We start from the raw sequence: 57,313 nt of genomic DNA, 5'->3' as shown, positions 1-57,313 counted from the left end.
TCGACAAGATGCTGGCTGCCTGCGCTGCCGGCGGCGATGGGCTGCCTGACGTCATGTCGATCGAAAACCACAAAGCTTCGATCTTCTGGAACCGCTTTCCAGACTGCCTGACCGATCTCACGAAGCTCGGCTACAAGGATGAGCTGAAGAAGCAGTTCCCGGAATTCAAGCGCGCCGAGCTTGAGGTCGGCGATGCCGCCTATGCGATGCCGTGGGATTCCGGTCCGGTCACCATGTTCTATCGCCGCGACATGTATGAAAAAGCAGGCGTCGATCCGGCAACCATCAAGACCTGGGACGATTTCATTGCCGCCGGCAAGAAGATCTCCGCCGCCAATCCGGGCGTGATCATGACGCAGGCCGATCTCAACGGCGACACCGAATGGTTCCGCATGCTCGCCAACGAACAGGGCTGTGGGTATTTTTCAGGTGACAGCCAGAGCATCACCGTCAACCAGCCCGGCTGCGTCAAGGCATTGGAGAAGGTAAAGGAAATCAACGACGCGGGCCTGATGAGCGCCGCGAACTGGAACGAGAAAATCCAGGCGAACACGGCAAGCAAGGTGGCGTCGCAGCTCTATGGCGGCTGGTATGAAGGCACTATCCGCTCCACCTCGCCGGACCTTGCCGGCAAATGGGGCGTCTACCCGATGCCGAGCATGACGGCCGACGGCCCGCACGCAGCCAATCTCGGCGGCTCGTCGCTCGCAATCGCCAGCGGATCCAAGCACAAGGAAGCCGCCTGGAAGTTTCTCGAATACACACTTGGCACCAATGAGGGCCAGGTGACCATGCTGAAATCCTTCGGCCTCGTGCCGTCGCTGCTGACAGCGGTCCAAGATCCTTTCGTCAATCAGCCGCAGCCCTATTGGGGCGGGCAAAAGGTCTGGGCCGATATTCTCGCCACCTTGCCGAAAATCAACCCGAGCCCAGGCACCCAGTATTTCAGTGATGCCGATGAGGTCATAAAGGCTGTCCAGACGAAATATCTCGCTGGCGGCTATCCGAATGGCAAGGCCGCGCTCGACGATGCAGCCCAGCAGATCGCTTCGGCGACAGGTCTGCCGCTCGCGAAATGAGTGACACTACCGGGCGTGCCTCCCAAGCCGCGCCCGGCATCCCCGCCGCCCTAGAATCAAAGAAGTAGCGCGTGACGTCGTCCGAAAACCGCCTACACTTTTCGGCGTCACGCTCTAGGAGCGGCGGGGATGTGATGTCACGCATCATTTTCCTGCGCTAAAGGAGAAGGCTTTCATGCGGTTGCGAAACCGGAGCGCCTATGCGTTCCTTGCACCCTATCTTCTGGTATTCGCCGCTTTCTGGGTCTGGCCGATCATCGATTCGTTCCTGATATCGTTCCAGAATACACGGGTTAATCCCTGGACCTTCAATCTGTCGCTCAATTGGGGGCGGCTGTTTGGCGACCCGGCATTCTACAATGCGCTTGAAAACACGCTGATCATCCTGATCGTTCAGGTGCCGGTCATGATAACGCTCGCCACCGTCATGGCGGTGCTGCTGAATTCGCCGTTGTTGAAGGCGCGTGGCATTTTTCGCTTTGCTTTCTTCGCGCCCGTGGTTGTCGGAGAAGTGGCCTATGCTGCCGTCTTCCGCCTGATGTTCAATGTCGACTTCGGCATCATCAACAAGCTGCTCGGCGGCGTGGGCATAGCGCCGGTGTCGTGGTTTGCCGACTCGCATGCCGCAATGGTACTCATCGTTATCGCCGTCACCTGGCGGTGGGCGGGTTACAACGCCATCATCATCCTTTCCGGGCTGCAATCGATCCCAGAGGATGTTTACGAGGCCGCGACCCTCGACCGCGTCAGCCGCTTCAAGCAGTTCATCCACATCACCCTGCCACTCCTGAAGCCGATCATCCTCTTCTGCGTCGTCCTGTCCGTCATCGGCACCATGCAGCTCTTCACCGAACCATATCTGATCACCAATAGAGGAGGCCCCGGCGGCGGGACGGAAACGCTCGGCCTGCTGCTCTATCGCCAGGCTTTCCAGTCCACCAACTTCGGCTACGCCTCAGCGATCGCCTATACGATGGCGGCGCTTGCGGTGGCCATCTCTCTTCTCAATCTCTGGGTGGGGCGCGAACCGAAATGAAATCAAAGTCCAAATCCACTCTGATCCGCTCCATCGCCTTGCACGGCCTGCTGGCGCCGCTCGCCATCATCTGGCTGTTTCCGATCTGGATGATGTTCGTCTTCTCGACCATGCCCGATTACGGCATTTTCAGCCCCGGCATCGTCCTGACACCGTCGACTGGTTTCATGGATAACTTCCGGAACCTGCAGGCCGACACCAACTTCGTCGGCGCGATGACGATCTCCATCGTCGTTGCCGTCGTCTATACCTGCCTGTCTGTGCTGCTGACATCGATGGCCGGATGGGCGCTGGCGCGCTACCAGTTCGCCGGTCGTTCGGGCGTCATCGGCATCATCCTCGGCACGATCACGCTGCCCTACTCCGTCGTCATCATCCCGCAATTCATCATGGTGGCGCGCGATTTCGGGCTGGCGAACACGTGGGTAGCGCTGATCGTGCCGCCGCTCTTCAACTCGCTCGGCGTCCTCTTCATGCGTCAGGCCTTCTCGATGATGCCGGGCGAACTCTTTGACGCCGCCCGCGTCGAGGGCGTCAAGGAATGGCAGATCTTCCTGCGCATCGCCCTGCCGCTGGCGCGGCCGACGATGGCAGCGCTCGCCATTATCCTGTTCCTGGCTTCCTGGAACAATTATCTCTGGCCGTTGCTCATCAACTCCCGGCCGGGAATGATGACCGCGCCCGTGGCGCTCGGAACGCTGATCGGCCTCACCAGGGTCTCCTGGGGCGGCATCATGGCCGGTGCCGTGATGCTGACGGCGCCGATCCTCATCATCTTCGTTCTCCTGCAACGCCACTTCATCGCCGGCATTGCCGCCGGCGCAATCAAATAATTCCGGGAGACCCGTATGGCTGAACTGTCTCTTACCAATATCGTCAAACGCTACGGTTCGCTGGAAATCATCCACGGCGCCAATCTCGAGGTGAAGGACGGCGAATTCGTCGTCTTCGTCGGCCCGTCCGGATGCGGCAAGTCCACACTGCTGCGCATGATCGCCGGGCTGGAGGATATCTCCGGCGGCGAACTCAAGATCGGCGGCCGTGTCGTCAATGACGTGGAACCGGCCGATCGCGGCATCGCCATGGTCTTCCAGTCCTATGCCCTCTACCCGCACCTGACGGTCGAGCAGAACCTCAATTTCGGCCTCAGGATGAACGGCAATCCGAAGGCCGACACCGACCGTCGCGTCAAGCAGGCGGCCGAGATACTGCAGATCACGGAGCTCATGCAGCGCCGGCCGAAACAGCTCTCCGGCGGCCAGCGCCAGCGCGTCGCGATCGGCCGCGCCATCGTGCGTGAACCGCAGATCTTCCTGTTCGATGAGCCGCTCTCGAACCTCGACGCCGAACTGCGCGTGCAGATGCGCGTGGAAATCTCACGCCTTCACAAGAAGCTCGGCACCACGATGATCTACGTCACGCACGACCAGACGGAAGCGATGACGCTCGCCGACAAGATCGTCGTGCTGCGCGGCGGCAACATCGAGCAGGTCGGCGCCCCGCTCGATCTCTATGACGATCCGGCAAACCAGTTCGTAGCCGGATTCGTCGGCTCGCCGAAAATGAACTTCCTGCAGGCCGAGGTCGCGGATAGTCAGCAGGGCCGCATCGCCGTCGTGCTCAAGGGCCAGCGCGATATCCGTCTGGCCTTGCCGATCACGTCCGCCAAGGTGGAGGTCGGCCAGCCGGTGACGCTCGGCGTCCGCCCGGAACACTTCCTCGAGGCTGGGCGCGGCGATGTGGACATGACCGTCGATGTCGACGTCGCGGAGCATCTCGGCAATACCAGCTACATCTACGCCAATGTCGAAGGCGGCGAGCAGATCGTCATCGAGCGCGAGGAGTCCCGCAACACGGGCAATCGCGACAAGCTCACCGTGGCGCTATCGGCCGCCAAGACATTCCTGTTCGACAGCGCCGGCAACCGATTGCGATAGGCGCTAGAGCCGGATGAATTTAGGTCGGGTCGATCTAAAATCTGAATCCGCTCTAGAATCAAAGAAGTAGAGCGTGATGTCGTCCGAAAACCGCATACACTTTTCGGCATCACGCTCTAGCCATCCTCCCAAGACAGCATGCAGATTTAGGAAAGGATCGTTCCATGACCACTGAGACACCAATCCGCTGGGGCATCATCGGCCCCGGCAGGATCGCACAGACTTTTGCCGATGGTATCGCCCATTCCCGCAGCGGCAAGCTGGTGGCCATCGCCAGCCGCAATCCGGACAAGCCGGGCCTGGGCGACGGTTTCCCGGGCGCGCGCATCGTCAATGGCTATGAAGCCCTGCTCGCTGACAAGGAGATCGACGCCGTCTACATCGCCACGCCGCATACCGGCCATGCCGAATGGGCGATCAAGGCTATCCGTGCCGGCAAGCATGTGCTTGTCGAAAAGCCGATCGCGCTTTCCGCCTTTGATGCGGAAGCTATCTATTACGAGGCCAAGAAAGCCGGTGTCTTCGCCGGCGAAGCCTTCATGTATCGCGTCCACCCGCAGACGGCGAAGCTGATCGAGCTCGTCAAGAGCGGTGTGATCGGCGATCTACGCATCATCCGCACCTCCTTCGGCTTCAATATGGGCAAGGTCAATCCGGAACACCGGCTGTTTGCCAATGACATGGCTGGCGGTGGCATTCTCGACGTCGGCGGCTATCCGGTGTCGATGGCCCGCCTGATCGCCGGCGCGGTCGACGGCAAGCCGTTCCTCGATCCCGAAAAGGTATCGGGCGTCGGCCATCTCGGCCAAACCGGCGTCGACGAATGGGCTTCCGCCGTCCTGAAGTTCCCCAATAACGTCATCGCCGAAGTGTCCTGCTCGATCATGGCGAACCAGGACAACACGCTGCGCATTATCGGCTCGGATGGCCGTATCGAAGTCAAGGACTTCTGGTTCGCCTCCGGCCATAAGGGCGGGGTCGGCAAGATCGAGGTCATCAAGGGCGGCGAAACTCAGACGATCGAGGTCAAGGAGGAGCGCTGGCTCTATTCCTTCGAAGTCGATGCGGCCGGCGATGCCATCCGCGCCGGACAAAAGGAACTCGCGTATCCCGGCATCAGCTGGGCCGATTCGATCGGCAACCTCAAGGTGCTCGACCAATGGCGCGCTTCGATCGGCCTCGAATATGGTGTCGAGAAGGCAGCAAAGCGGACGAAGAACATCGCGGGCGCGACCGTCACGAAGGGCAACAGCATCCCGAAGCGCAGCATTCCGGGCATCTCGAAACCGGCATCGCTCGTCACGCTCGGCTTCGAGTTTTTCCCGAATTTCGCAGCCGCTTCGCTGACGCTCGACGCCTTTTATGAAGCCGGCGGCAACGCCTTCGACACGGCCTATGTCTATGGCGGCGGCAAGACGGAGAGCATCTTCGGCGACTGGCACACCAGCCGCAACGTGCCGCGCGAGGAGATCGTGCTGATCGGCAAGGGTGCGCATTCACCGCTTTGCTATCCGGACGTGATCGCCAAGCAGCTCGACCAATCCCTTAACCGCCTGAAGACCGACTATGTCGACATCTACTTCATGCACCGCGACAACACCGACGTTCCGGTCGGCGAGTTCGTGGATGCCATGGATGCAGAGGTGAAGGCCGGCCGCATCCGCGGCATCTTCGGCGGCTCAAACTGGACGCGCGCCCGTTTCGACGAGGCGATTGCCTATGCTCAGAAGAACGGCAAGGCGGCACCGGCTGCCCTTTCCAACAACTTCTCGCTGGCGGAAATGCTCGATCCGATCTGGGCTGGATGCGTTGCCGCCTCCGACGACGAGTGGAAGGCCTGGCTGAATGCCAAGCAGATCCCGAACTTCGCCTGGTCGAGCCAGGGCCGCGGCTTCTTCACCGACCGCGCCGGCCGCGACAAACGAGACGACGAGGAATTGGTTCGAGTCTGGTATTCCGACCGCAATTTCGGCCGCCGCGATCGGGCGATCGAACTGGCGCAGAAGCTTGGCCGCAGCCCGATCCACATCGCGCTCGCCTATGTCGTCGCCCAACCCTTTCCGGTGATCCCGCTGATCGGCCCGCGCACGGTCGCCGAACTGGAGGACAGCCTTTCGGCGCTCGACATCAAGCTGACGCCGGAACAGGTGAAGTGGCTCGAAGGCTGAGATAGGCCTGTCGTTCAAAGGCATTATCGACGCAAAAGGCCCATCCGGAAACCGGATGGGCCTTTTGCATATGCGTCGTTGATAATTGCCAAACGATCAGGCGGCGAAATCGAATGTCTTCGTATCCGCTCCTTCGAGGCGCAGCAGATAGGCCTTGCGCTCGAGACCGCCGGCAAATCCCCTGAGATCGCCTGCCGATCCCACTACGCGATGGCAGGGCGCGATGATCGAGATCGGGTTGCGGCCATTGGCGGCGCCGACGGCACGGATCGCCTTTGCCGAGCCGATCTCAGTCGCAATCTGGCGGTAGCTGCGCGTTTCGCCGAAGGGGATGGCGAGCAGAGCCTGCCAGACCTTCTGCTGGAACTCCGTTCCGGCAAAGTCGAGCGGCAGATCGAAAACCTGTCGTTCGCCGGCGAAATATTCGCGGAGCTGCCGCTCGGTTTCCAGCAATACAGGATGGCTGTCGTCTTCTGCGACGACCAGCAGCGGCACGCGGCCCGGCCGATCATTGTCCCAGAGGATCGCGGCAAGTCCATCATCGCTGCCGACGAGTTTCAAGGCGCCGACAGGCGAGTCCATGATCCGATAGACATATTGCTTTTCCGCATTTTTCGAAGCTTTGGTCATGCCGATATCCTTTCTTTGAATTGCGCTTGCGGCATCGGGCGAGATTGCCTCCGATGGAGCGCTTATGTCCGCATTGGACCTCAAATGAGACGCTCCAGCCACCCGAAAACAGATAGGGGGCAGCGAAATCCCGGCATTTCCCGATCCCTGCTGGCAGTTCAGATGGCGCAGGCGGCGTGGTCACGTTTGGGAAACGGGTTGAATTTGTGTAAAACCAAGGGGAGACAGATCATCAGTATGCGGAGCTCGAATGACAGTTCGCCCGCCACGCAACTTCAATCCATCTCAAACCAAAGAAACCGGCCTCGGCATTCTTGAGTATGAGATGCTATCGGAACGCGCCAGCACGCTCGGCCATCATGGCATGAAGGTGGAAGCGGCGCTTGCAGCCTTGCGGGAGGGCGAAGCCAAGGGCAAGGCGGGCGTGGAGCACGAGCGGCTGGTGGATACCGCGGCGCAAGCCGTCTGGGGAATGTTCATCCATCGCGAGATCTGCGGTCTGCGCAACGGCCGCGATGTCATCCAGCGTTATGGCATTCCGAATAAAGTGCTTGCGCGCCTCGGGGCCAGCCCGAGACATCCCTGAATATCAGGATTTCAAGATCGCCGAAAAGCGCGGATCGAAGGCGTGGCCGATCGGCTCAGCCGCCGCACCGCGCGCCACCGCCCAGGGATCGGTCATGCCGAGCTGCAGGCGCGGCAATAATCGATCCGGGCGATCGGCATTGGAGGGCAGGAGCGGCTGCATGGCGGCAATCAAGCGGGTTGCGAGCGCAATGGGCGCACCGCCGCAGAGGATCACCGTCTGCGGATCGAAGATGGTTTCGATGAGCTGCACGCTCCAGCGCAGGTCGATCGCTGCCCTTTCGATCCAGGCGAGAATATCCGGATCGTCTGCCGCAGCGCGCTTGTCTATCAGCGAATAGAGGTCCGGCGCCATCGGATCGACGCCGAGGTGATCATACAGAGAAGCCAGCGAGGCGCGATGCTCCAGCTGGGTCTGTTTTCCGCCTGATGTCAGCAGCGCCATGCCGATTTCGCCGGCATTGCCATGGGCGCCGCTATAGAGCTCGCCGCCGAGGATCAGCCCGGCACCGATACCATAGCCGACATAGAGGCAGACGGCGTGATCGAGCCCATGCGCGGCCCCGACCATGCGCTCGGCGGTCGCGCAGGCAGCAGCGTCGTTCTGCAGGGTGACGTTGAGGCCCGTGCCGGCCGACAGGGTTTCGAGCAAGGGAAAGCGCTGCCACGGGCCCATCATCCAGGGATTGTCGGCATCATCCTGTTCGATGCCGAAAGGGCCGGGCATAGCCACGCCAAGGCCGACGAGGCGCTTTTCCGCCTGCGCCACACGCTGTTTGAGCTCGGTGCGCACGTCCTCCACCAATTGCAGAACGACAGGGGTGCCGGTCGTCGGCCCGCCGGCCGGCAGGTTCGCTTCCTTGCGAATGAGGACATTACCGACGAGATCGACGGCGATGGCACGGGTGATATGCCGGTCGATCTGCAGGCCGATGGCGAAAGCACCTTCCGGCACGAGGCCATAGGGAGTCGAGGGCTGGCCGCGGCCGCGTCGCACCGTTTCTCTTGATGTCACCAACCCGTCGTGCTCCAGCTCCTCGATGATGTTGGAGACTGTCTGCTTTGTCAGGCGCGTGGCGCGTGCAAGGTCGGCGCGGGAGAGCGCGCCGTTCAGCCTGAGGGCGTCGATGATCACCCGCCGGTTATGGGCGCTGGTGCCCTCGTGGTTCGTTCCGCTCGTAGCCCTGATCGGGCGAATATCGTTCATCTGCTTTTGCCTCTTGACAGCAATAGAATATTGAAGAACAAATTAGTCAAGACAATTGACTTAAAAGAAACCACAGAGTTTCATCAGGGAACAAAACGGAGCCTTATGGCTCCAGAGACGCGCCGATCGATGCTCGGCGGCCAGCCCGGCCAATTGCCTGCTCGACAACCGATGGCGACGCTTCAGCCGCCATTGGAAAAATCGCGTGACTGTCAAAAAGAACTGGAGGATGGAATGTTGAAATCATTGAACAAGACATTGCTCGGCGCAGCGCTGATCGGCGTATCCTTCGCCCCGCACGCCTTTGCCGAGACCACGATCAATGCCCTCTTCATGGCGCAGGCTGCCTATAGCGAAGCCGATGTGCGCGCCATGACGGATGCCTTTTCCAAGGCCAATCCTGATATCAAGGTCAATCTCGAATTCGTCCCTTATGAAGGCCTGCACGATAAGACCGTGCTGGCTCAAGGGTCCGGCGGCGGCTATGACGTCGTGCTCTTCGACGTGATCTGGCCGGCCGAATACGCGACGAACAAGGTTCTGGTCGACGTTTCCTCGCGCATCTCCGACGATACGAAGAAAAGCGTGCTGCCGGGCGCATGGACGACGGTCCAGTATGACGGCAAGTCCTATGGCATGCCCTGGATCCTCGATACCAAGTACCTGTTCTACAACAAGGACATCCTGGAAAAGGCCGGCATCAAGACGCCGCCGAAGACCTGGGACGAACTGAACGAACAGGCGAAGATCATCAAGGACAAGGGTCTTCTCGCCACCCCGATCGCCTGGAGCTGGTCGCAGGCCGAAGCCGCGATCTGCGACTACGCGACGCTCGTCAGTGCCTATAAGGGCGACTTCATCAAGGATGGCAAGCCCGACTTCCAGACCGGCGGCGGCCTCGATGCCCTGAAATACATGGTCACCAGCTACAAGTCCGGCCTCACCAACCCGAACTCGAAGGAATTCCTCGAAGAGGATGTCCGCAAGGTCTTCGAAAACGGCGACGCCGCCTTCGCGCTGAACTGGACCTACATGTACAACATGGCCAACGACCCGAAGGACAGCAAGGTTGCGGGCAAGGTCGGCGTCGTGCCGGCACCGGGTGTGGCCGGCAAGAGCGAGGCTTCGGCCGTCAATGGCTCGATGGGCCTCGGCATCACGTCCGCCAGCAAGCATCCGGACGAAGCCTGGAAGTACATCACCTTCATGACGTCGCAAGCAACGCAGAACCAGTATGCCAAGCTCAGCTTGCCGATCTGGGCATCGTCCTATAGCGACCCGGCCGTGACAAAGGGCCAGGAGGAACTGATCGCGGCCGCCAAGGTCGGCCTCGCTGCCATGTATCCGCGTCCGACGACACCGAAATATCAGGAATTGTCGACCGCACTTCAGCAGGCGATCCAGGAATCCCTGCTCGGCCAATCTTCCCCGGAAGATGCGCTGAAGTCGGCAGCCTCCAACAGCGGTCTCTGATAGTCTTATCGGGCGGCCAAGCGCCGCCCGCCTCTACCCTCCATGAAGAATGAAAGAAGAGGCCCGCCATGTCCGGCACCTCGATGACAACTCGCGCCTGGCTTTTGATGCTGCCCCTGCTAGTGGTGATGATCGCCGTCATCGGCTGGCCTCTCGTCGATACGGTCGGCCTTTCTTTCACCGATGCGAAGCTTGTCGGCACCGGCGGCAATTTTGTCGGTATCGACAACTATGCAAAGATGCTGGCGAATTCCAATTTCCAGCGCACCCTGATTACCACGGCGTGGTTCGCAATCGTCTCCGTCGCCGCCGAAATGGTACTCGGCGTGCTGGCCGCGCTGCTGCTGAACCAGGACTTCAAGGGCCGGGGCGTGCTGCGCGCGCTGATGATCCTGCCCTGGGCGCTGCCAACCGTCGTCAACGCGACGCTCTGGCGGCTGATCTACAATCCCGAATATGGCGCGCTGAACGCGGCACTCACCCAACTCGGCCTCATCGACGCCTATCGCTCCTGGCTCGGCGAGCCGGGCACGGCGCTGACGGCACTCATCGTTGCCGACTGCTGGAAGAATTTCCCGCTGGTGGCGCTGATTGCGCTCGCCGCCCTGCAGGCAGTGCCGCGCGATATCACCGCCGCATCGCTGGTCGACGGCGCCGGGCCTTTTAAGCGCTTCCGCTTCGTGATCCTTCCATATCTTGTCGGGCCATTGATGGTCGCGTTGGTGTTGCGCACCATCGAGGCTTTCAAGGTGTTCGACATCATCTGGGTGATGACCCGCGGCGGTCCGGCAAACAGCACGCGCACGCTGTCGATCCTCGTCTACCAGGAAGCCTTCTCCTTCCAGCGAGCGGGGTCAGGCGCATCGCTCGCCCTCATCGTCACGCTGCTGGTTACGGTGCTGGCCGCCGCCTATGCCGCCCTTGTTCGCAAAACCGCAGGGAGTGCCACCTGATGGAACGCAAGAGCCCGCTCTTTACCTGCTTCATCTATATCTGCGCCATCCTGCTCGCCATCGTCATCCTGGCGCCGATCGCCTGGCTCTTCATCATGAGCATTTCGCCGGCTGCCGATCTTGCCGCCAAGCCGCTGCGCTGGTGGCCGCAGACGGCGGATTTCTCGCGCTACAGAGTGCTGCTATCAACGCTGGAAAACAGCGAGGGCGCGGCTTTCACCTCGTCGCTGCGCAACAGCATCGAAGTCGCCGGTATGGCGACCATCGCCGCTATTGCGCTCGCCATCCCCGCCGGCTGGGCCGTGTCGCGCACGCCGTCCGTCGGATGGTCGCTCTCCATGGTCATCGCCACCTATATGCTGCCGCCGGTGGCGCTCGCCGTGCCACTCTATATGGGGCTTGCCTATCTCGGCCTGCTCAACAACGTCTTCGGCCTGGCACTCGTCTATCTGACGATTCTTGCGCCGTTCACGACCTGGCTGATGAAATCCGGCTTCGATTCCATTCCGAAGGAAATCGAGGCTGCGGCGATGATCGACGGCGCCGGGCTGTTCCAGACGCTGAAGATCATCACGCTGCCGCTTGCCATGCCCGTGACGGCGACCTCGGCGCTCTTCGCCTTCCTGCTTGCCTGGGATGAATTCTTCTACGCGCTGCTCTTCACGTCAGACCAGCGCGCCAAGACGCTCACCGTCGCCATAGCGGATCTGGCCGGCGGCCGTGTCTCGGATTACGGACTGATCGCGACTGCCGGTGTGCTGGCCGCCCTGCCCCCGGTGTTGATCGGCCTTGTCATGCAACGTGCCCTGATCTCGGGCCTTACCAATGGCGGCGTCAAAGGATGACCATGACCAAGGAGAACACACGCCCCGAAGGCCTTGCCGCCATCGACCGCGAAATGGCTCGCCAGCACGCCGACGCGCTTGCCTCCTTCGCAGCTGCCGCCAATATGGCGGCCAAGGCCGCCGCTTCGCTGAAGCGCACAGGCAAGCTCTTGCTGCTCGGCATGGGCGGCTCCCATGCCGTCAACCGCGCCGTCGAGCCACTCTATCGCGCCGCCGGCATCGATGCGATCGCACTGCCGCTCTCCGAGCAGCTCGGCCAGCCATTGTCGTCGGATGGACGCACGGTCTTCATGACCTCGCAATCCGGGGAAAGTGCCGAGGTCGTGCGCTGGTTCAAGGAAACGGGCGGTACTGCCGACACGTTCGGCCTGACGTTGGAGGGCAGCTCCTTCCTCGCGAAGACAGTTCCCTCCCTCGTCGGCGTTGGCGGCACCGAGCTTGCCTTTGCGGCAACCCGCAGCCTCACCGTCACCTTCGCGCTGCATCTGGCGATCTTCGCAGCCCTCGGTCAGGATCCGGCATCTGCGCTCGCCGTGCTTCGTGCCCCGGAGACGCTCGATATTAAGCCGGCTCTCGCGGCTCTCGCCAATGTCGCGACGGTGGTTACCTCAGGCCGCCGCCTGCAGGGCGTTGCGGAGGCGCTGGCGCTCGGTCTCACCGAGCTTTCCCGCCGTCCCTGCTTCTCGCTTGAAGGCGGTCAGCTGCGTCACGGGCCGATGGAAATGCTCGGGCCTTCGATCGGCGTCGTCCTTTTCCGCGGCAATGATGCGACGGCTGGTCTCGTGACGGCCATGGCCGTTTCCGCCGTCGAGACGGGTGCGCCCGTAATCGTCTTCGACGGTTCGCAAGAAGAGCCTGTGTCTAGCTGCGTCACCCTGCGCTTCAAACCGGAAACAGGCATTGCCGCCGTCTTCCAGATGCTGCCCGTTGCCCAGTTACTGATGATCGCCTTTGCCGACGAGCGGGTGGAGAATGCCGGCACGCCGGTGCGCTCCGCCAAGATCACCCGGAGCGAATGAATGAAGCCGCTTGCAGTCATCGGCAACGTCAATATCGACCTGATCCTCGGGCCGGCGGCACCTTGGCCGAGGGCCGGCACCGAGATCATCGTCGATCATGACGAGCTGCGAGTCGGCGGTCAGGCGGGCAATAGCGCGCTTGCCTGGGAAGGCCTTGGCGTCGATTACGAGATTGCCGCCAATGTCGGCAGCGACCAGTTCGGACGCTGGCTCAGCGAAGCCTTCGGGGCGCGCAGCAGCAAATGGCCGGTGCGTCCGGAGGGCACGACGCTCTCGGTCGGCATCACCCATCCCGATGGCGAGCGCACCTTCTTCACGACGCGTGGGCACCTGCCGCGGTTCAATATCGATGACGTGTTTGCGGTTCTCGACGGCAACAGGCTTGCCGGTGGTTATGCGCTTCTGTGCGGCGCCTTCCTCACAGAAGATCTCACGCGGGACTACGATGCCCTGTTCGACTGGGCCGACAAGCATGGGATCACCGTCGCGCTCGACACCGGCTGGCCACTCGACGGCTGGACGGATACGAATTGCAGCGCGACCCGTGACTGGCTTGCGCGCTGCGGCGTGGCGCTCATGAACGAAGTCGAGACGACGACCTTAGCCGGCATGGACGATCCGGCCGAAGCCGCGCGCGCGCTCCATGCGTTGATGCCTCAAGGTGCCATCTTCGTCGTCAAGCGCGGTCCGGATGGCGCGATCGCCATCGATGCTGACGGCAATCTCGTTTCGGCCGCAGCGCCCCGCGTCACTGTCGTCGATACGATCGGCGCCGGTGATGTCTTCAATGCCGGCTTTCTGGCCGCCCTTGCCCGCGGCGAACCGCCTGCGGCCTGCCTTTCGGCGGGGACCGCGGTCGCATCCCGCGCCATTTCCACACTGCCGCGCAGCTACGGCCCGGCCCAAGCATCCGAGGAGGCCGTTTAATGAGCGCGCTCGAAATCCACAACATCCGCAAGAGCTACGGCGAAGTGGAGACGCTGAAGGGCATCGATATTTCGCTCGAAAGCGGCGAATTCCTGGTGCTGCTCGGCTCTTCGGGCTGCGGCAAGTCCACGCTTCTGAACATCATCGCCGGGCTTGCCGAGGCGACGAGCGGAGATATCCGCATCGGCGATCGCTCCGTGCTCGGCGTGCATCCGAAGGACCGCGACATCGCCATGGTGTTCCAGTCCTACGCGCTCTATCCAAACCTCTCGGTCCGCCGCAACATCGGCTTCGGCCTGGAAATGCGCAAGGTGCCTGCCGCCGAGCGCGACAAGGCGGTACGCGAGGCGGCGAAGCTCTTGCAGATCGAAGCACTGCTGGAGCGCAAGCCGAGCCAGCTTTCCGGCGGCCAGCGCCAGCGCGTAGCGATCGGCCGGGCGCTGGTGCGCAAGCCGGAGGTCTTCCTCTTCGATGAGCCGCTCTCCAACCTCGACGCCAAGCTGCGCATGGAGATGCGCACCGAGTTGAAGCGCCTGCACCAGATGCTGAAGACCACGGTCGTCTATGTGACGCACGACCAGATCGAGGCAATGACGCTCGCAACGCGCATCGCCGTGATGCGCGACGGCCGGATCGAGCAGCTCGGCACGCCGGACGAAATCTACAATCATCCGGCAACACTTTACGTCGCGACCTTCGTCGGTGCGCCGCCGATGAACCTTTTGAACGCGACCGCCGACCAGGGTTCGCTGCGCATCGACGGCACCTCGATCATCCTGCCGATGCCGTCGACGAAAGCGGCGATCAACCAAGGCCAGGAGCTGGTCATCGGCATCCGGCCGGAAACACTGCATCTCGATGAGGGCGGCAAGCTCGAAGCCATATGCGAAGTCGCGGAATTGACCGGCCCCGAACTGATCGTGACAGCGCAGGCGGGCTCGCAGCGGCTGATGGCCTGCCTGCCGCCGCGCACAGTGATTGCCGAAGGGCAGAGCCTCAAGCTCGGCTTCGACGCAGGCGCGCTGCATCTCTTCGATCGCGCCACCGGCCAGCGCTGCGAATAGATCTTCGCACCCTGGAGACATGATCGCTGAGGGTGCGCAGGTGGCCGCTGCGGTCCCCGCTGCAATAATTTTATTTCCGTAATGTTGCCGCAAGGCGGAGCGCCGAACCTGACGATGAAAATGATCGTCAGGAAAGAGCCATGTTTCAACTTCAACGCCGCGTGCGATGGCCTTTCGTCGGGCTTCAATTGAGCAATATCGCTCTGAATTCCAGCCATGCCTTTGCAGCCGTCCTCTATCCCTGGATCATGTACGATCTCACCCGTAGCGTCGTGTGCATGGCGCTGATCGCTTTCGTGAACGGCATGGTTCTTCTGATCGGCATGGTCTTTGGCGGCTATGTGGCGGAGATGCTGGGCACGCGCCACACCGCGCTCATCTCCGCGAAGATCGGCATGCTGGCGTCGCTGATGATCGCGATCCTCTATATGGCGGACTTCCTGCATCCGGGCACCTTCCTCCTTCTCAGCTTCGCAGGGTCGATACTCGACGGTCCGGCGACTGTCGCCACCGAGGCGAAGACGCCGGAAATCGCGCGGCTTTCGAGGCTGTCATCAGCCGCGGCGGTTTCCATCGACGATACGATCGATGGCCTCTTGCTGTTGACGGCTTCTGCCGCCAGCGCTTTCATCATTGCCGTCATCGGCCCGAAGGATGCGGCATGGTGGATCGTAATCGGCAATTTCATCGCCATGATGCTGCTGTCTTTCAGCCTGCCGCGGTTCCGGCTGGGGCCGGCGCCGAAGCTTGGCGATATCCTCCACGCCGGCAGGCGGTTCCGCACTGCAGCCGTGTCTTTGCCATTCGCTCTTTGCGCAAGTGCGGCGCTCGGCTTCTTCATGGTGCTGCAGATTTTCATCGTGCCGGCTGCCTTGCGCCTGCAGGGTGAATCGGTGGCGTGGCTCGGGCTCTTCATTGCAGCATCGGCGACGGGCACGATCATGATGAACCTGCATCTCGCATCGCGCCATGCCTTACCGGCGCCTACGGCTATCGTTTCCAAGGCTCTGCTCGGCCTAGCGCTTTCGATGGGCATTCTATGGATCGAGATTTCGCCGATGACGATGATGGTGGCCGGTCTCGTTGCCGGATTGGCGAACGGCTGGCTTTCACCCGCCTTCGTCGCGATCCTGCAATTGAAGCCGCCACGCGACTGCCGACCCCATGTGATGGGTCTTTCCTATTCGATCGCTCTGCTATTCCTGCCGGTCGAATACATGCTGACGGGCGCTGCGATGGGTCTGACCTCGTTTCGCACGGCCTGCATCTTTCTGGCATTCTTGCTGTCGCTGGGCGCGGCCGTCGGCGCGGCGTGGGTGGAATCCGCTCGTGATGAGGAGCCGCAAGCAGTCGACTAAAACGAAGGATGGGCAGGTAGGCTGCGCGCAAGGACGCTGATCGGTCAAGAAATGAACTTCACGATCGAGATTGGTAGAGGCGCCATCATCAGGCAACGGACAAAGATCCTGCATACCCATCACGACGCTCCGACTGCTAGACCTTAAGAAATAGTTAAGGAAATCCGATCAACTATCTTAAAATACTAGATAATTTATGAATATTTTTCAATCCTGCAATGTACTCGCAATTCTCACCGGCAAAATGACCTCCATCTCCTGAAGGCGACCCGCTCCCCAAGGCGGTCGGTCCCGGAGAGCAGCAGGAACCGATGTTCGGTTCTCCAACGCAACTGAGACCTTGCGAGCGTCGAGAGTGGCGCATGGGTTTCGTATGGAGTTAGCAATGTCGCTCAGCGTAAAATCGATTCTGTTCGCGGCTCTGGCCATGGCGGCCGCAAACAATGCATCAGCCGCCGATCTTACCACCTACCAGGCCCCGGATGCCTCCGCCTATGACAGGCCGGCGGCCTTTCAGTGGAGCGGCGCCTATTTCGGTGCCCATGGCGGTATCGCCTCGCCTAAGTTCAATCCTTTCGCCAGCGGCAAGGGGCTGACCGGCGGCGTGCAAGCCGGCTACAATTTCCAGGTAGGACCAGGTATCGTCGGCGCCGAACTGGAAGGCTCCTATCTCGGAAACAACGAACTGCACGTACCGAACGGCAAGGTGGAAGAACGCTTCCGCGGCGCGGCCAAGGCCAAGGCCGGCCTGACCTTCGACCGCACGCTGGTCTATGGCACCGCGGGTCTGACGATGACGAAATTCGAAGGCGGCAAGGGCGTTTCCACCTCTGGCGGCTGGAAGCAGGGTTATCTTGTCGGCGGCGGCGTCGAACAGGGCTTCGGCGGCGGCCTGTCGGCCAAGATCGAATATAACTACGTCATGACCAACGACGTCTCCACGACGACATCGAGCGGCAAGTCGAAGACCGATCTGCGCGATCACGTCATCAAGGCCGGCCTGAACTATCGCTTCTGATCGCCGATTTGCAGAGGTCAGCATGTCCTAGTCAAGCCAGGGCATGCGCGAAGGAGAGCGGCGGAGGATGGCTGATCGAACCCCAAATCAGCGCTTTCGCCGCTTTCGATCATGAAAGTCAGCCGCGTCATGCGTACGCAATCGAACCATTCGCTGCCATCGCGTTTCGCACGATCGGCGGTCTTGCGGTTGCCCGAAAGTTGCCGGACAATCCCGGTGGAGAAGTGCAGCGAAGCGATGACTGATCCGCCAAGGGATCCGACTGCATGAGATGCCAAGCCCCGTGGTTCCATGTCAAAGCCTATGGTTACGGAGCCGGCCGGCCTTGCTGCTGGCAGGGCTGGATGGCGCTTGTTATCTATGCGCTGGTGCTGATGGCCTTTATCTTCGTCGGCGGGCCTAATGCGGATAGTCATCCAATCGGCTACGCCACAGCGATCATCGTCCCGACGGCATTGCTGATTTTCGTTGCCTGGTGGAAAAGCGATGCCCCATGGCGTTGGCGATGGGGCAAAATTGACGAACCAGGTCGGGATTGAGTTGTTCCCTTGCGAGCAGCGGAATCATCCGGCTTCCGCTGGGCCGCTAGAGGGATTTATTCGCATTCAAGCGAAGGTTGGCGAAAACTCGTTACATACCAATCGGGACCGGAGCCTCGGGTATAGAAGGTGTAGAAACATTCCGTATGCTCGACGTAACCTGGCGTTTCGGTGACTTCATAACGTTTGCCGCGACGTGTATCCCGGATTTCGCCGCTGGATTGGCCTGACACCACCTGCGTCTTCTGCTTGCGCCATTGATAGGCACGCGCGCCCGGGCCTAGATCATAGACATTATCCGGCGGACCATAGTCCAGCATCACGCTGCTGATCGGCGCGCCAATATAGCTCTTCATGATCTGCGAGGCACAGGCCGGCAGGATTAGCAGGACTATGAGCGCAGCAATTCCACGGGGGAGCTGCTTCATGCGAATGGCAGTCATCAGAACGTCCTTTGCAACTGGAGAGAGATTGCTGGCAGAGGTACGTCTCATGGATTACGGCAGCATTGCGCTTTGCGGCATCAGCCGCTTTTTGTCGGGCGCCCAAGGATCTGGCGGATGCCTTCCTTGCGGAAAGGCTGCGCCAGCTGGCCGAGAAAATTTTTCGCGACCTCGCCGCGGATGCCAATATCCGTCGAAGATGGTCGATCGGGATTGAAATAGGTGCCAAACAGCAGATCGAAGAACACGACATTCTCACCGTAGTTCGTGTTGCCCTCGCGCATGTCCTTGGAATGATGCCAGCGATGCAGTCGCGGCGTGCTGAAGATATAATCGAAAATACCGGTTCGCATATCGACGTTGCAGTGGGTGAGAATGCCCATGAACGCCGTGATCGCACCAAGCCACCAGAAAACCTGGAGCGGTGCGCCCAGCAGATAGATCGGCAGCTAGCTGAGGGCTACCTTGAACAGCGAATCGGCAATGTGGAAGCGGCCTGTGTTGACGACCCATAGCCTGATAACGCTGTGATGCAGCGCGTGAAAGCGCCAGAAGAACAATCTTTCATGGGCGATCCGATGCGCCCAGTAGAGGCCGAATTCCGCGACGACGACAGCGATCGCCACTTGAAACGGCATGGGTGGTGCCGTCGGCCACAGATCGAAGCGGGCACCGGCGAACGGCTGCAGCACAGTGGCCGTCAGCATCGGGAAAACGGCGCCGACTAGTGCAAACAGTTGCACCGCCCCCTTGGTCAGCAGCGTATGGGCGACGTTATTAGCCGTCTCGCCATCAGGAAGCAGCCAATGCCGCTCATAGGGAATATAGCGTTCGAGCAGCAAGAGCAGCAGCACCTCGCCGGTATAGACAAGCGCAAAGCCAAACATTGGCCGTTCGCTCTCGAAAGCGAAATGAGTGAGAAGCAGGCCAGAGAAGAACACCAAAGGCCAGGACGACAGCGAGAGGACCGTTTTCATTGCCAATCCAGCCAGTCCAGCAGCTCCCGGCAAGATCGGGGCTGGCCGTCGTTAAAACGCCCGTTGGTACATGGATTGATAAAGGATCGTCGTGTACGGCTATATTTTTCATCCGGCCAGTCGCGCCATCGGTCATGCCGCCAGGCGCGCCGCAACTCCTCGCAACTCTTCGGACGCCCGTCGCTCACGCGGCCATCGGTACATGGGTCATATCTATATTGAACGAGGAGAGGGTGCCGATTTCTGCGCTCCGAACCGAGTTCGGCGGCCGATAGAGAGGAGCTGCCGACCGCCAGGATGCAGGCCAAAAGAAGAAAAAACCGCATAACCACCCGCCTTTGATTGCTTTGATGCACGGATGGTCTGCGAAGCAGATTACGGGAGCATTGCGTTATTTCGGGAAAATGTGCGGCTAGCTTTTCGACAGACGATTGCCAGGGCAGCTGCGGGCTTGGCTAGTATTGCCATGGCTAGGAGCTGAGGGGGATAGATTATTGGTTGCGGGGGCCTAGCCCATGAAGACTTGTAGATTTTCAAGCCTCAGGCTGGGCTTGAGGCAATAATTTCGCTTTTTGCCGGCGGTCGGCATGACGGCGCACCGGGAACATATTTAATCGCCTAAAGCGAGGATGATCTGACGCCGGCGGCGAGCCGCCAAGCTTCAGGTGTGATGGTCATCGATCTTGTGAAGGCGCCAACAAAATTGACGACTTCCGGATATCCGCATGCTGCGGCTATGTCCGCAAGCGAGAGCTCACCATTCCGAAGCAACAGACAGGCGCGTTCCAGACGCGCTTCTCGAAGCCATTCGTGGGGTGTCATTCCCGTCGTCTCACGGAAAGCGCGGATGAACGCAAATCTTGGCAGATCGCAAAGGAGAGCGATCTCGCTGATTGAAACCTTAGCCGCAATCCTGCTTCTCAAAAGCTCTTTTGCGAGATGCTCCTGCTTCTTCGAAAGCGTCAGTCGGCGATCTGGCGTTCGAAGGCGTCCGTTCCCGTAGGTATGAGCCAGGTGAACGCCAATCGCAGTGGAGATCTGGTCCACAAAGAGGCGATTACTTTGCTGCCTTGCTCCACATCCAATCAGCGTGCGCAACAATCCGGCTAGCAGCGCATCCGGACGTGCGGTCGTGGTTGCCAGGGCAGAAACGTCTCCCAAGTCCGATTCTGCCGCGATCTCCTCAAGGTCAGAGCCCGAAATTTGCGCCAGAATAAAGTCAAACGAGCCGCTCAAATCGGCTTTGTAGGACTCGCGCAGATCACGAACATAGATGTGGCTCTCGTTAAAATCGTGAACGGTCGAGCGCTGCCCATCGAAAATCCGCCTGCGGTGACCACGCTGAACCGAAAGACCAATTAGATATCCATCTGCACCTGCCGGGGTGGTGACTCTTCCTGGTGCCGTTTTCGATGCCTTTCTGAAAAAGGTCATGTTACCGGCGAAAAGCTGCCAGTCCTCATCGAGCCTCTCCACCGTGCATCCGAAGGAATCCCTCTTATGTTGGACCCTGACGCCAAGTCCGTCCATCGCCATTGGTAGTGCCTCTCGGTTTCAACGAAACTCGGTAGAGCCCCGCCCCGCATTGTTCAGTTAGGTATAACTTGATGCCCGCGTCGAATCCATAGGTCGCCTCATATGCCGCTGCTCCGGGAGCTTCCGATGCCGAGCCGTGAAGTCGACATTATCGCACTTGACGCAAGCACCAGTAATCATCGAACGATTTTTTGCAAAGATTCGCTCAGTGAGTTTTCCTGTGCCGCCAAGCCGCGGGCGTGGAGCCCGTTTCGCGTGCAAAGACCTTGGTAAAATGGCTTTGATCGGTGAATCCGCATTCGGCCGCGATATCCTTGAGCGAGTGCGCGGACGTCGGCAGAAGGTCTTTGGCATGATCGATCCGGATTTTCATAAGCCATTGATAGGGCGTTATTCCAGTTGCTCTACGGAATTCCCGAGTGAAATGATTGGGCGATAGCCCGGTTGCAGACGAAATCTCGACTACACTCAGTTCGCGTCCTAAATTTTCGATCATGTATTCTTTAGCGGCCTTCTCCTGCTCCACCGATAGAGAGCTGGGCGAAACGCCGTTGCACATGAACTTATCGCAGTAATCGTGAAGCAAGTGAGCGCAGACTGCGAGCGCCATGGACTTCAGGAGCGCCGGCAGGACGAGGCCACTTGCGTCGAACAACGACACGAGAGCCGTTGCCAAATTTGACAGAACCTCATCCGGATGCCGCCTCTTGCAAATGAGCTTGCTATTTCTCGTAAAAGTCGAAATCCTTGCAATCTCCAGAAGAAGCGCCTTGGGCAGGACGAGCGCAAGAGCGTGGAGATCGCTATGCAATTCAAAGGCCGCGCCGTCGAAAAGATCGATGAGACATATTAATCCCCGTCGATAGGAATTGACGGCAGTGCGGGTACCGTATCGGTCGATGTCGGCGTGGAGCGCATCTTCAAGGTATATCATAAGGAGATAGGCATCCGAGGTCGGAATCCTTGCCTCCTGAAATTGGCCGCCCCCCAGAGTCTTTGTCAGCTTCGCCGCATAAAAGACAGCCGATTCCACTGGCACCACTTCCAGAACCGCCGCCTCCGGTATGCCGAAATAACTCCCGATACCCGCTCCGCTGAAATGTTCAGGGCTCAACCGTCTCTCCCGTCCAACCTTAAGCACATCAGCCCAGATACCCTCCTCCAGGCTAGAACATACTGGAACGGATATATTCGACAACTAGCAATCACAATCACAGCCGCCGCACCGCGCGCCGAGATTGCTCTTTCGGCGTGGCGTCTTTTTATGTGAGCATTTCGCGCAAATGTCGGCATCTAACGTTCTTTCCATCGCTTCTCAAGGTGCTTTCCATTAGGTCTCAGCTACGCCGACGTGACATGAAGCTCAAACGCTTAAAGCTTAGATTCAAGTGTTTGCACGCCGCGACTGCATGACCGAAGTCGCAGAACCGAAAGGAGGATTTCAAAAGGTCCGAAAGACTACCCCCGACAGACCGATCTTCGATCCGCGCGTCGAAAGGGTGATCAGTTTTGAACGAAAGGCTCGTTCTTTGACGCATAGCTCCGTCTTGTAAATTCCACCTATGGTGCGGCTAAAATCGCTGTGATAGCGTCCGGATAATTCAAAAAAACCTCAGTTCTTGCAACGGAGTTAGACGGATGCCAATCTTGACGGTCCGCGACGACACGCGTCTTTATTACAAGGACTGGGGCAGCGGTCCGGCGGTTTTTTTCAGTCACGGTTGGCCGCTCAGCAGCGATATGTGGGAAAATCAGATGATGTTTCTTGCATCCCATGGCTACCGAGTTATTGCCCATGACCGTCGTGGATTCGGCAGGTCGGATCAGCCCTGGCATGGCTATGACCACGACACGTTCGCAGACGATCTCGACGAGCTCATTCGCACGCTGGATCTAACTGAGGTCACGCTGGTGGGCTATGCCATGGGCGGCGGCGAAATCGCGCGCTACATCGGCCGCCATGGTACGGATCGGGTGGCTCGTGTCGTTCTCATTGGAGCAACCACTCCCAAGCTTGCACAGAGCGACGATTATCCATGCGGCGTTCCCGAGCCCGTCTTTGAGGGCGTGCGCGCCGGCTTAAGAGCGGATCGGGCCGAATTCATGCGCGGCTTTGCCCGGCTGTTTTTTGGCGCGGACCGTGACGGCACGACAGTTTCCGAAGGAAGTATGATCCAGTTGCACCAGATCGCCATGCAGGGTTCCTTGAAGGCGGCACATGATGCGATCACCGCATGCGCAGCCACAGACTACCGCGGCGATATCAAGCGGTTCAATGTTCCGGTGCTGATCATTCACGGCGAAGACGATGCATTCGTCCCGTTCAAGGCCACGGCCGAACAGGCTATTCAGCTCATTCCCGAGGCCGAGCTAAAGGTCTATGAACGTGCTCCGCATGGCCTATTGTTCACGCAAAAGGACAGGCTGAACCAAGACCTGCTTGGTTTCTTGCGGCGATGAGTATCGACGCGTCATATGAGGTGACTGCCGATGGCGGCCTCATTCATTTCATGCCGATGGGCATCCTCCGCCTCTCGGCGAAAGATGCATGGAATGTCATCGCCAACCTTCGGCCGATCGAAATAGGCAGTCACGCGTTCGAACTTAGTCAGGACGTCAGCTGCGCCCTTGGCAACGCGTGCCTTATCGAGCAAGCCAATCCTAGTGCCTGCGCACTGCTTCAGGTCAAAAATCCAGCGATGATCCTCATGCGGCCAATCGCATCGGTTCTCGCGGAAGATGCGCTAAAGCATTTTACGGAAGGCCTCTATCAACTCTTTCAAGGTCGAGCTGCGATCGCCTATGACGGCAATCTGACGGTTGCAGGCGGGGGCGAACATCAGGTCGCTTTCAATCTCTGGCAGGTTGAGCGGGACACTGCTTCACACGACATCTATCTGAGCTTCTCGAGCCTTCGTGAGAGAACATCGCTCGAGCAGACAAAGGATGGCCTGCAAAGCGACCTGGCGCGCTCGGCTCGCATCTCGCTGCTGGGAGAGATGACCGCCTCGATTGCCCATGAGGTCAATCAGCCGCTCGGGACCATCGTCGCGAGCGCCGAGGCTGGATTGCGGTGGCTGTCCAGGGATGAGCCTGACATCGCCGAGGCCAAACTCCTGCTCGAACGCATCGCCAAGAACGGCAAGCGCGCGGCCGACGTCATCACAACGATGCGGGCAATGGCCAGCAACAAGAAGTCGGAGCGCCTCCCGACCGACATCAATTCGGTCATCGAGGAAACGATCCTTCTCCTGCGAACCGATTTCGCCAAACGTCAGATCACCCTGCGCCTCGATCTTTCGCCCACGCTTCCACTTGTGAAAGCTGACAAGACACAGATCCTGCAGGTGATCGTCAATCTCGCCCTGAACGCCACCCAGGCAATGTCGGACGGACAGGCCTGGAACAGGACCCTGTGCATTCGCACCCGGCAGGGCGGCGCTGATGTCATCGTGGACGTCGAAGACAGTGGACCGGGGATTGATCCTCATGTTCGCGAGCGACTTTTCGATAGCTTTTTCTCCACCAAGGAAACTGGCATCGGCATAGGTCTTGCCATTTGCCGTTCGATCATAGAAGCGCACGGGAGCCGCATCGAGCTCCAGTCGACGCCCCACTTGGGAGCACGTTTCAGCTTTGGCCTTCCCGTGGAGCAGACGCACGCAGATGGATAGGCAGCAACAGCCTGCAGGACGGCATTGCCGAAGAACCAGCCTTCGTCTCAACCCGGTTTGGATATGAACACGACACCAATTGTGCATGTCATCGATGATGATCATGACTTGCGTCTTTCGCTCGACAGCTTGCTTCGCTCCGTCGGCTTGAAAACCGTGCTCCATGAGACGGTTCCAAATTTCTCCGTCTTCTCGGGCTCGGGCGGGCCTTGCTGCGCGCTGGTGGACGTGCGGCTGCCAGGCTTTAGCGGACTCGATTTCCAGGACCAGCTCCTGAAGAACGAGAAGTCCATCCCTTTGATCTTCATGACCGGTTTTGGAGATATCCCGATGACGGTCCGCGCGATGAAGGCTGGCGCCATCGACTTCCTTCCGAAACCTTTTAGAGATCAGGACATGTTGGACGCGGTGTCCCGAGCATTGGAGATCGACCGTCAGCGACGGTCAAAGGATTCCGAGGTGTCATCATTGCGAGCTCGCTACGAAGAGCTCAGCTCCCGCGAAAAGGAAGTGATGGCGCTGGTCGCGATAGGACTAATGAACAAACAAATCGCCGGCCGGTTATCCCTGAGCGAGGTCACGGTCAAGATCCATCGCGGCGCGGCGATGCGCAAGATGGACGCTCGCACGCTGGCCGACCTCGTCAAGATGGCTGAATCTCTCGGGCTGAACGAGGCCTAGCGCGCCCTATTCCGCAATCACGCCGATTTCCTTCAGGCTCGACGCGAGCTCCTCAAAACCGAAGGGCTTGGTGACGAAGCCTCGCGCACCGCAGCCGTAGGCCTTTTCCTCCAGGTTCGACGCGCCGCTTCCAGTCATCAGGATGATCGGCAGTTCCTCGACCTCATGACGGAGGACGTCGATAAGGTCCAGGCCATTCACCTTCGGCATGTTGATGTCGCTGATGACGCAGGCGAAATCCAGGAGATTGGCCCGGTTGACCAACAATTCGGCGGAATTGAAACATTCCACCTTGCACCCGAACGAGCGAACAAGGCTACTCAGCGCCGCCAAGAACTCAGCGTCATCATCGACAATCCCTATAAGGGCGGTTGGTGGCATCGCAGCTTCTTTCATACGCACCGATCCAAGATGCTTTCCGACTGAGCATAGTGAGATATCTGGATCCTTCAATCATTGCGCGCCGCTTTGCTAGCTTCTTTCGCTTCTGACGTAGTCCGCACACAAAGCGAAGCCTCCCTAAATTGTCCATTCTTCCGCGCGTGAGACCTGTGTCAGAGCAGTGCCTTGGCGGCGTCATTCCGTCAGGCGGCGACCGCCCGGCTTTCTGGACTTGTCATGTACCGTCGCCAGGCGCTCGGGGTCGTTCCGGTCACACGCCGGAAAATTCGCGAAAGATGGGCTTGGTCCGCCAGCCCGCAATCAAGCGCGATTTCGCAGAGAGGGGCGTCGCTGTTCAGCATGCGATATTTCGCAAACTCCACCCGGCGTTCGACGATATAATTGTGCGGAGAAATGCCGAACGTCACCTTGAAGGCGGCGGAAAAGTAGCTGGTACTGAGCTTTGCGACCTGTGCCAGTTCATCGAGAGCGATCGAATGCGATATGCGCTCCTCGATGTAGCTCTTCACGCGATTGATCTGCCAGGGAGCGAGGCCGCCGGAGGGGTTGCGCTGGCGCTCGGCGGCTTCGACCACGACTGAGAACGGCTTCAGCAAGTTGGAAGCCTGCTTCATGAGATCGATCGCGATCGTCTCGTCTTTGTCAACACAACGGATCGCGCACAAAAGAAGGGAAGATACTTCCTCCGCGGTTTCCGTCGCGACGTTCTTGAAAGTGATTGGGGAGGCATTGTGGGCGAAAACAGCGGCAGCGGACATCGTCTATCTCCAATGTGACCCTTTAAACTTCATGAGGTCATCTTGGAACGACCGGGCTGCCGACGAAATCGTACACAGATCCGGTTCCAGCACACATGCGTCTTAGCGGATCATACCAAGGTATTATCGGCGCGAAACTCTTGGAGGTAGATTCGATCGGCCACGCCTCTGAACCCGTTGAGTCCATTGACAAACTTCGCGAGCCAAACCTAGGTTCGGGCCGGAAGTATGCCAACCAAACCCTGCCCCGAACGCAAAGGGAGGCGCCGTGCGTCCACGAAACCTCGCCTCATTTCACGAGCTCAGTACGCCGATGGTCTTCGTCCGCGCTGAGGTTGCGTTCAGTTTGCATCTGTTAGAGCGGCGGCGTAATTGGCGGGGATCCAGAAGAAATGCCCGTCCTTCGCCTTCACATGGCCGAGGCCTGGGAAGGATATGTGGGCCGCTCCGATCCAATAGCCCTTCTTTGCCGCGTCGGCGAAAATCGCGAGACGCTCGCTTTCCGCCATTTCGGCATCGCTGTCATAGGCGACCGTCACGGCCGGATCAGGGAATTGCACGGCGCCGACATGAACGACATCGCCCCACAGCAGCAGCTTGGCACCGTTGCTCTCGACGTCGAAAAAGCTATGACCGGGCGTGTGTCCCGGGCTGGCGATCGGCTTGATGCCGGGAGCCAGTTCCTCACCATAGGCGAACGGCTTGAAGCGTCCCGCGTCGATGTAAGGCTTTAGCGATGATTTGGCGCCTTCGAACATCGATTTCAGGAGTTCCGGAGCCGCTGCTTCATTTGCATCCTTCAGCCAGTAGTCAGCGTCGGTCTGACTCACCCTGACCAGGGCATTCGGAAAGGCCATCTCACCGTTCGGCGCCACGCCGCCGACGTGATCGGCATGCAGATGGGTGAGATAGATCTCATCGACCTGCTCGGGGGCATAGCCAGCCGCCCGAAGATTCTCGATCAGGTGGCCGCAGCATTTGCCGTAGAGGCTGCCAGCGCCGCTATCGATCAGGATGAGCTTCGGTCCGGTATTGATCAGGAAAGCGTTGATCGATCCCGCGACTGGAACGGCGAGCTTGCTTTCGGCAAGCAGCGCATCAGCCTCACCTGGAGCGGACTGATCGAGCGGCACGCTCTGACCGTCGCTTAACGATGTCTTGGTGAGGACTTTATGGACCGGAAACGGATGCGTGCCGTCGGACAGGGCGGTGATTTCGAAGTTGCCGAGCGTCATACGGTAAAAAGCTGGCGCCTGGGTGCCGACCTTTGGGGCACCGGCTGACGCATATCCACTCAGCAGGATGACAGTGAGGATCGAGCAAAGAACGAACAGGCCGAGGTTTAACGCCAGGCCCGCAGCCCTCCGCGGCCGGCCGCAAGAGCCGGCAAGCAGAACTCTGTAGTTCATAAGTTTCTCCTGTTTTTAGGGGACATGTTGGTCCAACGCGCTGTGCGGCGTCGCGCAGCGCTGCAATTTGTTCGGGAGCTGGCACGTTGCGCCGTCAGATTAACGATAGCGGTCGACAATTCGCATTTTTGGGCGGTTCGCTTCGATGCGATATGGCGCGAGTGGAGCCTCCTCTCGGCCGTTACTCGTTGGCGACATCGACTTCGGGACGATCGTCTGCCTCGACATGCTCCTTGTGCCAGGAGCCGTCTTCAGACTGAAAGACGATCTCTGCATCGCGGCCCTCAAGCTGCTGCCTGCGCGCCGCACGCTGGGCTGCGGCGCGCGCCGCCGAGTGGCTTGGATAAGGCTCCGACCAGACATCCCCCAGCCGATAGGCCCAACCCCCATCGTGTCGGCCAATGTGATATGTGAGATGCAAAGGCGCGTTTTCTTCATTCATGATCAATCCATTTCTTGGCGTTTCGCAACGTCACAAACGCTGTGCAAATGCGGCGGCTTGCCGGTTAGTCAGCAAGCCTTCGTTCTCCGCCGCAGTTTAGGAAAAGCCGGCCAGTCCGTATTGTTTGTTTCTCCGCTCCATGGACGTTTCACCTGCCGATCTCGGCCGATGGACCGGCGGCATTCGAAAGTCTTAGCGAGACCATACGACCGTATGATTTGCGGCCATTGGCTGAGTTGCTACTGTCAATCGTCACCTCGAAAGAGGTGGGTAGCGCTCTCCTCCCCGCTACCAGCTTGCGCTTCGGTTCCCCTTCCCGAAGCCTGCGGATAAGCGTCCGCCAGACCGCCCAGTCGCCCCTGGGCGGTCTTTTTCGTCGAACTATATCTTTTAATTCGGGAATGGATCGAAGGGGCAATCGCTGATGAGGTCGGCGGCACCGCCACCGTCTCAGAGAGCCGATGCGCCCAGCCGACGGCCATAATCCGCGATACTCTTTCCGACCGGCAGTCGTTCTTTCTGGTAGCGTTCGAGCGCTTCGGAGAGATCTTCGGAAGCCAGCAACGCTTCTCTCAGCGCGAGCGTGTCGCCGGCAGCCTTCGAGACACCCATCGCCGTATGTGGCCGAACGACAAACGCTGCGTCACCAATGATGGCCGTATGCGCGGATACGATATTTGTCGCTTCAAAGTCGAAGATTCCTTGAATCGAAGGCAGGGATTCGGCTTCGATTGCCTTGACCAACGGAGGCGGCAACATCGAGGCGGCATCCGAGCGGAGCATTTGTAACCGCTCCTCCGACAAGGCGCCTCGCGGCAAAGAATAGTCGAATATTCGGCCATCGGCGGCAGTGAACAGCGTCTGCAGTTCGTCAGACGCAACCGGCCGGTACCAGACCCAATTATATCGGCGCTCGCCGGGACCGGTTTCACCGCCCGGGCCGGGAACGAGATAGCCGAGAACATGGATCCCGCTCGTCACGTAAAAGGCGAAACGGTCCAGCAGGACCGCGGCATCCTGCGGCAATGCTGTCTCCGGAATAAGACCGCGCCAGGCCACGTAGCCGGCGAACCGGTTCGACGCGTCCCTGTTGAGCAGAGGACGAACGACCGAGCCGAGGCCGTCCGCGCCGATGACGAGATCGGCATCTTCCCGACGGCCATCGGCGAACAGGAGCTGAGCCCCTTCCGCGCCTTCGACCACATCGACCACGGGTTTCCCGATCTGATAGCTTTCGGCCACCATATGGGATGCAACGGTCGAATAGAGGAAATCCCAGGAGATCTGCATCTGCGGTGTCCGCGATGTCTCCGCGATGCTTCCGTCCCGATTGAAATAGATCCGCTCCTTGGCGACGACACCGACGCGGGCAACATGCTCACAGCCGATGGCGCGCAGGATCCTGAAGAGATCATGCTGTCCGACAAGACCTGCTCCCCGTCCGGCCAAGCCGGACGGAGAGCGTTCGTAGATTTTCACGTCGTGGCCATCACGCTGGAGGAGGATGCCAGCAAAGAGACCTGCAAGCGATCCTCCGACAATCCGAATACGCAGCCGCTTCATGGCAATCTCCTATCGCGCGCTGGCAGCCGTGGTCGAACGGGCACGATGTTCGACCGCACGAATGGCCAAGGCGACCGCCGCAAGTAGGGCGCCGAGGACACTGACGCCGATCCAGCCGCCATACCCCCAAGCTGCAGTCGCCAGCGCCGCACCGATCGCGCCACCAAGGAACATTGAGGTCATGAAGATGGTATTCAGTCGGCTGCGAGCATCGGCATCGAGCGCGTAGACGATATGCTGGTTCGACACGAGCGCACTCTGGATGCCGAAATCGAGGATGACGACACCGATCACCAGCGCGGCGAGAGAGGCCCACAGGCCGAAGATCAACCAGGCGACCAGCGTCAGAAAAGCGCCCATCCAGACGACGAAATGCGGTCCACGGCGATCGGCGATCTTGCCGGCAAGCGGAGCGGCGAAGATGCCAGCTGCGCCAACGATCCCGAACAGGCCGGCGACATCGGCGCCGAGGTTGAAGCGCGGCGTCTGCAGGTAGAGCGCCAGGATCGTCCAGAAAGCCGTGAACGAGCCGAAGAGCGAGGCCTGCATCAGTGCGGCCGTTCGAAGCGCCCGTTCCCGCTTCCACAAATGGGCAAGTGACTTGATGGCGCTATGATAGGCCATGCGCGAGGTCGGACGATGATGAGGCAGAGCGAAATACATCAGGACTGCTGCGCCAAGCGCCAAAGGCACGCCGATCCAGAACATCTCGCGCCATCCGGCATGCTGACCGACAAATCCGGACAATGTTCTGCTGAACAGGATTCCGGATAGCACGCCAGCCATGACAGTGCCGATTGTCGAACCGCGCTTCTCGGGGGAGGCAAGCGAAGCCGCAAAGGGAACGATCTGCTGGGCGACCGTTGAACTGGCACCGACGACGAGCGAAGCCAGCACGAGCGACCAGGCGGTAGGCGCTACTGCCGCGAGCGCAAGCGCGACCGAGAGAATGATAAATTGGCCGATGATCAGCTTGCGCCTATGGACGAGGTCCCCGAGCGGAAGCAGGAAGAAAAGGCCGAGTGCATAGCCGAGCTGCGTGGCGGTCGGGATAAAGCCCGTGACCGGCTGGTGCTGGAATTCGTTCTCGATGATCCCCAGCATTGGCTGATTGTAATAGATATTCGCCACGGCGATGCCGCTGGCAGCCGCCATGGCAAATAATGCCGACCTCGAAAGCTCTTTCGACATTATCGGCCGATGTTGACTTAACGCGTCCATGATCCTTGCCTTTCTGGCTGAAAAGATATGCTGTTATCTAGCTTTTTATCGAAAACCGTTTTAGCTATCTTGGATGATCAGCCGGTATAACGGATATCGATATAATGAATACGGATGATGTATTGGTCTTCACCGCAGCGGTTTCGGCCGGCAGCCTCTCTGCTGCCGCGCGACGTCTTGGCATCACTCCCATGATCGCAACTCGCCGACTGGCCGCGCTCGAGGCCACAGTCGGAGTAAGGCTGCTTCACCGCACGACGAGGTCACTTTCGCTCACCCCGGAAGGCGAGAGCTTCCTGCCTTTCGCGCAGGCGCTCGTCGATAACGAGGCGGCCGCCATGGCGCTCTTGCATTCCGGCACCGAGAGCGCCGCCGGCCTGCTGCGCATATCCGTGCCGATCTCGTTCGCGCTGAAATTCATCATGCCGATGGTGCCAAAGCTGTTGGAAGACAATCCCGATCTAAGGATCTCGGTCGACATGACCGACAGCCTGCCTGACCTAGTGGCGACCGGGACGGATCTTGCAATCCGCATCGCCCGGCTCAGGGACAGCAGTCTTATCGCCCGCAAACTCGCGGACAATCCGCGGGTCGTCGTCGCCAGTCCGCGCTATCTTGCCCGTCGCGGCACGCCCTCCTCCCTCGACGAACTCGCCGATCACGACTGCCTATCACTCGCCGGCGCCACTCATTGGACGTTTCGCGAGCATGTTGCTGAACGCCACGCGAGACTGAACGGACGCTTTTCCTGCAGCAGCATCGCAGGCTGCTACACGGCATGCCTCGGTGGGGCCGGCATCGCCATGTTGTCGACCTGGTACGCGGCCGACGACATCAAGGCTGGCCGCCTGACGCCGATCGATTTTCATGGCGCAGAACCTGAGCCGATAAATATCTGGGCCGTCTATCCGACGACGCGTCTCGTCCTTCCCAAAGTCCGTGTCTTCATCACCGCTCTTCGCGCCACGCTAGCGGAGGCTGGCATCGAGGGAACTAAAGAGTGACGATGGCCGCCCTCACCCTTTCCGGCGTCATCGGCATGTCGCGGAAGCGAATGCCGGTCGCGTCGGCCAACGCATTAGCAAGGGCGGCCGAAGTCGGCCCCTGCCCGCATTCTGCGACACCAAGAAACGGTTGGCCGGGTTGCTCCTCGACAATCACGTCGATCTTCTTAGGGATATCGAGGAAACGCAGGATCGGATACGCGCTCCAATCGAAGCTGGTGCGGATCGTTTCGTTGTTGGTGACTTCCTCGCGCGTGCACCAACTGAGCGACTGAATGATCGCACCCTCGATCTGGTTCTGAACGCCGTTCGGACTAACCACCTCCCCGCAATCGGCGGCGGCCTGGACGCGGTGAACCATGATCCGTCCGGTATTCTGGTCGACGCTGATTTCCAGGCAGACGGCGCAGTAGGCGCCGAGGTTCTTGTATCGCGCAAAAGCCATACCGAAGCCGTGGAAGGGCCCTTTCTTCTGACGCTTGTGCCAGCCGAATGCATCGGTCGCCGTTTGCATGACCTGGCGAGCGCGGAGATCGGCCATGTGGTTCAGCCGAAGATCGAGCGGATCGACATTGCCGGCAAGCGCAAGCTCGTCGAACATGCTTTCGATCGAGAAGACGTTGAGATGGGCGCCGAGCGAACGCAATGCCGAGACCCTGATCGGCATGTCCTTGATGAAGTGATAAAGGACATTCATGTTCGGCAGATCGTAGAGCGGATTGGAATTGCGGCTTCCGTCTCCTTCCGGCATTGGAATTTCCTTGCCTTCGGGCTGCGGAAAGCCGGGCACGATCTGATTGCCGACGAGAACGCCGCCGGCGCCGACCGGGCGGTTGTTGTGCGGATTGCTCCAGACATCGTATTTCCAAGCCACGATGCGGTTGGAGGCGTCAAGACCGGCTTCGACCTCGGTCACCATGCCCGGACCGAGCGGCTCCCAGCCGAACTCCTGTTCGCGCATCCACTGCAGCCGCACCGACCGGCCGGGAACCGTCATGGCGATATAAGCAGCTTCTGCGGCGACGTCATCCGCACCGTTCTGACCGTAGCAGCCCGCGCCTTCGACATGGATGGCACGGATTTTCTCGATGGGCCGGTCAAGCAGCTCGGCGGCGACGCGGCGTACGTCGTAGGTTCCCTGGCTATGGGTCCAGATGGTCAGGAAATCGTCCTCAAGCAGTGCGATGGCACAGGAAGGACCAATCGAGCCATGACTGATCCATCGGCGCGTATAACGCGCCGACAGTGTCTTGACAGGCGCCGCGGTCGGATGGGCGACGTCGAGAATAACGATGTCGCGCGCCGGCAGCGCCTTCAGCGTATCCGTGACGCTTCCGGTCGGAAACGCTGCTCCTGCCGCCTCGTAGTCGGACGCCTGTAGCTTGCGCATCAGTTTGACCGCGTCCCACTCCTTCTCGGCAACGATGGCCGCAAAATCACCGTTCTGCACGAACTTGACCACCTTCGGCATCGCCTCGATCTCGGCGGCGGGCGGTAGCTTCAGACGCGTCCTCTCGCTCGGGCCTCGCAGCAAGCGGGCATGCAGCATGCTCGGCAGGCGCATATCATGAAGGAAAGCCTGACCGCCGGTCGTCTTGGCGGGGATGTCGATGCGCGGAAGGTTTGTGCCCATTGTTCGAAACTCGGGCTTCTTGCGCAACGGTGCGTTGGCGATTGCTTCGACATGCAGCGAGAGCGCGGCTGCGACCTCACCATAGGAAACCACCCGGCCATCCGATACGGCAATTTGTCCTTTTCCGGTCGTCGAAAGCTGTTCGGGCTCGACCTGCAACTGCTCTGCCGCCTTCTGCAGGAGCACCATCCGGACATTGGCCGCCGCGTTGCGGATTGCCGTGCCGCTATCCTGCATCGAATGGCTACCCGCCGTCAGGCCTTCATCAGGCGTGCGCGCGGTATCGACCGTCACCATCGTGACCGAGGTCGGCGGCAGATCGAGCTCTTCCGCCGCGACCTGCAGCAATGCGGTCCTGATGCCCTGGCCGAGCTCGGCCTTGCCTGTGAAGACCGTCGCGTGACCCTTTTCGTCCAGCTGGATCCAGGAATCGAGATAGGGCCAGTTTTTCAGGCTTCCGGGAAGGTCGGGAGCGACGACGGCAGGCCCTGCCCCTCCTTCGCCGCCGCCGGCGAGCTGGGCGAAGGCCGGACGCGTAAGTGCAAATGCAACGGCTATGCCACTTGCGCTGAGGAAGGAGCGCCGGGTGAGACCGGCATTTGGAATGGCGTTCATTGCGCGCCTCCTGTCGCGGAAGCGAGGGAAAGCTCAAGGCTCGCGCGATGCACCGCCCGCAATATTCTGGCATGCGTCCCGCAACGGCAAAGATTGGGCTGCATGTGCACGCGGATCTGTTCCTCGGTCGGAGATCGGTTACGGTCGAGCAGAGCCTGGGCGCGCATGATCATGCCAGCGATGCAATAGCCGCACTGTGCGGCCTGCTCATCCTGGAAGGCTTTCTGGACGACGTTCGGCTTTTCAGCTGTGCCCAGCCCCTCAATGGTGCGCACCTTCCTGCCTTCAAGCAGGCCGACAGGTGTCAGACAGGAGAAAACCGGCATGCCATCGACATGCACGGTGCAGGCGCCGCATTGCCCGAGGCCGCATCCATATTTGGCGCCATTCAGCTCGAGGTCGTCACGCAGGACGTAGAGGAGCGGCGTATCCGGATCGGCTTCGACCTCATGGCCCTCGCCATTGACGCTGATCGAGATCGTCATTCCGCATTCTCCTTGCGTATATCGCCGACGGCAGCTTCCAGATCGGGCCATGTCGGCTTATTGGTGAAGCGGGCGCGGGCATAGGCGAGCAGCTCGGCCAATTGGCGGTCGGTCACGGTGTTGGAAAAGGACGGCATGTACGGACCTTTTTCCCCTGGCGGCTCGATCCCCCACAGCAGCGTCTGCACGGCGTTCCTCGGGTCATCGGCTTTGAGGTCGGACGTGGATGAAAGAAGCGGCCGGCCATTGACGTTCATCGGCGCACCCGGCGCATGACAGCCGGAGCAGGCGCCTTCGAAGAGAAGATCGGCCTCAGGATGCGCCGCGGCGGCGGCAGATCGATTATCGATGCCGGCTTCGGCTGCGACGGCCGCCGGAGCGCCATCACGAGATGGGTGCATCCGCGAAGCGACGTAGACAGCGATCGCCCTGACGTCGGCATCGTTCAGACGGGAGAGACCTTCGGCAACAGGCCCCATCGGGCCGCCGGCCGCGCTGTGTTCGCGATCGGATCCTGTCTTGAGATAGGCAAACAAGGAATCCGCGTTCCAGGTCGCGGCGGAAGGATTCGTTGTGTCGAGCGCAGGTGCGTTCCAGCCCTCTGCAACGCCGCCGGCAAATTCCCGCCCCTTCTCCTCGCCGCCGCCAAGATTGCGTGGCGTGTGACAGCCGCCGCAATGGGCAAGCCCGTCCACCAGATATTTTCCCCGGTTCCATTCGGCGCTTTCGTTCGCCTGAGGCTCGAACGCCGTCTGCCTGAGGAAGAGCAGCTTCCAGCCGGCAAGCAGCGGCCGGAATCCGAGACCCGGAAGCAACTGGTTTTCGGGAGCTTGCTGCGAGACCGGCTGGCGGGTCATCAGAAATGCATAGATTGCCTTGAGGTCGTCGTCGCCGACGTGGGTAAAATGCTCATAGGGCAACGCCGGATAGAGATGGCTCCCATCGCGGCCGACGCCCTGCCTCATGGCGCGGCTGAACGCGGCGAGCGACCAGGCGCCGATGCCCGTCTTCTCGTCGGGCGTGATGTTGTTCGAGAAGAGTGTGCCGAAAGGCGTCGGCAAAGCGCGCGCACCGGCGAAAGGTGCGCCATTCGGCGCGGTGTGACAGACGATGCAATCGCCGACGGTGGCGAGCTGCTCGCCCTTTGCGACAAGACCACGATCGAAGCTCGAGGGTGATGGGCGCGCGACTTCTGGGAGTGCGGGCTCATAGACGATCCAGGCAGCAATCCCAATCCCGGTAACGATCATAGCCGATACGAACGCGGCTCCGATTGCCAGATGTCGCTTCGAAAGTTTCATATGAGGTGCTTCGCTGTTGCAAACGTTGCGATTATTTCGCGCATGGGTTTGAGGGGCGTCTTGTCGCCACTGCCGCTCTTTTGGACAAATCGATTGTCCCTAAAAATCTTCGGCAATTCGGAAAGCCGTGGGGCCGATCCTGCTTACTGTCGGCCCCACTCCGCTTCATGATCAGATCAATGCGTGCCAGCCTTGCGAGCACGGCGGCCGGTGACCGTGTTTCTGACCGCATCAAGAAGAAGGGTTATCAAGGCCAGCGTTGCGACCGTCGCGACGCCCAGATCCACCGCAGACGAAAGGCTCGCCCAGGTCGCGATCTTGCCCAGCAACAGGGCCACCACGGCCTGGGCCAAGTAAGCGACCAGGAACAGCGCTGAGAGCGTCGCGCCTCTATGCGTCACAGGAGCGGCGGCATTGATGAGCGAAAGTCCTCCAAGGAGGAGCAGGCTGTAGGCCATCCCGCCGCCGATCTGGGCAACGGTATAGAACACCAGCGAGTGCAGGACCGCAGCGAGCGCCAGCAACCCGGAGGAGACAATGGCGATGGCACTGCCCATAAGCATGACCCTACTCGGTTTGACTCCCCGCACCGGGATTGTCGCGACGGCAGAGGAGACTGCAAAAAGCGCGATGGTTCCGCCGTTTACGAGGGCGTTTTGGGAGGCAATGACATCACGCGCCACCTGCGCACCGAGGGAAAGCGTCATTGCGCCAAGCACGTAAGAAGCCGTTACCGCCGCAGTCGCCGTGACGAAGGTCGCAAACAGGCCGTTCGGGATGGCGGGAACCCTCGGCCGCCAGCGGCCGGTGGGCCGCGATGCCGTATGGTTTGGCAGCATCCAGGTCGCAACCGCGAGCACGGTGAGGACTATGGCTAGAACGGCGAAATTTAGCCGTGTCGGTAGCGGCGCATATTCGATGAGCGCACCTCCGACAAGGGCGGCGCCGATCATTCCGAACGCCTGGGCGGCGGCCGTCGCGCTGCCGGCCTGCGCGGTTCGGCCCGGCGCGCTGAACTCGACCATGGCGGCAGCCGACGGCCCTGCGGACAGCCCCACGCCGACGCCCATGAAGGCCCTGCCGATGAAGATCCAGTCAACGTCAGGCGCCAGCGCAAATATCAGCGTGCCGGTGAGCGAAGCGGCAAGACCGAGCAGCATTGCTTCCCTTCGCCCGATGTAATCGGATACATTGCCGAAAACGACGAGCATGAAGACGACGAAGACCGGATAGACCGCGAAGATCGCCGTCGTCATGAATGTCGTCAGATGCCATTCCTGCGCATAGAGCGGATAAGTCAACGCCGGAGCGGCGCTGGTCCAGATCGTATGGGCAACGACGGCCGCAGCCGTCAGAAAGCTCGCTTGTCTTCCAAAAACCTTGCGGCTCATGATCGTGCTCCCGTTATAGGGCTCGACTGCAAATGATTGCTCGCGCTGACGCCAACAAGAATGACGTCTTTCGAGGTGACGATGAGCGGAATGTCGGACTGGGCATCAGCAATATTGCGACCGTCCTTGAAGGTATGAAATGCAATTGGCTTGTTCATTTGCCGAACTCCTATTTCGATGAACAAGATGTCGGCGGATTCGATTAAGATTGAAATTGCCTACGCGGACTATGCATTGTTCACTATTGCTGAACGAGAGAACGCCAAAATTCGTTGAAATCGCCAAGACGCCGTCCGGAATTTGGGCTACCGGTATTGGGCTGCTTCCTGGGCTACGCGATGCAATATCTTCATGATCCCATTACGCAATTCTTGTTTCTCGTCGCCTTTGTCGCCGGGGCGCATTGGCTATTGCCGAAGCACAGGGCTTTCCGCTTCGCGATCGACGTCGCCTTTTTTGTTACGTTGACCGCCATTCTGTTGTCGAACGGCGTTGCGCCCTACTCCGAGACGCTGACATCGTCGGACCTTTGGCACCGCCTGTTCTATGGACTTGCAAAGACAATCTGGTGGCTCGGCGGGGCAATGATGATTGTCAGCAGCGTCAGGCTGTTCCTGATCTTCGAGCGACGGCCGCTCGAAGCGAGGTTCGTCCAGGACTTGATCGCTGGGATCATCTACGTCGGAGCGGCACTTTCGGTGGTGGCATACGTATTCAGCGTGCCGGTTGGCACGCTGATCGCTACATCCGGTGTCTTTGCTATCGTCCTTGGCCTGGCGTTGCAAAGCACGCTTTCCGACGTATTTTCCGGCATCGCCCTCAACCTTGGCCGTTCGTACGAGGTCGGAAATTGGATCATTCTGGAGAGCGGTGTCCAGGGTCGCGTCATCGAGACGAACTGGCGCGCGACCCATCTCTCCAACGCCACCAATGATCTCGTCGTTATTCCAAACAGCGCGCTGGCAAAATCGCAACTCGTCAATCTCAATAGTCCCGATGAAACACATGGCATTGCCATGTCGATCAAGCTTGCTCCGACACGCACGCCAGCAACCATGACAAGACTGCTAGAAACGGTCACGTTGGGAAGCAATCATATGATGCGTATTCCGGATCCCCTGATCTCGATCGTCAACCTCACCAAGGAAGTCATCGAATTCGAGCTTGCTTTCCGCATCCGTGACATATCCGAGACGACAGCCGCAAAGAACGAAATCTACGATCTGGTGTACCGGCACGCGCTCGCGGCCGGAATTCCACTCGCAAGCAACGCCATATCCAGCGCGGCGCTCAAACCAGAGGCTTTGACCGGCTCGGAGGAAGGCTCCGAGAACCCGTTGCGGCTCATCGCAATGCTGCCACTCTTTTACGCGCTTACGGAAAAAGAACGTGAAACGCTCTTCATATCCGCGACGCGACAAACCTATGCCAAAGGGACAGAGATTATCCCGCAGGCAGAACATTCCCAGGCGCTGACGCTTGTGGAAAGCGGCGTGGTGCATGTCGTCCGCCAGGAGAATGGTCGAGATGTGGAACTCAATCGACTGTCGCCGGGGGATTTCTTCGGCGAACGTGGAGTCTTGATCGGCGCGGAAGAACCTGGCCGTATCGTTGCCCTGACGGCGGTCGTTGCCTGCGAGATCGGCAGAGATCAGCTCTGCGAAGTCCTGCGGGAGCGTCCAATTTTGGCTGATGCGATCGCCGCAACGCTTGCAGATCGGCTCGAGCAGGAAAAGCGTCTGCGCGGGGATGGCATCACACCACCGCAGCATGCGAGGACATTGGCCAATCGCATCCGCCAGCTCTTTCAGCTTTCGTACGCAAGTTCGGCCTGATCGAAGATGATCGGATCGGCCCCGACGCGGATCGAAAATGGAGCCCGGTCGATTTCGGCGACGATCAGGCTTTTGCACTGCTGAGCCGGCATGAACCATGAGACATCGACGTCTCTGCCGAAACGTGCTTCATTTTATCAGGCGGAAGTCCTCATTGACGGGACTTTCGCCCGCCGCCAGCCGGCACGATCAGCATATTTAATTGCCGGCCGCTTTGAAGAGAGCGCGGTACCTCTCAATGAGGTAGATGCCTCCATTCCCGCGAAAGCATGTCTCTCCAGCACCTGCCGGAGAGACAAATTGCAGCATGCTGTACATGTCAGGCGAGGTATCTGCTTAGCGGCGATCTGATCGCTTTTCCCTAGCACGCCGCGCTATGCTCTCCGCAAACAGTGGCGTCTCGCCCTTGTTGTGATTGGACGATGCTTCAGAACGGGCTTTAGCCGCATCTGCGAAATTGATGTTATTTTTCTCGCAATAGGCCAGGAACTCCTCGGTGGCGAAGGCGCGCACGTGGTTCGTGTACTCGCAATGGTCGGCATCGATCGGCTTGACGCTGAGCTCCCAGATCACCTGCACCTTGGTGCGACCGTAAGCGGCCATCACATCGGAGATGGATACCATCTTGCAATAGTTGGGCTCAGCGATCTCGCGACATAATGCTGGATCACCAGGCTTCCACCGATCGTTTCCACATTGATCGACATCCGACGACCGTCGTCCGTCCAAGTCGCGCCAGCGGCGATGTGATCGGGGGAGCAGCGCTGATATTCCGCATCGGGCAAGTTGAACAGCCAGTCGGCGATATCGACCTTGTCGGCACCAACATTGATGACATGGCTATAGCTGGAATCGGACATCTGACGATCAGACATTTCATTCTCCTGGGGTTCGATGGATGGTGCGTTTTGGTGGTGCATGCCAATCAATCGCCCTCAGGCGTTTCAACGTGCGCAACGAGTGCCAGGGCTGCTAGAACGGCAGGAACGACAAAATTCCAGACGGGCGAGAGAATGAATGCCAGCGCCCCGATGGCGCAGCCCAAGGCGAAGACGACAACGGCAAGCACCATCCGCTTCAGACGCGAGTAAACTGCAGCCGTGCTCTCCGAACGCCCGCCTACAGCAATATCTGCAAGGTCGAGCATGATCTGGGTCGTCGTTCCGGTCATCAGGGTCGACGGAGGAGATTTCGCCAGATGAACGCGATGAATGCCATTCTGCACCGCCATGGCGGCAACAAGGACCATGCCGATTGCAAAAGCCGTCGGACTGTTCGGATCGCCGAAGGGTCCGTATGCCAAGGCGATCGCCGCGGCGACGATAAGCAGTACCAGCTTGACGACGAGAAGAGGACGCAGGACCGGTCGACCGCTTCGCTGCAACACCAGCCCGACGATACGGGAGACGAATACGACGGCGCAGAAAACCGGAAGTGCGAGGAGCTTGGATAGGGTGCCGCCCATACCCAAGGCTAACGATGCGCCCAAGGTCACGAAATTGCCGGTCACATGCGCGGTAAACAGCCCGCCTAACGCCAGGAAGCCGACGGTATCGACATATCCCCCGTTGAAGCTGAGGAGGAGAGGAAGCGGGACAGCTTTCATTGGCGGAGGATCCTGGATATCTCGGTAAAGTGCTCCGGCACTCCGGACACTGCTTTAGCTTTAATGGGCCGCCTGCCGCTGCGCCCGAGCGCAGCGGCAGGCCGATCGTGTGCGTCAGGCCTTGATGAAGGCGAGCAGGTCCGGATTGATGACGTCGGCGTGGACCGTCAGCATGCCGTGTGGGTAGCTCTTGTAAACCTTCAGCGTACCGTTCTTGAGGAGCTTGACGGAGAGTTCGGCGGAATCGGCGATCGGAACGACCTGGTCGTCATCACCATGCAGGACGAGGGTCGGAACGGTGATCTTCTTGAGATCCTCGGTCTGATCTGTTTCGGAGAAGGCCTTGATGCCGTCGTAATGGGCCTTGGCGCTGCCCATCATGCCCTGACGCCACCAGTTCTGGATCACGCCCTGATAAACGATCGCGCCCTCGCGGTTGAAGCCATAGAACGGGCCAGCGGGGAAGTCGAGGAAGAGCTGGGCGCGGTTGTCTGCGACGGCCTTGCGGATGCCGTCGAAAACTTCCATAGGCAGCCCGCCCGGATTGGATTCGGTCTTCAGCATCAGCGGAGGTACGGCGCTGACCAGCACGGCCTTGGCGACGCGGCCTTGCGGCTGGCCGAACTTGGCGACATAGCGGGCGACTTCGCCGCCGCCGGTCGAGTGGCCGATGTGGACGGCGTTCTTGAGGTTCAGGTGTTCGGCAACCGCGGATGCATCGGCTGCATAGTGATCCATGTCATGACCGTCGCTGACCTGAGAGGAGCGGCCGTGACCACGACGGTCATGGGCAACAACGCGATAGCCGTGCTGGACGAAGAACAGCATCTGAGCATCCCAGTCGTCCGAGGACAACGGCCAGCCGTGATGGAACACGATCGGCTGGGCGTCCTTCGGACCCCAATCCTTGTAAAAGATCTGTACGCCGTCTTTGGTTTCGACGAAGCTGGTGGTCATGGGCGATATTCCTTTAGTCTTTGTGGAGGTGGCAGCGGAGAAGGCAAGAGACGGCATGGCTATCGCAGCGGAAAGGGTTGCGCCGGCCAGCAATGTTTGCCTGCGGGAAAACATTATCTCGATCGGGTTGTCGGATATTTTGGTAACCTTCAGGGTGGACGCTGATTTCATAAGCTGTAAAGGGCCGCACCTCTTGTCCGATAGTCGTCTTGTTTGGACAAAGCTCGGGTCACCGCAGGCCGGCTCTTAGGATCGCTTGAAATTCGATCACCAGGTGAAAGTCAGTTGAGCGCCCAGATAATTGCCGTCGTGACCGCCGGCTTTACGGATGACATCGCCGATCTCGTAATGCACCGCCTCAATGGCGCCTGTCAGATTTGCATTGAAGGCATAGTCGAGCCTGATCTGCCCATAAGCCCCAGACCAGGCACCGCCGCGACCCGCCGTTCCTGCCAGAGGCTGGTTGGGCTGCACGTAAATCGCGTCTGCCGTGGTTTGCCGCCATTGAAGGCCAATTGCCGCCATCAGCGTCATATTGTCCGTCGGCTTCACCGTGATCGAGGGCTTGAGGTGAATGAGGTTTGTATAGCCGGTGTAGCCGGCGAGCGCGAAATAATAGCCGTTCGGGAAAAGAGGATTGAAGGTGCCGACAGTGCCGTCGCCGGGATGACGATCCCCTGAGGCGATATCGAACTGGAGACCCAGCCGCGGGGTCCAAGGGGCATCCTCGAAGGTGTAACCCCCACGCGCGCCGATCGCCCAGGCTCGAATATCCTTGTCGCCGACCGAACCCACCTGACCCATCCCCTCGAGATCCCAATCGAGACCGCTCGAACTGCCTGCAAATCGGGTGTCGAATATGTGCCGGTCTTCGTCTCCCGATCCATCCAGGTAATGTGCGTTGCGCTTCTGATAGAGCGAGTAGTAAGCGGAGAGCTCGTTGGTTCCGAGGACCTGCCGTTCCACGCGCAACGTGCTGAAGCGGAAGTCGCCATTTGACGTGTCGTCGAAAGCCTTATCGTTTCGATATTGGACCGGTTGGCTGACGAAGCCGATGAAGCGCCACGGCCCCGTCTCCCAATCCACCCAGATAGCGTCGAAGGATTGCCGCACATTCGGCCCGTCGCGCGAGGAAACGAAGCGCTGCAGGTCGAAAGCAAAATCCTGCCGGCCAACACGAGCCTTGAAGGTCCCGGCATCGAAATCGTGTGAATAGGAGACGAATGCCAGCCGCAAATCCGCCTTGTCGGCATCCGCCGGGCCGACGGAGCTTTTCCCGAATGCGCGATCATCTTCGAACTGCGTGAATACCTGCCAGTCCTCGAAGAGGTGCAGATCGATGTGGAATTGCGCCCGCTGGATCACATAGCTATCGCGCTCGATCCCGCCGATTCCAAAGCTTGGGGCGTTGTTTGTCTCGAACCGGTCTCGCAAATTCGCGCCGAACGATACGTAGGTTCCCGGATCGCCGGACGAAAGCGGGAGATATTTCAGGCTGTCGAGCGGTCGCGTCCTCAGCGCAGGATCCGCCAGGACGGACCAATCCTCTTGCCAGCGGTTGCTCTTGATCGTGGGCCGCTTGACGGCTTTTGCCTGGTCAGCAGCAATTGCCGCTGTCGCTGACAAGGCCAGCAAGGCGGCCGCCGAGAATAGGTGGCGTTCGATCATCATTATACTCCCTCAAAGGCAGGGCGGCCGCGTCCATGCGGCCGCTGCGCCGTCATCAGGGCTTCGCGGCCGCATGGATCTCCGCCACATAGCCGCCGGGAAATTCCACCATGGCGGCTTGGCGGTCACTCGACTGATAGGGTTCGACGAGGATCTTCACGCCGCTGTCCTTGGCCTTCTGCAGCGTCGCGCCGAGATCCGGGACTTCATAACCCGTCATCTCATGACCGTAGGGAAAGGGCAGATGTCCGTCGGTGACGAGCACGGTCATCCTGCCGTACACGGATTCGATACGGACACGGCGGAACGTATCGTCGGGACGGCCGATCTCGATGCCGGGTGCCTTTCCATCGTCGGAGACAACCTTGCCCTTCGAGAAGGCGAGGAAACCCCTGACAAAGGCAGAGACGGCATCCGCCGACACATAGACGCGGTTGTCCGGGATGGTTTCGAAGGCCGCATAGTTCGGCTTGGTCGTGTGCCAGTAGATCTGCATGTTTACGCCGCCCGGCCACTGGATGACGGCATCGCGGCCGATGGGATCGGGGAATGGCGACACGATCACGCTTGCACCGGCGGCACGGGCGGCGGCAACGGCCTTGTCCATGTCGGTAACGAGATAGCCGGTGCGCTCGGCGCCGAAGGGATAGGGAATCGGCGTCTTGAATCCGAACAGCGACACGGTACCGGCGGGGGTCTGCAGGAGCTGCGACGTCGTGCTGCTCGGGGTCGGCGTCACCGTGGCGACGACCTGCTTCGTGCTTGCCCCGCCGAAAGTCGCAAGGAAGCTCTGGGTGAAGGCGTCGACCTTGTCCGGGTCCACATAAACATGCGTGGTGTCATATTGCGCGCCGACACCGACCTGCGGATAGGCATTGCGCGCCAGCGCGGGTGCGGCCGGCAGCGCTGTAAGGGCGAGAAGAAGACCTAGTATTTGGAGCGGTCGTGAGATCACGTCTTAAGCCTCAGTGTTCGAGATGGGATGGGATGGGAGAGATCTAGCCAGGCGACGAGCAAAAAGCCACCGACGAGGCCAAGATGCTCGAAGAAGGAATTGGCGGCCATGAAGCGCTCCATGCCAGCCGGCAGCTCCCAGAAGCGCAGCGCCAGAAAGGTAGCAAGCAACGTGAAGGCGCCGAGCCCGAGCGCGCCGAGCCAACGGAAGAAACCGACAAGGATCATGACGGAGGCGGCAAGCTCCAAGATGATCACGAGCACGGCGAAAGGTGCCGCCGGCGACAGGCCGAAATGCGTCATTTCGCCGATCGCGCCGGGAAAATCCGTCAGCTTGTTGAGGCCACCCTGTAGATAGGCGGCGCAGAGGCCGAGATGGGCGAGGAAGCGCATCCAGCGCGTCCCGAAGATGGGGCGCGCAAGACTGGCGAGTTTGGTTTGAAGAGTGTCCATGCCTTTGTCCTCACACGGCCCAGCAGGAGCAGCCGAGCGCACCGAAGAAGCCCTTCAGATCGGCAATCGGCAGTCTCGATGTCCAGGCACCGGCATGATCGTGGCCATGCACGCCGCAATCGTTGGCACAACCGCAGGCGGTGATCGCTGTGCGACGCAGCGAATGCCGACCGGCACCCTCTGGCTCGCCCCAGGCGGCATAACCGCCGAATTTGCGAACCGGCGACCAGTCCGGCATGGCAGGCGGTATGTCGTTTTCGCCGAGCGCCCGGAAATCATCGGCGCCGTAGACGATCTTGCCGCCAACCATGGTTAGTTGCGAGGTCAGGAAGGAGATCTCGTCCTCGGCGCAGGCGAAGAAGTCCTTGTCAGGCACGATGAGGTCGGCGAACTGGCCCTTCTCGATGCGCCCCTTCTTGCTCTCCTCGTTGGAGAACCAGGTGACGTTTTCCGTCCACATCCGTAGCGCCGTTTCGCGGTCGAGGCAATTGGCACGGGGATAGAGCTGCATGCCGCCAACCGTCTTGCCGGTCACCATCCAGGAGAGCGAAACCCAGGGATTGTAGGAGGCGACACGCGTGGCATCCGTGCCGGCGGAGACCTTGACGCCCTTTTCCAGCATGCGGGCGATCGGCGGGGTTGCTTCTGCAGCGCCATGTCCATAGCGCTCGACGAAATATTCGCCTTGGTAGGCCATGCGATGCTGGGTCGCGATACCGCCGCCCAGGGCCGCGATGCGGTCGATCGACTGGTCGGAAATCGTTTCGGCGTGGTCGAAGAACCAGTTGAGCCCTTCGAGCGGGATATCCTGGTTGACCTTCTCGAAGACGTCGAGCGCCCGGCTGATCGTCTCGTCATAGGTGGCGTGCAGTCGCCAGGGCCAGCGGTTCTGCGCAAGTACTCGCACGACCCCTTCCAGCTCACCCTCCATTTCGGGCGGCATATCGGGACGCGGCTGGCGAAAATCCTCGAAATCGGCGGCGGAGAAGACCAGCATCTCGCCAGCGCCGTTGTGACGGAAATAGTCGTCGCCCTGCTTGTATTTCACCGAAGCGGTCCAGTTGAGGAAGTCTTGCTTTTCCTGCTTCGGCTTCTGTGTGAAGAGGTTGTAGGCGAGGCGCACCGTCATCTGGCCCTCGTCGGCGAGCTTCTGGATGACGGCGTAATCATCGGGATAGTTCTGGAATCCGCCGCCGGCATCGATGACGCCGGTGATGCCGAGGCGGTTCAATTCCCGCATGAAATGGCGGGTGGAGTTGACCTGATAGTCGAAGGGCAGCTTCGGACCTTTGGCAAGTGTCGAATAAAGGATGCCGGCATTGGGCTTGGCGAGCAGCAGGCCGGTCGGATTGCCGCTGGCGTCGCGGGTGATCTGGCCGCCGGGCGGTTCTGGCGTGTCCTTCGTATAGCCGACTGCGCGAAGGGCTGCGGCGTTCAACAGGGCGCGGTCGTAGAGATGCAGCAGGAAGACCGGCGTATCGGGAGCGATGGCATTGATCTCCTCGATGGTCGGAAGGCGCTTTTCGGCGAACTGGTGCTCGATGAAGCCGCCGACGACGCGGACCCATTGCGGCGGCGGTGTGATCGCCACCTGCCGCTTCAGCATGTTCATGGCATCTGCGAGCGAGCGCACACCGTCCCAGCGCAATTCCATGTTGAAGTTCAAACCACCCCGAACGACATGGGTATGGTTGTCGATGAGGCCGGGAAGAACACGCTTGCCTTTCAAATCGATCACCTTGGTGTTCGGCCCGGCAAGCGCCATGATCTCGGCGTCGTGGCCGACGGCGAGGAATTTTCCGTCTTTGATCGCGACGGCGGTGGCGGCTGGGTTGGAGCGGTCGAGCGTGGTGATCAGACCGTGATGCAGGATGAGGTCCGCGGTCGCGTTATCCATTGCGTTCGTCCTTAACTGGAAAAAGGGATCACGCCTTGTCGGCAGCGGTGTCTGAAGGCTTCTCGCCCTTGGGCAGATGGCCGAACACGTGCGGCTTGATCTGATGCATCCAGGAGACGGCGGCTGGTTCCTTTTTGATGAGCGTCTTGGCGAAGGGAATAATCTGCTCGCCAACAAGGATGCCCAGGAGGCCAACGAGAGCAATGACTGGCGGGGCCGGCGAACGGACGTTCAGCAGGCTATAGACAATGCCGACGAGCAGGCCGGCTGCCAGGGAATACAGATAGATTTTCATGAGTGATTGTCCTTTTGGAATCCATGCCTTGGCCTTAGGCGACCGATACCTCGGAAACCGCGTCGAGGATGACGGAAGCAACGGCCGCTGGCTGCGAAAGCAACGACATGTGGCTGGCTTTGAGTTCGGTCGTACGAGCGTTCAACTTCTCCGCCAATTCGCGTTGGAGCTCGACGCTGACCGCCCGGTCTTCGGTCGAAATCACGTACCAGTTCCCGCGGTTCGCCCAAGCGGCCTTGCTCACCTTGTCGGCGAACGTGCCGGCACCGAGCGGCGGCTGGGTCGCGGCGAGAACCCGCGCGTCCTGTTCCGGAAGATCCTGCGCGACAGCGTTAATCCAACCGTTCACGCTCATCATGTAGCTGCCGCTGCGGTCAGTGCTCACCTCCCCCAGGCCGGCGGGCGCCGGATGGGCAGCGACCTGATCTCCAGTCGATTGGCCAACATTCGGTGCGAAGGCCGCCACAAAGACCAAGGCCTTGACCTTTGGATCGTCACCAGCTTCCGTGATGACGGTTCCTCCCCAGCTGTGACCGGCAAGGACGACAGGTCCATCGATCTGGTTCAGCGCATGGCGGGTTGCCTCGACATCCGCCGCCAAAGATGACGTCGGATTCTGCACGGCGACAACCGAAACGCCCTGCTTCTGCAAAAGGGAAATAACGGATCTCCAGCTCGATGCATCCGCCCATGCCCCATGCACGAGGACGACGGTCGCGTTAATCGATGGTGAAGCGGTCATGGTGAGCTCCGTGTACATGGCGGAAACAAAATGGTGGGTTCCGTGGCGCAGGAACGAGCGCGCCACGGAAAAGTTGGAGGAGCTGGCCGTCGCATCGCGCGTCAGCACGAGCAGCCATTCACTCGTCAATGACCTTCGGACGCGCCGAACATCGTCTTTGCGTAGATGATGCCGAGACCGTAGGAGCCGCCGAACTTCTTGGCGATGCCAGTGGTCATGTCGTAGGTCTCTGTCCGTGCCCAATCGCGCTGAAGCTCGAGCAGGTACTGGAGCGATGTCATCGGCTGAGCGCCTGCTTGAACCATGCGATCCATCGCCCGGTTGTGAGCTTCATCGGAAACGTCGCCGCAGGCATCGGCCAGTACGAAGACTTCAAAGCCCTGTTCAATCGCCGACAGGGCCGGACCAACGATGCAGACGCCGGTCCACAGGCCGGAAAGCACAATGCGCGTCTTGCCGATGCGGTTGATCTCTTCGATGACAGGAGCGTCTTCCCAGGTGTTCATCGAGGTGCGGTCGAACAACTTCTGGCCGGGGAACGCGTCGGTGATTTCGGAGAACATCGGACCGGAAAAGCTCTTTTCGGCAACCGTGGTCAGAATGGTGGAAACGCCGAAACCTTTAGCGCCGTGGGCGACGAGAGCTGCATTGTTCCGCAGATTGACAGCATCAATGCTCTTCGTCGCAAAAGACATCTGCGACTGAAAATCGATCATGATCAGCGTATGGTCGTTAGGAGTAAGAAGCTTCGAGCCCGGCGTCGGTGTCGCGTTTACGGCCATTATGTTTTCCTCAAAAGCGTTGAGCTGAATTGCGTCGTCATTCAGCTAAATTGCGTTGACGGAGCGGATGATGCCCGCTGCGGCAGCAATCTTCTTGTCACTTAGAAGGACATTTTGGATGTTCGGACTGTTTCGGCGAACGGGTATCAAACGGCGCCGGAAGGAAACGAGCCCTGCTCAAGACAGGATCTGAGGGGAAGAATTTTCGCCAAAGCGCAAGCTTCTGGCCGGCTGCGATCTTATGGGATCTTATCGCTAAGTTTCAAGCTGTTCTGCCGGCGCCAGTTGCCAGGGGGCTCTCCCGCAATATCCGAAAACACCCGCGTCAGATGGCTCTGGTCAGCGAAGCCGCAGGCTGTGGCGATCTCTTGAATGGAAAGGCCCGACAGCAGCAGATCTTTGGCCTTTGAAACCCTATACTCCATGACCCAGCGATATGGCGTGCGGCCAAACGTTTCCTTGAACGCCCTGTTAAAGTAACTCCGGGACAAGCTGCACAATTCAGCGAGTTCGGCGATCGAAACCTGTGCGAAGGCGTTCGCCGTCATAAATTCCAGTACCCTTTTTTCCTGCCATGGCGCCAAGACGCCCGTCCTACTCGTCGGAAAGTACTGGCTGGCATAAGTATGCGTCAGATGCGTCAAAAGAACCAAACTGATTTGCTCAAAAAACAACTGATTGGCCTCATGCCGATTGACGAGATAAGGCAGGACGGCCTGAGCAAGGCCAAGAATGACGTCGTCCTTGGTGCCGGGCCGACAGTCGAACCCGCCGAATTGCGGGCGTCCGATATCCTCCAGGAAAGAGCGCACAAAGGACAGCGGGATATTGAACCTCAAATTATCGAACGGCGAGAGATGATGGCACTGCCATTCATTTCTAAGATCGGTAATAGCAATCGCGCCCTTGGGATGCCCGCCTTCGAAAATGAGCTCGTTGTTCTTCCAAAGTCGATGCATTCTGAAATCGGTCAACTGGGTGATGACAGAGACCGCCTCGTCACGTTTGCTCGGCGGAGCGATCGGAAGATCATCCTTGTCGTAGCACAGGCGCGTGATCGTGATGGCCGAGGCCTTCATCGTCCATCGACTGGGACCAGGCGTTCCGGGCGCATTATCACCCTCCAATTGTCTTTCCAATGTCCACCCCGGCCAGCCATCCTTACAGCCACAACGCTAGAGCATTCCTTGGTAAATTCCAACGAATTTTTTACGAAACGCTCCTTTTCGCTCAACTTAATTAGTTAAGGCACCCGGCACGCCAGACCGCCGGCGTCATCCCGGTTTCACGGGAGAAAACCTTCGTAAAATGACTTTGATCCACGAATCCGCATGCGTTCGCGATCGTTTTCAACGATGATTCGCTTCCGCGTAGCAGCTCCTTTGCAGCGTCCACGCGTGCATGCATCAGCCATTGGTGGGGCGTGATGCCGGTTACCTTCTTAAATCCCTGCGAGAAATGATTAGCGGAGAGGCCAGCTGCCGCGGCTATTTCCGCGACGGACAACTCACGGGCAAGATTTTTTCTCATAAACTCTTTTGCCGCAGCCTCGCGATTGAAGGGAAGGATCGTGTCGTCCGCGCCGGCCCCCGTCTCCCCGAGAGGGTCCTCAATCAGATGAGAGCAGATCGCGATTGCCAGGTGTTTCAGAAGCGCTTCCGACGATCCGGTCTCTCGATCAAAGAGGGAAAGTATGACGTCGGTGAGATTGCTTAGAACCGGATCCCTCTCGCCTCTTCGGCACCGCAGCTCGATTGTCGGGCTTGCGCTGGATAACTCTCCGACTTCCTCCAAAAGCGTCTTTGGCAGAAAAAAAGTAACCGAGTGAAGGTTAGCATATAAGACGATTGACGCCCCTTCGGAAAGGTCGACAAGACATACCGATCCCCGTTCGAACTTTCGCGGCAGCGTCCTGCTCCCATCGGCCAGGATATCGCAATGATGGGCCTCTTTGGTGTAGACCATCAGAAAATAGGCATCGCACACGGGAAGGGAGACGATTGGCCTCTCACCATCCGAGACATCCTTGGCTATTCTCGTAACGCAAATCGATGAATCTCTGATAGGCACCGTACGCAGCGCGGCGGCCTCGGGAAGGCCGAAGTACGGGCCGAGCGTTTTCAGTTCAAGATAATCCAGGCTCAATCCCCCTCCTCCAAGACGCCTCCGCGCCTGTGGCATCCGTGAGAACATTTCGGTTGCAGTGGACCATACTAATTCTGCTGAATATCCGCGCAATGCTCATTCTCACGGAAAATCAGGTTGCAACCGAAGAGAGAACAAGCGTTGCGATAACGACCACAATTATCTTGTACAATCTTATGGCAACAACCGAACACGCCACCAATCATCAAAAACCGGACTGATTATGGCTGATTTTCAATTCTCGGTGGATATTTGCGCAATGGTCCGACGTTAGGGTAAGGTGCACCCTTCTATCCACAGGCCGGACAGATCAAAGCCTGTTCTCCGCAGCGATCTCCTGAAGGTCGAGCTCGTGTTCGAGATCCTGCAGGACGCGATCATGGATTTCGCCAGCCCTGTGCATCCGCAGGATTTCGGCACGACCCGCCTGAAGCGCCTCAAGAACCGTCCTGAAGTGATCGACCTTGATGCCCTCATGCATATCCCGGTCAGCTTCGTATTGCGCGGCAACCTGCGCCCGATGCCTGTACTGGTCGAGTAGGCGGGGATGCATTTCACTGCCATCCTCCTTCTGCGAGCGCTTCTGGATCGCACGATACTGTGCTTCCGCTACGCGCCTCCAGGCGGAAGCTTCATTGTCGCGCAACTGCTGTTCTTCATCGGGACTTGCCAATTTGAGGAGGGTGGCGAGCGGGCCCAAGGTTGTACCTTGGACCAAAACTGTGACGATAATCACGGCAAACGCGGCAATAAGAACTATGTCCCTTCCCGGCATCTGTTCCGGAAGCGACAACGCGCCCGTCAGTGTCACCACACCACGCATACCGGCCCAGCTCATGATTGTTGTGGTTTTAATTGATGAAGGCTCTCCGCTCCTGAAACGTCGAAATAGCAGGACCCGTTTCAAAGCTCCTGTCCCAAGCAGCCAGACAAACCGCGCGAGGATCACGGTGAAAACGACGGCTGAAACTGGAATGATAAGATCGCCAATGCCCTGTCCGACCCCGGAGATACGGTCGAGAACGCCTCGAAGTGAGAGGCCGACAAGTATGAAAACAAGCGACTCCAGTAGAAAGACCATTGCCTTCCAAAACGCTTGAGCTCGCACGCGGGTTGAAGCTGAAAAGGTTTCGTGCTGATGGAATCCGAGGATGAGCCCGGTTGTGACCGTCGATAGGACCCCTGAGCTGTCAAGGCGTTCCGCGCCGATATAGGAACTCGCGGCGAGCAGGAGCGTTGCTGTAATGATCAGCTCGCTGTCGCGCAATCGACGGATCACCCAAACGCCGGACCAGCCGACGATGAGACCGACGAGCACGCCTCCGATCGCCACCCATGAGAAAGACCCGAGGGCCTCTGAAATACTGAAGGTGCCGGTCAACGTCGCGGCCACAGCGACGCGTAACAACACAAGTCCACTGGCGTCATTGACCAGGCTCTCACCTTCCAGAAGTGCCGAGATTCGGCTCGGGAGATGAAGCCTCTCGAGCACCGCTCCGGCGGCGACAGCATCCGGTGGCGAGACAATCGCCCCCAATGCGAAACCCACGGCCCATGGCAGACCAGGCAAGAGGAGATGAAACACGCTTCCGACGGTCAATGTCGTGAATATGACGGCACCAAGCGCGAGAGAGGCTATCTCAGCAAAATGCTTCTTAAAGTCGTACCATACGGTGAAATTTGCGCCGCTCATCAGGAGTGGCGGCAGAAAAATCAGCATGACCATTTCCGGATCAATCTTGATCGCCGGAACGCCAGGCGTCAGCGCAAGAACGATTCCGCCGATGATAAGAGCCGCGGCCGGCGGTAGATGCAAACGCCGGGCGACAAGCTCGAGCATGATCGTCGCCATCAGCAGAAGGACGAGAAATTCGTATGTCGATTCGACTGACATTTGGTTCGGGTCTTGCCTTGTCTCTGGTTATGCGTTGCGCCGGAATTGGGTCGAAACGAGCTCCGCCGCGGTGCATCGCAAGGACATTGTTTACCGAAAACGTGGTCGATTGAATTGGACGATAATACTGCTACCGGGCAAAAACCTGTGACCCTGTCAATCCGTCGAGAACAGCTTACCCGCCCTGGCGCCTGACTGGGCGACATGGAGACAGGTTCCCGTGGTAGACCAACTCAGCGCGTCAGCAATCTCATGGGAACGGGGGAAGACGAAATCCCAAATAGCGATAGGGGTGTCCAAGATGCCGACCGAAATATTGGCTAGCGTCTCGCCATCCTGCAATGGAGAATCGGAAACCCACATGGTTGAGTTGCCCTTGATTACGCCGAACGATTGCACACTTCTTTTAATCGACCAGCAGGCGGGCCTCGCCTTCGGAGTCGAGTCCGTCGCTCGTCAAACGCTCCTCGGAAACGTCGTGGCCTTGGCAAAGACGGCCACGTTGTTCGAACTGCCAATCATCGCCTCAACATCCGCCTCGACGGTTTATAGCGGACCCGTTATGCCGGCGATCCAGGCCGCGATCGGCGATGTAAAGTCGGTCGAGCGCCGGAACATGAACCTCTGGGAGGACGAGACGGCACGTGCCGCCGTTGTCGCAACCGGTCGCAAGCGTCTCCTCGTTTCCGGCCTTCTGACTGAGGCGTGCGTATCGTTTCCGGTCCTATCTGCCATTGAGGAAGGTTACGATGTCTCTGTCGTTGCCGACGCCTGTGGCGGGCTGACCCCTGAAAGTCATTCCCTTGCATTACGGCGAATGGAGGCGGCAGGGGCGACGATGACGTCTTGGATTCAAGTCCTCCTCGAGCTTCAAAGAGACTGGACAAGGCACGAAACCTATGCCGGAGCCAGAGGGATTGTTGAAGCCCACGCCGGTGGCTATGGCATCGGACTTTCATACGCGCGCGATATGATCCATCCCCCGCAGCCTTAAGTATGGCTGGCCGCTGCGGTCACTAGGCGGCCAGACTTCTTGACAAATCGATTCAGAAACAAGCGGCACCACATCATCCGCGAACATCATCGATGTGGCCGATCAATGCGTCCCGCCTGAGACTCTTCTTCGTCTGCCGGCGAAGGAAAATCTTCTGCCTTATCAAATACGATGCATCGACAGCTTTCTTCAGGGGTCGATAACGCTCACCCCATCAAGCCTTTGACGCTCGCTCAGCTGACAACGGCCATCAGCGGCAAAAGACGCGAGCACGAGCGGAGCGGCTGGCGGACACGACAGCCTATAGCGGCTTCAAATCTTGATAGCTGATCTTTGTGATTGTAAATTTTGGTTGCGGGGGCAGGATTTGAACCTGCGGCCTTCAGGTTATGAGCCTGACGAGCTACCGGGCTGCTCCACCCCGCGTCACCAGCGCAAACCGGGTTTCGGTTTGTCGCGTCACCAGCGCAAACCGCGTTGCGGTTTATCGCTTGTTCCCTTGGCACCGTATTTCAGGTGTGCAGGGGTAATGTGCTCCAGAAGCGACAAAGGCCGCTTTGGTAGCGGCCTATTGTAACACGGCTAGGCCGTTTTTCAGAGTGTGATGAGAAGATTTTGTGAGGCATAAATTGCTTGGCAATTTAGCCTGAGTTGCGTTTGGCAGACCTGGCAGCGACCTACTCTCCCGCGTCTTAAGACGAAGTACCATGGGCGCAGGGGCGTTTCACGGCCGTGTTCGGAAAGGGAACGGGTGCAGCCACCCCGCCATAACCACCAGGTCGGCAAAGCGCAACTTCGGGCTAAACCGCGCCAGCGGTTTATGCCCTATGAGAAGCTGGTGAGACTGGAAGTCTCGTTTGTCTTATTTGAACACGTCGTTGGATGCGTTTCCGGACGAAGTCCGCAAGCGCAGAGCGCGTCGCCAGAGGTCTGGCGCGCCGTCCGCAGCATAGGGTCGAAGACCCGTACATGCGTGAGGACAAAACTCAATGCAGATGAACGTTTACGTTCGTCTGATGAGCACTGGCAATGGGAACGATCAAGCCAATCGAGCTATTAGTACCGGTAAGCTTCATGCGTTGCCGCACTTCCACACCCGGCCTATCAACGTGGTCGTCTTCCACGGCTCTGATAGGGAACACTCGTTTCCAGGTTGGTTTCCCGCTTAGATGCCTTCAGCGGTTATCCATTCCATATATAGCTACCCTGCTATGCCCTTGGCAGGACAACAGGTCCACCAGAGATATGTCCATCCCGGTCCTCTCGTACTAGGGACAGATCCTGTCAATATTCCTACACCCACGGCAGATAGGGACCGAACTGTCTCACGACGTTCTGAACCCAGCTCACGTACCGCTTTAATTGGCGAACAGCCAAACCCTTGGGACCTGCTCCAGCCCCAGGATGCGATGAGCCGACATCGAGGTGCCAAACAACCCCGTCGATATGGACTCTTGGGGGTCATCAGCCTGTTATCCCCGGCGTACCTTTTATCCGTTGAGCGATGGCCCTTCCACACGGGACCACCGGATCACTATGACCGACTTTCGTCTCTGCTCGACTTGTCAGTCTCGCAGTCAGGCGGGCTTATGCCATTGCACTCGACGACCGATTTCCGACCGGTCTGAGCCCACCATCGCGCGCCTCCGTTACTCTTTCGGAGGCGACCGCCCCAGTCAAACTACCCACCATACACTGTCCCGGATCCGGATAACGGACCGCGGTTAGACATCCATGACGATAAGGGTGGTATTTCAAGGATGGCTCCACAAGAACTGGCGTCCCTGCTTCAAAGCCTACCACCTATCCTACACATGCCGACACGAATGCCAGTGTAAAGCTATAGTAAAGGTGCACGGGGTCTTTCCGTCTGACCGCAGGAACCCCGCATCTTCACGGGGAATTCAATTTCACTGAGTCTATGTTGGAGACAGCGGGGAAGTCGTTACGCCATTCGTGCAGGTCGGAACTTACCCGACAAGGAATTTCGCTACCTTAGGACCGTTATAGTTACGGCCGCCGTTTACTGGGGCTTCGATTCAGAGCTTGCACCCCTCCTCTTAACCTTCCAGCACCGGGCAGGCGTCAGACCCTATACGTCGTCTTGCGACTTCGCAGAGCCCTGTGTTTTTGGTAAACAGTCGCTACCCCCTGGTCTGTGCCACCCTCACATGCTTGCGCATATAAGGGTCACGCTTCTTCCGAAGTTACGCGTGCAATTTGCCGAGTTCCTTCAACATAGTTCTCTCAAGCGCCTTGGTATACTCTACCTGACCACCTGTGTCGGTTTCGGGTACGGTCTATACGGTGGAGCTATTTCCTGGAACCGCGTCCCCGCCCACACAATCCAATAAGTGTGAACAAGTTAAGCAATCCGTCACTACCACCAGGCCCACGAATATTAACGTGGTTCCCATCGACTACGCGTGTCCGCCTCGTCTTAGGGGCCGGCTAACCCTGCTCAGATTAACTTTAAGCAGGAACCCTTGGTCTTTCGGCGAGAGGGTCTCTCACCCTCTTTATCGTTACTCATGTCAACATTCGCACTTCCGATACCTCCAGGACCCCTCACGGGTATCCCTTCATCAGCTTACGGAACGCTCCGCTACCACTCCTCAAAGAGGAATCCTCAGCTTCGGTGCATGGCTTCAGCCCCGTTACATTTTCGGCGCAAAGACCCTTGACTAGACCAGTGAGCTGTTACGCTTTCTTTAAATGATGGCTGCTTCTAAGCCAACATCCTGGTTGTTTTGGGATCCTCACATCCTTTCCCACTTAGCCATGACTTGGGGACCTTAGCTGGAGGTTAGGGTTGTTGCCCTTTTCACGACGGACGTTAGCACCCGCCGTGTGTCTGCCTGATAGTACTCCCCGGTATTCGGAGTTTGGTTAGGATCAGTAAGACGGTGAGTCCCCATAGCCCATCCAGTGCTCTACCCCCGGGGGTATTCGTCAGACGCTCTACCTAAATAGATTTCGCGGAGAACCAGCTATTTCCGAGTTTGATTGGCCTTTCACCCCTAGCCACAAGTCATCCCAATCTATTGCAACAGATGCGGGTTCGGTCCTCCAGTTGGTGTTACCCAACCTTCAACCTGCTCATGGCTAGATCACTCGGTTTCGGGTCTAATGCAACAAACTATATCGCCCTATTCAGACTCGCTTTCGCTTCGCCTACACCTACCGGCTTAAGCTTGCTTGTTACACTAAGTCGTTGACCCATTATACAAAAGGTACGCCGTCACCCTTGCGGGCTCCGACTGTTTGTAGGTATCCAGTTTCAGGTTCTATTTCACTCCCCTTGTCGGGGTGCTTTTCACCTTTCCCTCACGGTACTGGTTCGCTATCGGTCATGCACGAGTACTTAGGCTTGGAGAGTGGTCTCCCCATGTTCAGACAGGATTTCACGTGTCCCGCCCTACTCTAGGACAATAAAGTCATCTACGCGTACGGGGCTGTCACCCTCTACGGCAAACCTTTCCAGGTTCTTCCACTTTATACTTCATTGCCACTGGCCTGGTCCGCGTTCGCTCGCCACTACTTGCGGAGTCTCGGTTGATGTCCTTTCCTGCAGGTACTTAGATGTTTCAGTTCCCTGCGTTCGCTTCTTACACCCTATTTTATTCAGGTGAAGATACCTTGTTACAATGCTTAGAAACCTGAAGTGTTTCACCAGCCACCAGCACGTTGAGGCTACACCGCATCAGCGGTGACGGCC

Annotated in this window: 50 protein-coding genes, 1 tRNA gene, 2 rRNA genes and 2 pseudogenes (2 of these 55 only partly in view); 22 read left to right on the top strand and 33 right to left on the bottom strand. The window is 59.2% G+C overall.

Features of this window, described 5'->3' with window-relative positions; genetic code table 11:
* From ACK83U_RS17050 to ACK83U_RS17030, 5 genes are all read left to right on the top strand, one after another.
* Positions 1-1,079, top strand: partial view of an ABC transporter substrate-binding protein gene (locus ACK83U_RS17050; protein WP_112609775.1) — the 3' portion only. The gene continues 196 nt to the left of window position 1, outside the view; 1,079 of the gene's 1,275 nt are visible here — the last part of the coding sequence; the start codon falls outside the window, past its left edge; the stop codon is at positions 1,077-1,079.
* A gap of 175 nt (positions 1,080-1,254) precedes the next feature.
* Positions 1,255-2,115, top strand: coding sequence for a carbohydrate ABC transporter permease (locus tag ACK83U_RS17045; protein ID WP_112338865.1), 861 nt, complete (start codon positions 1,255-1,257; stop codon positions 2,113-2,115).
* Entirely contained in the window at positions 2,112-2,948 is an 837-nt protein-coding gene (locus ACK83U_RS17040; RefSeq protein ID WP_015338242.1) for a carbohydrate ABC transporter permease, read from the top strand. Before ACK83U_RS17045 ends, ACK83U_RS17040 begins: the two co-directional genes overlap by 4 nt.
* Before the next feature lie 15 nt (positions 2,949-2,963).
* A complete protein-coding gene (locus ACK83U_RS17035) occupies positions 2,964-4,052 on the top strand; it encodes a sn-glycerol-3-phosphate ABC transporter ATP-binding protein UgpC (RefSeq protein WP_112609773.1) in 1,089 nt (362 codons plus the stop codon).
* Positions 4,053-4,216: 164 nt separating this feature from the next.
* Entirely contained in the window at positions 4,217-6,220 is a 2,004-nt protein-coding gene (locus ACK83U_RS17030; RefSeq protein WP_112609771.1) for an aldo/keto reductase, read from the top strand.
* 96 nt (positions 6,221-6,316) lie between these two features.
* On the opposite strand, the gene ACK83U_RS17025 is transcribed toward ACK83U_RS17030, so the two are convergent.
* A complete protein-coding gene (locus ACK83U_RS17025) occupies positions 6,317-6,850 on the bottom strand; it encodes a methylated-DNA--[protein]-cysteine S-methyltransferase (RefSeq protein WP_112420170.1) in 534 nt (177 codons plus the stop codon).
* Positions 6,851-7,100: 250 nt separating this feature from the next.
* Between ACK83U_RS17025 and ACK83U_RS17020 the strand changes: the two genes are divergently transcribed.
* Positions 7,101-7,436, top strand: coding sequence for a DUF6665 family protein (locus ACK83U_RS17020; protein ID WP_112609769.1), 336 nt, complete (start codon positions 7,101-7,103; stop codon positions 7,434-7,436).
* 3 nt (positions 7,437-7,439) lie between these two features.
* On the opposite strand, the gene ACK83U_RS17015 is transcribed toward ACK83U_RS17020, so the two are convergent.
* Positions 7,440-8,642 (bottom strand): ROK family transcriptional regulator, encoded by a 1,203-nt coding sequence (locus ACK83U_RS17015; RefSeq protein ID WP_112609767.1) that lies wholly within the window; start codon positions 8,640-8,642, stop codon positions 7,440-7,442.
* A 234-nt stretch (positions 8,643-8,876) separates the two neighbouring features.
* On the opposite strand from ACK83U_RS17015, the gene ACK83U_RS17010 reads away from it, so the two are divergent.
* The 9 genes from ACK83U_RS17010 to ACK83U_RS16970 all read left to right on the top strand — a co-directional run bounded on the left by ACK83U_RS17010 (position 8,877) and on the right by ACK83U_RS16970 (position 17,838).
* Entirely contained in the window at positions 8,877-10,115 is a 1,239-nt protein-coding gene (locus ACK83U_RS17010; protein ID WP_112609765.1) for an extracellular solute-binding protein, read from the top strand.
* Between the two features lie 68 nt (positions 10,116-10,183).
* Positions 10,184-11,068, top strand: a complete 885-nt coding sequence (locus ACK83U_RS17005; RefSeq protein WP_112338859.1) for a carbohydrate ABC transporter permease — start codon at positions 10,184-10,186, stop codon at positions 11,066-11,068.
* The gene (locus ACK83U_RS17000; protein WP_112609763.1) at positions 11,068-11,913 is read left to right on the top strand and encodes a carbohydrate ABC transporter permease; all 846 of its coding nucleotides are present in this window, start codon (positions 11,068-11,070) and stop codon (positions 11,911-11,913) included. The genes ACK83U_RS17005 and ACK83U_RS17000 overlap by 1 nt, the downstream gene beginning before the upstream one ends.
* Positions 11,910-12,932: an SIS domain-containing protein gene (locus tag ACK83U_RS16995; RefSeq protein WP_112609761.1), complete on the top strand. Its 1,023-nt coding sequence runs from the start codon at positions 11,910-11,912 to the stop codon at positions 12,930-12,932. Before ACK83U_RS17000 ends, ACK83U_RS16995 begins: the two co-directional genes overlap by 4 nt.
* On the top strand, positions 12,933-13,859 hold the full coding sequence (locus tag ACK83U_RS16990; protein WP_112609759.1) for a PfkB family carbohydrate kinase: 927 nt from the start codon (positions 12,933-12,935) through the stop codon (positions 13,857-13,859). It begins immediately after the preceding gene.
* The gene (locus ACK83U_RS16985) at positions 13,859-14,923 is read left to right on the top strand and encodes an ABC transporter ATP-binding protein (protein ID WP_112609757.1); all 1,065 of its coding nucleotides are present in this window, start codon (positions 13,859-13,861) and stop codon (positions 14,921-14,923) included. Before ACK83U_RS16990 ends, ACK83U_RS16985 begins: the two co-directional genes overlap by 1 nt.
* A gap of 140 nt (positions 14,924-15,063) precedes the next feature.
* Positions 15,064-16,281 carry an MFS transporter gene (locus ACK83U_RS16980; RefSeq protein WP_112609755.1) on the top strand — a complete coding sequence of 406 codons (1,218 nt, stop codon included), beginning with the start codon at positions 15,064-15,066 and terminating at the stop codon, positions 16,279-16,281.
* Positions 16,282-16,666: 385 nt separating this feature from the next.
* Positions 16,667-17,299, top strand: a complete 633-nt coding sequence (locus ACK83U_RS16975) for an outer membrane protein (RefSeq protein WP_112609753.1) — start codon at positions 16,667-16,669, stop codon at positions 17,297-17,299.
* 266 nt (positions 17,300-17,565) lie between these two features.
* Positions 17,566-17,838 (top strand): hypothetical protein, encoded by a 273-nt coding sequence (locus ACK83U_RS16970; RefSeq protein ID WP_112609751.1) that lies wholly within the window; start codon positions 17,566-17,568, stop codon positions 17,836-17,838.
* A gap of 56 nt (positions 17,839-17,894) precedes the next feature.
* Here ACK83U_RS16970 and ACK83U_RS16965 read toward each other — a convergent pair whose 3' ends face one another.
* From ACK83U_RS16965 to ACK83U_RS16950, 4 genes and pseudogenes are all read right to left on the bottom strand, one after another.
* A complete protein-coding gene (locus ACK83U_RS16965) occupies positions 17,895-18,281 on the bottom strand; it encodes a hypothetical protein (RefSeq protein WP_112338850.1) in 387 nt (128 codons plus the stop codon).
* 80 nt (positions 18,282-18,361) lie between these two features.
* Positions 18,362-19,258: pseudogene (locus ACK83U_RS16960) on the bottom strand (sterol desaturase family protein).
* 618 nt (positions 19,259-19,876) lie between these two features.
* The gene (locus ACK83U_RS16955) at positions 19,877-20,734 is read right to left on the bottom strand and encodes a helix-turn-helix domain-containing protein (RefSeq protein ID WP_162708071.1); all 858 of its coding nucleotides are present in this window, start codon (positions 20,732-20,734) and stop codon (positions 19,877-19,879) included.
* Between the two features lie 265 nt (positions 20,735-20,999).
* A complete protein-coding gene (locus ACK83U_RS16950) occupies positions 21,000-21,908 on the bottom strand; it encodes a helix-turn-helix domain-containing protein (RefSeq protein ID WP_112609747.1) in 909 nt (302 codons plus the stop codon).
* Between the two features lie 524 nt (positions 21,909-22,432).
* On the opposite strand from ACK83U_RS16950, the gene ACK83U_RS16945 reads away from it, so the two are divergent.
* The 3 genes from ACK83U_RS16945 (at position 22,433) to ACK83U_RS16935 (ending at position 25,149) form a co-directional block, all read left to right on the top strand.
* Positions 22,433-23,254, top strand: coding sequence for an alpha/beta fold hydrolase (locus tag ACK83U_RS16945; protein ID WP_112609745.1), 822 nt, complete (start codon positions 22,433-22,435; stop codon positions 23,252-23,254).
* The gene (locus ACK83U_RS16940; protein ID WP_112609743.1) at positions 23,251-24,468 is read left to right on the top strand and encodes a sensor histidine kinase; all 1,218 of its coding nucleotides are present in this window, start codon (positions 23,251-23,253) and stop codon (positions 24,466-24,468) included. The genes ACK83U_RS16945 and ACK83U_RS16940 overlap by 4 nt, the downstream gene beginning before the upstream one ends.
* A gap of 63 nt (positions 24,469-24,531) precedes the next feature.
* Complete coding sequence (locus ACK83U_RS16935; RefSeq protein ID WP_112609741.1) at positions 24,532-25,149, top strand: response regulator transcription factor; 618 nt, start codon at positions 24,532-24,534, stop codon at positions 25,147-25,149.
* 6 nt (positions 25,150-25,155) lie between these two features.
* On the opposite strand, the gene ACK83U_RS16930 is transcribed toward ACK83U_RS16935, so the two are convergent.
* The 6 genes from ACK83U_RS16930 to ACK83U_RS16905 all read right to left on the bottom strand — a co-directional run bounded on the left by ACK83U_RS16930 (position 25,156) and on the right by ACK83U_RS16905 (position 30,944).
* Complete coding sequence (locus ACK83U_RS16930) at positions 25,156-25,545, bottom strand: response regulator (protein WP_112609739.1); 390 nt, start codon at positions 25,543-25,545, stop codon at positions 25,156-25,158.
* 188 nt (positions 25,546-25,733) lie between these two features.
* Positions 25,734-26,309, bottom strand: coding sequence for a helix-turn-helix domain-containing protein (locus ACK83U_RS16925; RefSeq protein ID WP_112609737.1), 576 nt, complete (start codon positions 26,307-26,309; stop codon positions 25,734-25,736).
* Between the two features lie 341 nt (positions 26,310-26,650).
* The gene (locus tag ACK83U_RS16920; protein ID WP_112609735.1) at positions 26,651-27,718 is read right to left on the bottom strand and encodes an MBL fold metallo-hydrolase; all 1,068 of its coding nucleotides are present in this window, start codon (positions 27,716-27,718) and stop codon (positions 26,651-26,653) included.
* A gap of 181 nt (positions 27,719-27,899) precedes the next feature.
* Positions 27,900-28,160: a DUF2188 domain-containing protein gene (locus tag ACK83U_RS16915; RefSeq protein ID WP_246712225.1), complete on the bottom strand. Its 261-nt coding sequence runs from the start codon at positions 28,158-28,160 to the stop codon at positions 27,900-27,902.
* Positions 28,161-28,610: 450 nt separating this feature from the next.
* Positions 28,611-29,723 (bottom strand): FAD-dependent monooxygenase, encoded by a 1,113-nt coding sequence (locus ACK83U_RS16910; protein WP_112609733.1) that lies wholly within the window; start codon positions 29,721-29,723, stop codon positions 28,611-28,613.
* A gap of 9 nt (positions 29,724-29,732) precedes the next feature.
* Positions 29,733-30,944 (bottom strand): MFS transporter, encoded by a 1,212-nt coding sequence (locus ACK83U_RS16905; RefSeq protein ID WP_112609731.1) that lies wholly within the window; start codon positions 30,942-30,944, stop codon positions 29,733-29,735.
* 104 nt (positions 30,945-31,048) lie between these two features.
* Between ACK83U_RS16905 and ACK83U_RS16900 the strand changes: the two genes are divergently transcribed.
* On the top strand, positions 31,049-31,948 hold the full coding sequence (locus ACK83U_RS16900; RefSeq protein ID WP_112609729.1) for a LysR family transcriptional regulator: 900 nt from the start codon (positions 31,049-31,051) through the stop codon (positions 31,946-31,948).
* On the opposite strand, the gene ACK83U_RS16895 is transcribed toward ACK83U_RS16900, so the two are convergent.
* The 5 genes from ACK83U_RS16895 to ACK83U_RS16875 all read right to left on the bottom strand — a co-directional run bounded on the left by ACK83U_RS16895 (position 31,938) and on the right by ACK83U_RS16875 (position 37,531).
* Positions 31,938-34,196 carry a xanthine dehydrogenase family protein molybdopterin-binding subunit gene (locus ACK83U_RS16895; protein ID WP_112609727.1) on the bottom strand — a complete coding sequence of 753 codons (2,259 nt, stop codon included), beginning with the start codon at positions 34,194-34,196 and terminating at the stop codon, positions 31,938-31,940. The two genes, ACK83U_RS16900 and ACK83U_RS16895, sit on opposite strands and share 11 nt — an antisense overlap.
* Positions 34,193-34,681, bottom strand: coding sequence for a (2Fe-2S)-binding protein (locus tag ACK83U_RS16890; protein WP_112609725.1), 489 nt, complete (start codon positions 34,679-34,681; stop codon positions 34,193-34,195). The genes ACK83U_RS16895 and ACK83U_RS16890 overlap by 4 nt, the downstream gene beginning before the upstream one ends.
* Positions 34,678-35,982 carry a c-type cytochrome gene (locus ACK83U_RS16885; RefSeq protein WP_112609723.1) on the bottom strand — a complete coding sequence of 435 codons (1,305 nt, stop codon included), beginning with the start codon at positions 35,980-35,982 and terminating at the stop codon, positions 34,678-34,680. The genes ACK83U_RS16890 and ACK83U_RS16885 overlap by 4 nt, the downstream gene beginning before the upstream one ends.
* A 176-nt stretch (positions 35,983-36,158) precedes the next feature.
* Positions 36,159-37,373 (bottom strand): MFS transporter, encoded by a 1,215-nt coding sequence (locus ACK83U_RS16880; RefSeq protein WP_112609721.1) that lies wholly within the window; start codon positions 37,371-37,373, stop codon positions 36,159-36,161.
* Complete coding sequence (locus tag ACK83U_RS16875; RefSeq protein WP_183715765.1) at positions 37,370-37,531, bottom strand: hypothetical protein; 162 nt, start codon at positions 37,529-37,531, stop codon at positions 37,370-37,372. The genes ACK83U_RS16880 and ACK83U_RS16875 overlap by 4 nt, the downstream gene beginning before the upstream one ends.
* 180 nt (positions 37,532-37,711) lie before the next feature.
* On the opposite strand from ACK83U_RS16875, the gene ACK83U_RS16870 reads away from it, so the two are divergent.
* Positions 37,712-39,208 carry a mechanosensitive ion channel family protein gene (locus ACK83U_RS16870; protein ID WP_112609859.1) on the top strand — a complete coding sequence of 499 codons (1,497 nt, stop codon included), beginning with the start codon at positions 37,712-37,714 and terminating at the stop codon, positions 39,206-39,208.
* A 336-nt stretch (positions 39,209-39,544) separates the two neighbouring features.
* Here the strand turns inward: ACK83U_RS16870 and ACK83U_RS16865 are convergent.
* From ACK83U_RS16865 to ACK83U_RS16855, 3 genes and pseudogenes are all read right to left on the bottom strand, one after another.
* A pseudogene (locus ACK83U_RS16865) lies at positions 39,545-40,083 on the bottom strand (hypothetical protein).
* A gap of 50 nt (positions 40,084-40,133) precedes the next feature.
* Positions 40,134-40,814 carry a YoaK family protein gene (locus ACK83U_RS16860; RefSeq protein ID WP_112609717.1) on the bottom strand — a complete coding sequence of 227 codons (681 nt, stop codon included), beginning with the start codon at positions 40,812-40,814 and terminating at the stop codon, positions 40,134-40,136.
* Positions 40,815-40,928: 114 nt separating this feature from the next.
* A complete protein-coding gene (locus ACK83U_RS16855; RefSeq protein ID WP_412474682.1) occupies positions 40,929-41,885 on the bottom strand; it encodes an alpha/beta fold hydrolase in 957 nt (318 codons plus the stop codon).
* On the opposite strand from ACK83U_RS16855, the gene ACK83U_RS16850 reads away from it, so the two are divergent.
* On the top strand, positions 41,770-42,021 hold the full coding sequence (locus ACK83U_RS16850; RefSeq protein ID WP_412474883.1) for a hypothetical protein: 252 nt from the start codon (positions 41,770-41,772) through the stop codon (positions 42,019-42,021). The genes ACK83U_RS16855 and ACK83U_RS16850 overlap by 116 nt on opposite strands.
* 17 nt (positions 42,022-42,038) lie before the next feature.
* On the opposite strand, the gene ACK83U_RS16845 is transcribed toward ACK83U_RS16850, so the two are convergent.
* From ACK83U_RS16845 to ACK83U_RS16800, 10 genes are all read right to left on the bottom strand, one after another.
* Entirely contained in the window at positions 42,039-43,442 is a 1,404-nt protein-coding gene (locus ACK83U_RS16845) for an alginate export family protein (protein ID WP_112609715.1), read from the bottom strand.
* A gap of 52 nt (positions 43,443-43,494) precedes the next feature.
* A complete protein-coding gene (locus ACK83U_RS16840) occupies positions 43,495-44,394 on the bottom strand; it encodes a glyoxalase (protein WP_112609713.1) in 900 nt (299 codons plus the stop codon).
* Entirely contained in the window at positions 44,391-44,786 is a 396-nt protein-coding gene (locus tag ACK83U_RS16835; protein WP_412474863.1) for a DoxX family protein, read from the bottom strand. Before ACK83U_RS16835 ends, ACK83U_RS16840 begins: the two co-directional genes overlap by 4 nt.
* Positions 44,787-44,856: 70 nt before the next feature.
* Complete coding sequence (locus ACK83U_RS16830; protein WP_112609709.1) at positions 44,857-46,743, bottom strand: amidohydrolase; 1,887 nt, start codon at positions 46,741-46,743, stop codon at positions 44,857-44,859.
* 28 nt (positions 46,744-46,771) lie between these two features.
* Positions 46,772-47,038, bottom strand: a complete 267-nt coding sequence (locus ACK83U_RS16825) for a XapX domain-containing protein (RefSeq protein WP_112609707.1) — start codon at positions 47,036-47,038, stop codon at positions 46,772-46,774.
* A 34-nt stretch (positions 47,039-47,072) separates the two neighbouring features.
* The gene (locus ACK83U_RS16820) at positions 47,073-47,909 is read right to left on the bottom strand and encodes an alpha/beta fold hydrolase (RefSeq protein WP_246712226.1); all 837 of its coding nucleotides are present in this window, start codon (positions 47,907-47,909) and stop codon (positions 47,073-47,075) included.
* Positions 47,906-48,562, bottom strand: coding sequence for a hydrolase (locus ACK83U_RS16815; RefSeq protein ID WP_112398684.1), 657 nt, complete (start codon positions 48,560-48,562; stop codon positions 47,906-47,908). Before ACK83U_RS16815 ends, ACK83U_RS16820 begins: the two co-directional genes overlap by 4 nt.
* A 239-nt stretch (positions 48,563-48,801) precedes the next feature.
* On the bottom strand, positions 48,802-49,641 hold the full coding sequence (locus ACK83U_RS16810) for a helix-turn-helix domain-containing protein (RefSeq protein WP_183715783.1): 840 nt from the start codon (positions 49,639-49,641) through the stop codon (positions 48,802-48,804).
* 160 nt (positions 49,642-49,801) lie between these two features.
* A complete protein-coding gene (locus ACK83U_RS16805; protein ID WP_162708070.1) occupies positions 49,802-50,707 on the bottom strand; it encodes an AraC family transcriptional regulator in 906 nt (301 codons plus the stop codon).
* A 310-nt stretch (positions 50,708-51,017) separates the two neighbouring features.
* Positions 51,018-52,601, bottom strand: a complete 1,584-nt coding sequence (locus tag ACK83U_RS16800) for a Na+/H+ antiporter (protein ID WP_112609701.1) — start codon at positions 52,599-52,601, stop codon at positions 51,018-51,020.
* A gap of 361 nt (positions 52,602-52,962) precedes the next feature.
* Here ACK83U_RS16800 and ACK83U_RS16795 point away from each other — a divergent pair, with 361 nt between their 5' ends.
* A complete protein-coding gene (locus ACK83U_RS16795; protein ID WP_112609699.1) occupies positions 52,963-53,595 on the top strand; it encodes a hydrolase in 633 nt (210 codons plus the stop codon).
* A 349-nt stretch (positions 53,596-53,944) separates the two neighbouring features.
* Here the strand turns inward: ACK83U_RS16795 and ACK83U_RS16790 are convergent.
* The 3 genes from ACK83U_RS16790 to ACK83U_RS16780 all read right to left on the bottom strand — a co-directional run.
* A tRNA-Met gene (locus ACK83U_RS16790) sits at positions 53,945-54,021 on the bottom strand.
* Positions 54,022-54,259: 238 nt separating this feature from the next.
* Positions 54,260-54,374, bottom strand: a 5S ribosomal RNA gene (gene rrf / locus ACK83U_RS16785).
* A 256-nt stretch (positions 54,375-54,630) separates the two neighbouring features.
* Positions 54,631-57,313, bottom strand: a 23S ribosomal RNA gene (locus ACK83U_RS16780) (it continues 247 nt past the right edge of the window).

This window comes from Rhizobium sp. WW22 (assembly GCF_047041135.1).
Taxonomy (GTDB): Bacteria; Pseudomonadota; Alphaproteobacteria; order Rhizobiales; family Rhizobiaceae; genus Rhizobium.
The sequence above is the reverse complement of the archived record's forward strand: the minus strand, read 5'-3'. Positions and strand labels throughout refer to the sequence as shown.

Bases quoted from the DNA above. Each gene is read 5' to 3' on its own strand.
- ACK83U_RS16870 (WP_112609859.1), top strand. From the start codon at position 37,712: ATGCAATATCTTCATGATCCCATTACGCAATTCTTGTTTCTCGTCGCC.
- ACK83U_RS16990 (WP_112609759.1), top strand. From the start codon at position 12,933: ATGAAGCCGCTTGCAGTCATCGGCAACGTCAATATCGACCTGATCCTC.
- ACK83U_RS16885 (WP_112609723.1), bottom strand. From the start codon at position 35,982: ATGAAACTTTCGAAGCGACATCTGGCAATCGGAGCCGCGTTCGTATCG.
- ACK83U_RS17005 (WP_112338859.1), top strand. From the start codon at position 10,184: ATGTCCGGCACCTCGATGACAACTCGCGCCTGGCTTTTGATGCTGCCC.
- ACK83U_RS16835 (WP_412474863.1), bottom strand. From the start codon at position 44,786: ATGCGCTTCCTCGCCCATCTCGGCCTCTGCGCCGCCTATCTACAGGGT.
- ACK83U_RS17030 (WP_112609771.1), top strand. From the start codon at position 4,217: ATGACCACTGAGACACCAATCCGCTGGGGCATCATCGGCCCCGGCAGG.
- ACK83U_RS16845 (WP_112609715.1), bottom strand. From the start codon at position 43,442: ATGATGATCGAACGCCACCTATTCTCGGCGGCCGCCTTGCTGGCCTTG.
- ACK83U_RS16795 (WP_112609699.1), top strand. From the start codon at position 52,963: ATGGTTGAGTTGCCCTTGATTACGCCGAACGATTGCACACTTCTTTTA.
- ACK83U_RS16985 (WP_112609757.1), top strand. From the start codon at position 13,859: ATGAGCGCGCTCGAAATCCACAACATCCGCAAGAGCTACGGCGAAGTG.
- ACK83U_RS16970 (WP_112609751.1), top strand. From the start codon at position 17,566: ATGAGATGCCAAGCCCCGTGGTTCCATGTCAAAGCCTATGGTTACGGA.
- ACK83U_RS16980 (WP_112609755.1), top strand. From the start codon at position 15,064: ATGTTTCAACTTCAACGCCGCGTGCGATGGCCTTTCGTCGGGCTTCAA.
- ACK83U_RS17015 (WP_112609767.1), bottom strand. From the start codon at position 8,642: ATGAACGATATTCGCCCGATCAGGGCTACGAGCGGAACGAACCACGAG.
- ACK83U_RS17020 (WP_112609769.1), top strand. From the start codon at position 7,101: ATGACAGTTCGCCCGCCACGCAACTTCAATCCATCTCAAACCAAAGAA.
- ACK83U_RS16890 (WP_112609725.1), bottom strand. From the start codon at position 34,681: ATGACGATCTCGATCAGCGTCAATGGCGAGGGCCATGAGGTCGAAGCC.
- ACK83U_RS17010 (WP_112609765.1), top strand. From the start codon at position 8,877: ATGTTGAAATCATTGAACAAGACATTGCTCGGCGCAGCGCTGATCGGC.
- ACK83U_RS16945 (WP_112609745.1), top strand. From the start codon at position 22,433: ATGCCAATCTTGACGGTCCGCGACGACACGCGTCTTTATTACAAGGAC.
- ACK83U_RS17025 (WP_112420170.1), bottom strand. From the start codon at position 6,850: ATGACCAAAGCTTCGAAAAATGCGGAAAAGCAATATGTCTATCGGATC.
- ACK83U_RS16895 (WP_112609727.1), bottom strand. From the start codon at position 34,196: ATGAACGCCATTCCAAATGCCGGTCTCACCCGGCGCTCCTTCCTCAGC.
- ACK83U_RS17045 (WP_112338865.1), top strand. From the start codon at position 1,255: ATGCGGTTGCGAAACCGGAGCGCCTATGCGTTCCTTGCACCCTATCTT.
- ACK83U_RS16915 (WP_246712225.1), bottom strand. From the start codon at position 28,160: ATGAATGAAGAAAACGCGCCTTTGCATCTCACATATCACATTGGCCGA.
- ACK83U_RS16875 (WP_183715765.1), bottom strand. From the start codon at position 37,531: ATGAACAAGCCAATTGCATTTCATACCTTCAAGGACGGTCGCAATATT.
- ACK83U_RS16905 (WP_112609731.1), bottom strand. From the start codon at position 30,944: ATGGACGCGTTAAGTCAACATCGGCCGATAATGTCGAAAGAGCTTTCG.
- ACK83U_RS16920 (WP_112609735.1), bottom strand. From the start codon at position 27,718: ATGAACTACAGAGTTCTGCTTGCCGGCTCTTGCGGCCGGCCGCGGAGG.
- ACK83U_RS16880 (WP_112609721.1), bottom strand. From the start codon at position 37,373: ATGAGCCGCAAGGTTTTTGGAAGACAAGCGAGCTTTCTGACGGCTGCG.
- ACK83U_RS16830 (WP_112609709.1), bottom strand. From the start codon at position 46,743: ATGGATAACGCGACCGCGGACCTCATCCTGCATCACGGTCTGATCACC.
- ACK83U_RS17040 (WP_015338242.1), top strand. From the start codon at position 2,112: ATGAAATCAAAGTCCAAATCCACTCTGATCCGCTCCATCGCCTTGCAC.
- ACK83U_RS17000 (WP_112609763.1), top strand. From the start codon at position 11,068: ATGGAACGCAAGAGCCCGCTCTTTACCTGCTTCATCTATATCTGCGCC.
- ACK83U_RS16925 (WP_112609737.1), bottom strand. From the start codon at position 26,309: ATGTCCGCTGCCGCTGTTTTCGCCCACAATGCCTCCCCAATCACTTTC.
- ACK83U_RS16800 (WP_112609701.1), bottom strand. From the start codon at position 52,601: ATGTCAGTCGAATCGACATACGAATTTCTCGTCCTTCTGCTGATGGCG.
- ACK83U_RS16935 (WP_112609741.1), top strand. From the start codon at position 24,532: ATGAACACGACACCAATTGTGCATGTCATCGATGATGATCATGACTTG.
- ACK83U_RS16995 (WP_112609761.1), top strand. From the start codon at position 11,910: ATGACCATGACCAAGGAGAACACACGCCCCGAAGGCCTTGCCGCCATC.
- ACK83U_RS16910 (WP_112609733.1), bottom strand. From the start codon at position 29,723: ATGAAGCGGCTGCGTATTCGGATTGTCGGAGGATCGCTTGCAGGTCTC.
- ACK83U_RS16860 (WP_112609717.1), bottom strand. From the start codon at position 40,814: ATGAAAGCTGTCCCGCTTCCTCTCCTCCTCAGCTTCAACGGGGGATAT.
- ACK83U_RS16855 (WP_412474682.1), bottom strand. From the start codon at position 41,885: ATGTTTTCCCGCAGGCAAACATTGCTGGCCGGCGCAACCCTTTCCGCT.
- ACK83U_RS16940 (WP_112609743.1), top strand. From the start codon at position 23,251: ATGAGTATCGACGCGTCATATGAGGTGACTGCCGATGGCGGCCTCATT.
- ACK83U_RS16850 (WP_412474883.1), top strand. From the start codon at position 41,770: ATGGGCGATATTCCTTTAGTCTTTGTGGAGGTGGCAGCGGAGAAGGCA.
- ACK83U_RS17035 (WP_112609773.1), top strand. From the start codon at position 2,964: ATGGCTGAACTGTCTCTTACCAATATCGTCAAACGCTACGGTTCGCTG.
- ACK83U_RS16900 (WP_112609729.1), top strand. From the start codon at position 31,049: ATGAATACGGATGATGTATTGGTCTTCACCGCAGCGGTTTCGGCCGGC.
- ACK83U_RS16825 (WP_112609707.1), bottom strand. From the start codon at position 47,038: ATGAAAATCTATCTGTATTCCCTGGCAGCCGGCCTGCTCGTCGGCATT.
- ACK83U_RS16975 (WP_112609753.1), top strand. From the start codon at position 16,667: ATGTCGCTCAGCGTAAAATCGATTCTGTTCGCGGCTCTGGCCATGGCG.
- ACK83U_RS16810 (WP_183715783.1), bottom strand. From the start codon at position 49,641: ATGAAGGCCTCGGCCATCACGATCACGCGCCTGTGCTACGACAAGGAT.
- ACK83U_RS16815 (WP_112398684.1), bottom strand. From the start codon at position 48,562: ATGGCCGTAAACGCGACACCGACGCCGGGCTCGAAGCTTCTTACTCCT.
- ACK83U_RS16965 (WP_112338850.1), bottom strand. From the start codon at position 18,281: ATGACTGCCATTCGCATGAAGCAGCTCCCCCGTGGAATTGCTGCGCTC.
- ACK83U_RS16930 (WP_112609739.1), bottom strand. From the start codon at position 25,545: ATGAAAGAAGCTGCGATGCCACCAACCGCCCTTATAGGGATTGTCGAT.